The following is a 57,522-nucleotide window of genomic DNA, read 5'->3' as shown; positions in this document are numbered from 1 at the left end:
GCTTATCGTCAAATGAAAACGCCTTTGGGCCGTCAAAAAAAGCCGCAAAGGCAATGCAAAGCGAGCTTTTAAACCTAGCGCGTTATACCGACGCTACGGTTGAAGTGTTAGCGCAAAAAATTGCTGAGCAAGAAGGCGTATCTGCTGAGCAAATCGTAATTACGAATGGATCTTCACCTATTCTTTTTGGCTATGCGGACTGGATCACCAAAAACGGCAATAAGCTGGTAACGTCTATGGCAACCTACGAAGGCGTACCACGGGGCGCTGAGTTTATGGGGGCAGACGTGATCTACGTGCCGTTAGCCAATGATATGACTTTTGACCTAGATGCAATTGAAGCTGCAGTAACCGAAGATACGACTGCTGTGTACGTATGTAATCCAAATAATCCGACAGGGAGCATGGTAGATGCGGCGAAGCTTACCGCTTTTGCAAAACGCGTATCGAAGAAAGCACAGGTTTTCATCGATGAAGCCTACATTGAAATGTCTGATGCTTACCCCGCTAATGTGCAATCGAAGCTAGTAGCTGAGGGGTACAACGTGGTGATTTGCCGCACCTTCTCTAAAATTCACGCCATGGCGGGACAGCGTCTCGGTTACGCCATCATGCCTGCTGAGCAAGCTAAAACAATGGGCGGTATGCTGCGCATGGGTGGTGTGAATTACTTGGCATTAGTAGCGGGTATGGCAAGTATGGATGATCATGAGAACTTAAACACAATGCGCTCACGCATTAAAACTGAGCGTGAAAAGTTAGTAAAAGTAGCTAAAGAGTTAAAGCAGCCGTTTGCGCCAAATCCACAAGGGAATTTTATTTACATGGATACGGGCATGCCGCACGATAAATTTGCAGAAAAGATGAAAGCTCAAGGTATAAAGGTTGTAGGGCGCACGTGGCCTGGGTACGACTCATGGTCACGTATTAGCGTAGGGACACCTGAAGAAACTGACGCGTGCGTTAAAGCATTAAAAGCGGTACTCGCTTAAAAAACAACAATAACACCTAGCGCAGAGAGAAAAGGCTGAACGCAATTTGTGTTCAGCCTTCGTTTTTTGAATCGCTATTTCTCGATAGCAAACGTTAAGCCTGCTTTTTCTTCTAAACGGCGGATAAGCTTGTTACCAAGTGCTGCCGCAGGTGTGAAGAAACCACCAGATAAACTAACGTCTTTGCACAAGCAAAGGGCAGATTCTGAAATCATTTTACTGGTAGAGCCGTAACCTGGATCCTTGTCGCCTTTTACCGATACGGCTAGCATATCACCATTGGTAGCGGTACCCACAAACATGACATCGTAAAAGCCATTTTCGCGCTCTTCTTTGCTCGGGCCTTCACCTGGTTTAGGGCCATCATCACTTGCAAGCGACTTATCTTTGGCAACGTGATTCGCCATGGCTTCACCTTTCTCACCTGGGCCAGTCATCATCATTTCATCATATTGAAAGTTCTTGCCGTAGCTATATCCGCCCAGGTAGTTCGTGCGATGAACGTTTTTAGTATTGATGGCCGCCATAATAAATGGTGCAACCCATGTGCCTAACTGCTCATCGAAGTAAGGTTTATTGCCATCGGGCTGTGGCTGATTTGACGCGCCATCGGTTAATGAGTGCGGGTTAATAAGTGCCGCCATGACAGACTTATCTTTGTGCGCAGCCGCCATGGTCGCTTTTAAACTTGCAGCCGTACCGCCAGAGAACGTGCCCTGCATTTTACGAACGCGACCTTTTACATATTCAATGACATCGCCACTTTGCTTTTTGGCATGTTCTTGAAGGTAGTACACACCAAGGTCAAAAGGCACAGAGTCAAAGCCACACGAGAACACAATGTTTGCGCCGGTTTCTTTAGCTTTCGCTTCGTATTTATTGATCATTTGGTGCATCCAGGCTGGCTCACCGCAAAGATCTGTATAGCCGGTGCCGTTATCGACACATGCAGAAAGTAACTTTTCACCGTAAATTTGATACGGACCAACAGTGGTAAGTACAACGGCTGTGCGCTTCGTCAACGCATTTAGCGCGTCATCATCATCACCATCGGCTACAATGCTAGCAACGCTTTCACTAATGCCTAGCTCCTTTTTTACGCCGTTGAGTTTAGCTTCGTTTCGGCCTGCGACCGCCCACTTAACGTTGTCATCGCTGCCATACTGAGCCTGAAAATATTCAGCTACTAACTTACCCGTAAAACCTGTAGCACCGAAAATAACTACATCAAATTCCCGTTCGTTACTCATTGTTTTGTCCTGTTTTATCTCGTTTCGACACGTGTCATCAATATGCGTTACTCAATATACGCACAAGCACCCATATCTATCATTTTTTTCGGTAATATTTGTCTATTCACGAAATTAAATGGTGAGCATAAAAAAGCGTTAGCTTAATGATTCTACAAACTCAGCTAGCCGTGAAAGCCCTTCCTCCAAGCGTTCAATGCTAGTGGCGAAAGACAGTCTTACGTAATGGTTGGCATTGTGCTCACCAAAATCATTACCCGGCGTAAGCGCTACATGATGTTGCGAAAGTAGGGCATCACAAAATTCAATTGCACTTAGCCCTGTGTGCTTAATGTTGATGTAGGCGTAAAACGCACCGTCAGGCTTTGCATCTAAACCAAGCCCCATATTTTCAAGTGCACTTAAAACAAGGGAAGCACGCTTTTCCAGCGTATGGCGGTTTTGCTCGCATTGCGCTAATGCTTTTGGTGTAAAGCACGCAAGAGCGGCCTTTTGCGATAGGGTAGAGGGGCAAATAAACAAATTCTGCGCGAGTTTTTCAACGATGGGCGTCATCGCTTCAGGTACCACACACCAGCCAAGACGCCAGCCGGTCATGCCAAAATATTTGGAAAAACTGTTTATTACGACCACTGTTTCTTCAAGCTGTGCATTGGCAAGTACGGTTTGAAGTTTGGTATCACTGCCCAAGGTCGATTGGGAAGCGAATGTATCATTACGTACATCAAGATCAGCCGAAAGCGATAGATCCAAGTAAATTTCGTCAACAATTAAAAAGCCACCTTTGGATTTGCAGTACTCGCCAATTTTAGTCAACTCTTCTGCATCTATAACCGTACCAGTAGGATTGGCAGGTGTGGCAATAAGTACACCTTTCGTGTTGTGCTTCCAATTATCTGCAACACTTGCAGCGGTTAGCTGAAAGTTATCCTCACTGCGTGTTGGCACTAGTGTTACCTCTGCGCCAAATGCGTTTAAAAATCGTCGGTTACAGGGGTAAGACGGGTCTCCCAATATCACGTTGTCGCCTGGTTCAACTAAGGCAGCACTTGCTAAAAGTAAAGCGCCAGAAGCCCCAGCGGTCACTACCACTCTAGAAGGGCTTACCGCTACGCCATGTTTAACTTTATAAAAGCGTGCAATGGCTTCACGTAGTTCAGGCATGCCCAGCGCCGAGGTATAGGGAAAATCTGGGGCACTCAAGCTTTCTTTCATTGCCGCGAGTACTGCCGCGGGTGCGCCGAAATCAGGCTCGCCTAAATTAAGTCTTATAACATCTTTACCTTGCTGTTCTAGTGTCGTGGCTTTTTCGCCATAGGCCATAGCAAGAAACGGAGAGATCGCCGTAGCGCGAGAGGCAAACTTCAAAATAAAACCCTTATTAGTAAGTGCCAATTCAAACTGTACCGCAATTAGTGATCACTCTTGGTCATGATTCAAGGGAATTCTTCGAGAAGTACAATTAACTCGCTGACTTACTTCATAGCTAACTATTTAAACGAACAAACTTTTCGGCCAGCTCGTCTAGTGACTCTCTATTGTTCGGGTCGGGCTTAACCACATCGATAGGGCATACCGCTACGCAAGTAGGGGCATCGTAATGCCCCACGCATTCTGTACAGCGTAACGGGTCTATTTCATACACTTTATTACCCATGCTTATAGCGGCATTAGGGCATTCGGGTTCGCACATGTCGCAGTTAATGCAGCTATCAAGAATAAGCAGTGCCATGCATTATGCCTCGCTCGCGTTTTCGGGTGTTACTGCACTAGGAGCTTTTCGAAACGGATTGCGGGTATCAACGCCTTCATCTAAATTTCGCAGCAGTAGGGCAAAGTTTAGAGACACATCGCTGGGTATCGGTATTCTTACTTGGTGTCCTGAACCCTTAGCATCCGTAATAGAATGGTTTCTCTTATCCAGCATCTCATTTAGAGTAAAGGTAATGTTGCCGCTTGGCGTCATCAACTCAAGCGAGTCACCTACACAGAATTTGTTTTTAACGTTTATAATTGCATAGCCAGACTCTTCACAACGATCAATCACTTCACCAACAAATTGCTGTTTATCGCTGACTGAGTGGCCATACTCATAGTTCTGATACGCGTGGTGCGCATGGCGACGCAAGAAACCCTCGGTATAACCTCGATGAGCTAAAGTTTCCAAGCTTCCCATTAATGTACTATCAAAAGGCTTTCCTGCTACCGCGTCGTCAATTGCTTTTCTATAGACTTGAGCGGTTCGGGCACAGTAGTAATGTGATTTAGTGCGGCCTTCTATTTTTAAACTATGCACGCCCATTTGGGTTAACCTGCCAACATGTTGCACGGCACGCAAATCTTTAGAATTCATAATATAGGTGCCATGTTCGTCTTCAAAAGCTGGCATCAGTTCTCCAGGCTTTTCCTTTTCTTCTAACATAAACACTTTGGGGCTTGGCGTGCCTTCACCAAGGGTAGGAATTACCACTTGAGGTGCTGTAACTGCCTTATTAATCTCACTGGTTAGAACGATGTCGCCAGTTTCGTTTTCCTCGCCTGCCTTAACATCGTAAGACCATCGACAAGCATTGGTACAAGTGCCCTGATTCGGATCGCGTTTATTCATATATCCAGACAATAAGCAGCGCCCCGAATACGCCATACAAAGCGCGCCATGCACAAACACTTCCAACTCCATGTCTGGAACATGCTCGCGAATAGTTTCAATTTCTTCCAAAGAGAGCTCTCGGGACAAAATAACGCGCTCTATGCCTTGTTTCTGCCAAAACTTCACCGTGGCGTAGTTCACCGCATTAGCCTGTACACTTAAATGAATAGGCATTTCAGGGAAGGCGTCGCGCACCATCATAATAAGCCCTGGGTCTGACATAATTAACGCATTGGGCTTCATAGCAATTACTGGTGAAATATCTTTAAGGTAGGTATCTAGCTTACTGTTGTGCGGAGCAATGTTGCTTACTACATAGAACTTTTTACCTAAAGCATGTGCTTCTTCTATGCCTATCGCTAAGTTCTCAAGGCTGAATTCGTTGTTTCTTACGCGAAGCGAGTAGCGTGGCTGCCCAGCATAAACAGCATCAGCGCCATAGGCGAAAGCGTAGCGCATGTTGCGTAAGCTACCCGCAGGTGCAAGCAACTCTGGCGCGATTAACGTTTGGTTTGGCAATGTTGAAACTGAGTCTTCACGTAGGTTAGAAGAGCTGCGATTAGGTGATAATTTTGAAGTCATAGATAAAAACCGCTACTAGACGCTTTAAACAAGGCGGCGGATTTTATAAGCCGTAAAATACCTCTACAACTCAAACAAAGCTTGGTGTTGACCAAGATCAAATAATTTGTTGTCGCTCATGTTTTTGAATGTTTAAACGGCAATTGAGCAGGGGCAATGCCAGCTGTTCTCTTCCATATAGTTGCGTTTTTAGTGCATTACCTTCGGTAGGAAAAACCAAGCCTGTTCACAGCTAAATAACATGCAAAAAGAGCGCATATAAACGATGAACTGCCATGGGCAAAAGCCACCACATAGGGTAGGCTAGAAATTCACAATAATAAGGACTAACTGCATGCTGCAATTGAACATTTTTCACAAAGCGGCGCGACATGTAAAAGCATCGGGTAAATCGGCCATTGCGATTACGGTATTATTTGTCGTGTCTACGTCTTCCGCATTGGCTGCGCTGCCAAGCATTGGTGAATTCACCAGCAATATGACCAAAAAAGATGGTTTAATTCCTGTTTACTATGACGATGAAAGTGACAAAGTTTACTTGGCGGTGCCAACAGACCACGCCGAATACCTGTTTCAAAGTAGCTTGCCGTACGGTGTAGGGTCTAACGACATTGGCCTTGATCGCGGCCAGCTAGGCAATACGCGTTTAGTAAGCTTTGAAAAATTTGGAAACAAGGTTTTATTAAAGCAGCACAACACCAAATACCGAGCAGCCCATGGCAGCGACGCTGAGAAACAGAGCATTGATGAAGCCTTTGCTGATTCGGTTATCGCAGGTTTTACGCTGGTAGCCAAAAACGACAGCGCCAGTCTAATAGATTACACACCGTTCTTATTAAGCGATATCCATGGCATTGGCAATCGCTTAGCGGGAACTAACCAAGGCAGTTTTAGCGTAGATAACATGCGAAGCGGCGTGTATTTACCTAAAACCAAAGGCTTTGAAAAAAATACTGAATTAGAGGCTTTAGTCACCTTTGCAGGTAAGAAGCCAGGCGAATACGTGCAGCAAGTTACGCCCGACCCAGAAAGCTTGTCGGTGCACTTGCATCATTCGTTTGTGGCTCTGCCTGACGATAATTACACGCCCAGAGAGTACCACCCGTACTCGGGCTACTGGAAATTCAGTTACTTTGATTATTCAACGCCTATCAGCGAGCCTACTGAACAGCGTTTTATTACCCGCCATCGTTTAAACAAGAAAACCCCGCATGCTGCAATGAGCGAAGCAGTCGAGCCTATTGTGTATTACCTAGATCCTGGTATTCCAGAACCCGTAATGACCGCGCTTAAAGAAGGGGCGAGCTGGTGGAATCAAGCCTATGAAGCCGCAGGCTACAAAGATGCGTTTCAGGTGAAAGTATTGCCCAAAGGTGCCGACCCAATGGACGTGCGCTATAACGTAATCAACTGGGTACATCGCGCAACGCGCGGTTGGTCTTATGGTTCGTCGGTTGTCGACCCGCGCACTGGTGAAATTATCAAAGGTCACGTTACGCTCGGCTCATTGCGTGTAAGACAAGATTATTTAATTGCCCTTGGCCTAACCAGTCCTTTTAAGGACGGCAGCACCGACACCACTGCACAGCAAGAAATGGCTTTAGACCGCATTAGGCAGCTTTCAGCCCACGAAGTAGGGCACACATTGGGTATAGCCCACAACTTTGCGGCAAGTGAAAATAACCGTGCGTCGGTAATGGATTATCCTCACCCCAAAATTAGTATTAAAAACGGCAAAATTAGCTTGGAAGGCGCGTATGATAAAGGCATAGGCGCATGGGATATTCACGCCGTCGCGTATGGCTATCAAGATTTTGCAAGCGACGTAGAGGCAACGGAAGCCTTGGCAAAAATTATCGTAAAAGGCCGTAATGAGGGTTTAAGTTTTAAGTCAGACCCCGATACCCGCAGTAGTCGCCATGCATCGGCAAACGGCCATATGTGGGAAAACGGTAGCAATCCGCTAGATGCTTTCGATGAAATTTCACAAGTACGCGAACTGGCGTTAGCCAATTTAGGTTTAGACACCTTAAGCCCAAATAGCAGTTTATCCTCTCTTGAAAATGCTTTAGTTCCCATATACTTGCTACATCGCTATCAGCTAGAAGCCGTTGCAAAGCAAGTCGGCGGCTTAGTGTATGAATACGAGCGCAAAGGTGACTATACCAAAGCACAGGGCCAGCAGTTTGTAGCACCCGCGGTGCAGCAGCGCGCTATGCAGAAGTTAATTACGGCCACTACCGCTGATTACCTGACGATACCTGAATCGGTACTCGCCCTTATTCCACCGACAGCGTATGGCGACGATATTACTCGCGAGCACTTTAATGGCAAAATGGGGTTAATGTTAGACCCTGTTTCTGCCGCTGCTTCAGCATCTAACTTTGCGTTTGAATTACTATTGCACCCAGAGCGCTTAAACCGCTTAGAGTGGCAAACAAGAAGTACTAATGACAGACGTAAAAAAGTAGGCGTTTCTATGCTGGTGAAGCAAATACTTAACGTTCACTGGTATAAAAATAAGTCACAAAGCCCATTAGCAAAACGCTTACAGTTAGTGGCGTTGAACGCTGTTATGCAGGCGGTTACTAATGAAAAGCTAGCGCCTGAAGTAAGAATGGAGGCCGAACTTGCCCTGCTTGAATTTAGCGAATGGTTAGACGACAAAGCAGACGACAATCAGTATGAAATACTGAAAGAACAGTTCGATACTTATTGGGCTAGTAAGGCATGGCCAAGTACCTTTGAAGTAGAGCCGCTACCGCCAGGTTCGCCGATTTAAGGAAGTTGATAATAAATGTTAGGTACAACGCAATTAGAGCAAAATCATAGCCCGAGTAACCAGCAAGTGCCGCAAAGAACTTTTGCGGCCTTGATCACTCCGTTACTCGCTGTGTTAATTCTAATATTAGTTCCCTTAGTGGAAAGTCTGCATGGTGGTGTGCTGTGGGGCTTAAACTACCATTCCCCCAAGTTTATGTCACAGGTCGGCGACGCGTTAGCCTTAGTTAAGCTTATAGCGCTTTGCGCAGGGGGGTACCTGCTTTTTACGCAGCAAGGTACATTTAGGCATCTTTTTAAAAGTAAATGGATATCTATTGTTTTGAGCAGTGTTTTAGCAATAGTGGCGCTCATTCAGATTGCGATAGGTCTAATAGGTGTACTGATTGATGCAACACTAGGAACTAACCGAGACTACTTTCATAAAGAATTTGCAATAGAAAATAACGCTATTTATGTGTTTACCGCAGATCCAGGTGCCATGGGGACGGCCTACCATTATTTTTATTTAAAATGCCCACTTCCTTTAAACCGTTATGAACTAACATTTATTGAAAAAATAAATTGGGTATGGGAGCTAGAGCTTAAAGCTTCTGATAATGGTTTTGACGTATTTAATCAGCGTGGTGAGTTTAAATATCGCGTTAGTTTGGGTGAAGTAGGGTGTGGTTAGGTACCTTGTAACTCTGCTCTGAGTGAATGAAATCTTGTGTGGTTATCGTTAAGTGATACTATAGTGGTACATTTGAAAGCTGGAACCTGCATCGTGAAAGTAGAATTAGTTACTACATTGAAGAGACAAGCCACAAAAATTTTGCAAGACCTGCACTCTTCAAAAGAGCCTGTTTTGATTACTGAACATGGTCAGCCATCGGCTTACTTAGTTGATGTTGATGATTATGAGATGATGCAAAAGCGCATGTCGATTCTGGAAGGTATTGCAAAAGGTGAGCAGGCAATAAGAAATGATGACGTTTTAACTAACCTGCAGGCCAAAGAGAAAATGGATAAATGGCTGAAATAGTATGGACAGAACCTGCTCTAAATGACTTGGACAGTATTGCTGAATACATAGCGGTATCTAATTTAGTTGCGGCAAAGAAACTGGTTAAAGAAGTCTTCGCCAAAGTAGACATACTTCAGGAATATCCTAAATCAGGAAAGTCAGTCTCTGAATTACCATCTCTAAATTACCGCGAGCTTTATGTGAAGCCCTGTCAAATTTTTTATAAATTTGAGGACAACAAAGCATTTATTCTGCATGTAATGCGGCAAGAACAAGATCTTAGGCGCTTTTTACTAGATTAGCGTTGATTAATCTTAAGTACATTTGGTAAATACAGAAGCTTTTGTTCGTTACTTTCGGCTTTTGACCATTAGCGGACACTCAATCTTGACACCAAGTGATCAAAAACCAATCGAATACGTTGTGGTACTGGACCACGTTGAGGGCGATAAATATATAAATCCCAAGGCACAGGCTCGACCTCTTCTAACACTCTCACAAGTTTCTCTTGGCGTAATAAATCTTGGACCAAAAAGTCAGGAGTTTGAGCAAACCCCAGTCCATTTTGTATAGCCATTAATTCAGCTTCGGCGTCGGCACTTCGAAAACGTGTTATGGATGGCGTCCACTGTCTGTCCATCGAAAAAACCCATGGCCAAAGCTTTCCCGTATTGCGATCTACTAACCCTGTAACCGGCAAGTGGTTTAGATCGTCAGTAGACGCAGGCGTTCCCACTCTATTTATTAACTCAGGCGAAGCCACGACATACATATTAATTTTGGCGAGCTGGCGGGCAATAAATCGACTATCCCTCATGAAGCCGATACGAATCCCAATATCTATTTTTTCGTCAACTACATCCACGCGCTCGTCACTGAGTGTCAGGTCTATATCAAGTTGAGGATGTACTGTTGAGAGTTCCATTAATGCTGGCATTAAGCATTTATGACCAAAACCAACAGGCGCTGCGATACGAACCCGCCCTTGTAATTCATTACCCGAGTTAGGGGCGCTTGTTTGAAACAATTCATCTACAGCGCGCAGGCGTTCTTTTGCTATCAAAGCAAATTTTTCTCCAACTAGGGTCACTTGTATGTGTCGAGTATTTCGATGAAATAAAAGCTCCCCTTTCAATTGCTCTAATTCCTTCACTGCTCGTGTCACTGCCTGAGGAGAAATTCCCAGACGGTTAGCCGCTTCTTTAAAGCTGCTAGACTCAGCAGCAGTACAAAATATCCGGAGCATTTCCAATCTGTTAAGCATCACAGTCACATTCAGGTTTGATATGAATACACTAATATTATTCCAAATTATGGAATTGTGAAATTAAAACTTTTCCATTTATTGGTTTTTGAAAGTAAGGGATAATTTGCATGTTATTTAGACAGAGTCATTCATTCAACTGATTTGAGGATATTAACTATGAGTAGTGTTTTAGCAAACAACATCAGTGGTAAGGTCGTTGTCATCACTGGTGGTAGCAGCGGTTTGGGCGAGACCACGGCAAGACATCTAGCCAGTCTTGGCGCATCTGTTGTTTTAGGTGCCCGACGTATCGAGAAGCTTGAAGCTATTGCTGCTGACATTCGCTCAGCAGGCGGAAAAGTTGCGGTTCAAGCGACAGATGTGACTAGCCAGGAAGAAGTGAAGGCCCTTGTAAACCTTGCACAAGAGCGCTTCGGTAAAGTTGATGTGGTTATCAATAATGCAGGATTAATGGCGATTGCACCGTTAGCTGAGACTCGAGTTGACGAATGGGATCGCATGATTGACATCAACGTTAAAGGTCTGCTGTATGGAGTAGCCGCAGCGCTTCCGATCTTTCAGGCTCAGGGAACAGGCCACTTTATCAATATTTCTTCCGTAGCGGGTATCAAAGTATTCAGTCCCGGCGGCACGGTTTATAGCGGAACCAAATTCGCTGTTCGCGCTATTGCCGAAGGCTTACGCCATGAAGTTGGGGGTAACATTCGTTCAACAATCATTTCACCAGGTGCAGTCGAATCTGAATTAAAACATGGAAGTTCAGATACTCAGGGTGCAGCCTTTGTAAAAGATTTTTATCAGCAAAATGAAATTCCATCTGAATCTGTTGCTCGTGCTATCGCATACGCAATTGAGCAGCCTGCGGATGTGGATATCAACGAGATTGTTCTGCGCCCAACTGTTCAAGAATTTTAATTCGTTTAATAAAAGATCTATTAACCAGCGGGTGATTTAACCACCCGCTGAATATTCAGTATGTGAGGTTATTGATGACAGCGTTAAACAGACAAATGCGTGCTTTGGTATTAGATAGCTATGAAGAAGGTACAGTATTCCGGGATGCCCTGATTAACTTACCCTCTCCATCAGCAGGTCAGGTGCAAGTAAAAATATTTGCAAGTGGAGTCAATCCTATTGATTACAAGATCCGCCAAGGTGTCGCTCCTTATGCCATGCCGGAATTACCCGCAGTACTTGGCACCGATTTAGCTGGAGAAATTGTTGCGATCGGCGACGGCGTCACCGGCTTTGCAGTAGGCGATGCAGTTTATGGTCTGACTGGCGGAGTGCGAGGATTGCAAGGATCATTAGCTGAATATGCCAACGTAGATGCTGAGTTACTTGCTCTCAAACCGAAAAATTTGTCCATGCGTGAAGCTGCGGCTTTACCTCTGGTTGCACTTACCGCTTGGGAAGGTTTGGTTGACAAGGCGAATGTTAAAGCGGGCCAGAAAGTCCTTATCCAAGGTGGAGCTGGCGGAGTTGGGCATTTAGCTGTGCAAATTGCTAAGGCCTTAGGTGCCGACGTTTATGCCACTGCATCGACTGGAAAACAAGAACTGCTCAAGGCGCTTGGTGCCACGCCGATTGATTATCACACTGTAAGCCCTGCCGACTACGTGGACGCATACACCCAAGGCAAAGGGTTCGATATCGTTTACGACACTGTCGGTGGCTCTGTACTCGATGCCTCATTGGGTATCATTGCACATTATGGACATATTTTAAGCTGTGCTGCATTCGGCTCACATAACCTGGCACCGTCGTCATTACGCTCTGCAACATTGTCAGCGATTTTTGTGTTACACCCACAGCTCAGCGGAGAGGGGCGCAAACATCATGGTGACATTCTGCGGCAAATTACGGCGCTTGTTGAAGCTGGACAAATTAAGCCACTACTCGATCCGTTACGCTTTTCCCTAGACACGGCAATGGATGCACATAATGCCGTAGAGTTGGGGTCCATGGGTAAAGTAGTTATTGATGTAATTGCTTAAAAAGTCATTGTTGTAATTACTTAAAAAGTCATTGTTGAGGATGCATATGAGCCCAAGAAAACTAATTCGAACTGTTCGTTTCCATGAATTAGGTGGCCCCGAGGTATTAACTATTGACTCGCTCGCGAGTCCAAGTTTGCAGGCCACTGATGTACGTATTGCGGTCAAGGTTGTTGGGCTCAATCGTGCTGATGCCATGTTTAGGCGAGGCAGCTATATAGAAAAGGCTGACTTCCCTTCGCGAATCGGCTATGAAGCATCCGGGATAGTCATTGAAGTCGGGGAAGAGGTAAATCATTTACGCCTTGGGGACGAGGTTTGTATTGTCCCTCAGATGGGGCTTTCTCAGAACGGCTGCTACGCAGAAGAGATTGTCGTACCAAGTGAATATGTGGCACTCAAACCAGCAGGGCTAACCTTTGCTGAAGGCGCAGCAGCTTGGATGCAGTACCTGACAGCTTATGGCGCTTTGGTCGAAATTGCTAACGTGCAAAAAGGCGATGCAGTACTGATAACCGCCGCATCGAGCAGTGTTGGATTGGCTGCGATTCAAATTGTGAATGCTCTGGGGGGCATCCCTATCGCTACAACTTTAACAGGAGCTAAAAAGGCTGCTGTGCTCAAGGCTGGCGCGGCCCATGTGATTGCAACCCAAGAAGAACCGCTGCTGGATAGTTTGAGAAGTATCTTGGGAGAAAACAATTTAAAAATCGCATTTGATGCTGTCGGTGGGCCGCAGATAGCAGAAATTGCTGAAGCAATGAGCCCTGAAGGAACAATAATAGCACACGGAGCATTAAGTCCCGAAGTCACTCCTTTTCCCTTAAAAATAGCACTTCGTAAAAGTCTGACAGTTAGGGGGTATGTGTTTACTGAAGTTATAAAAGACATCGAGCGTTTTCGCAGAGCAAAGCAATTTATCCACTCGGGTTTATCCGAGGGAACACTCAAGCCTGTCATTGATCGAAGCTTTAAATTTGAAGAGATAGTAGCAGCGCATCACTATCTGGAGTCCAATCAGCAGATTGGTAAAATAGTGGTCGAACTTGATTAACAGTTCGTAGCTTCCGCTAGTCTCTCAACTCAGTCAGTGGCTGATATTGGTTGGGAATTTGCGTGTTCAGTGGCGAGTAGCATGGCGGAATTTATTGGAAGGCTAGATAACCCAAGCAATGAGATTTGGACGATCAAACGGGACGGTAAAATTCTAGCTTCTGTACGAAAGTCAGGGCTCTGAATTGGTGGAAGAGAAACTAGGCTTACAATGGGGTATAGAAGTCTTGGAGCAACGCTTCACCAAGTACCTATAAACGTGAATAAATATTTAAGGAGTCTCAATGACAGCTACAAAAGAAGAAGTTATCGCTTTCATGAATTCGGAGTTTCCACAAAGCAAATGCGTTGTGGAAGCAGTGAGCAACGGTAGAGCGACTGTATCTCATCATGTAGGTCAGGATGAATTACGTCCTGGCGGAACGGTTTCGGGGCCTGTCTTAATGAGTGTGGCTGATGTGGCACTTTATGTGGCGATACTTGGTAAAATTGGCATCGTGCCATTGGCAGTAACAACTAGCCTTAACATCAACTTCTTACGTAAGCCATCGGCAAATGAGCGAATCATTGCGGAATGTTCTCTGATAAAAGTCGGCCGTACTCTCGTGGTTGGGGAGGTTTCTCTGTACTCTGACGGGGTGAGGGATTTGGTAGCACATGCTGTGGGTACATACTCTATACCGCCCTATTAATGCTCGGCTAACAAAAAAAGCCAGCCGACGCATACCGCGCAGCTGCTTTGAGCGATGGGCCGCTTAAGGTACTCTTCTGCCGTTCAATACAATAAATTGAACGGCAGGAAGTAATTCAAAGAATAAACCAGTGACTTGCGTGAGACGTTCCTACGTACCCTAATCAACCATGTTGTAATAAAGTTTTACTCCATCAACTTGCGTACAAAAATCTACAACTCCTTATAATTCGTAAACACTTTGTACAACTGTGTACCACTTAACACCGAAGCCGACGGGAAGTGCAGAATAGGGATCAAATCGCAGGGCGCTTCTAAGGTCCTGCTGCCGCTCTCGGTATCCAGATCGTCAATATTTAAAATTTGCGCCAGTGGTTCGCCTTTTTTCACCGTTTGGCCTGGTTTCGCCATGTACTCCACCATGCCGCCCCAGTTAGTAAACAGGGTTTTATAGTCTTTTAAATACACGCCTAAACGCTTCATTTCTGTCGGTTTAATATCGCACTCGTGCAATACGCCTTTTGCGTTTAGGTAACTAAGAATACTGGTGGCGTCTATATTGCCTTCATTAAAGTCGATAACTTCTTGGCTACCCATTTCAAGGGTAAAGGCTTCAACGTTAAAGCTGATCTCACGCTCTAAATTAGTTTTTATACTTTCTTGCAGTGTCCACCACGGGCAAAATGTTGCTTCGTCTAATGCGCCTGCAAATACATTCGGAATAAAAATACAGTGTGGAATGTTAAATAATTTGGCGCTGTCTTTGGCGTATTCGGGAACATAAACGTGGCGGGTAGATACTGGGCCGTTATGTAGATCTAGTACGAAGTCGGCGTTCACCGCCATTTGCTGTAGCTTTAGATTTAGCTGCTGCGCAAGCCCTAAACCCCAGGGTTCAGCCAACTTGTTGTCGATAGCATTAGACAGGTGTGCACGAAAACGTTGTTTTATGCCTTCAATAGACTCTTCGCGGGTGACGGTTTTGGCGAAATGCTCAACTGCACCTTTGTCAAAGAAATAGCCACGGTTCCAGTTTGTGCCGTTCACAGGGTCGAAACGGCCTAATGTGTATTCACCGGCTTTAATGTTTGTACCAATGGGATTACAGTTGGGCACTAAGATAATCTCGCCGCAAATATCCATGTCTTTTAAGCGCTGAATAAGATGGTAAATAACCACGTTACCTTGTACTTCTGCGCCGTGAATAGAACTTTGAATATACACAGTAGGGCCAGGCCGCGCGCCTTTCATACGATAAATTGGCACGTTCATGTTACGTCCAGACGCGTTTTGCGCCACTACCATGTGTTTTTTCACTACTTGGGTTGTCATTTAAATCAACCTATTTTCTGTCTTGTTCTTTGTTTTAGTCTGTTGTTTTTAATCACGTTTTTAGAATTCATACCGCAAATGCACATAAACTTAGCAAGCACATAGCTCGCAATCCACGCCTTTAGGTAACTTCCAGTTTCGCCACTCGTGTGACGAAGCATCAAACGTCATTAACGTGTTTTTAGGAATGTTATCGAAATCCATTAATACTTGCATAGCTAACATAGCTTGGTAAGTGCCGACAATGTTTACCACAGGAGAGAAAATCCCTGCCTCGATGCAGCTTAAATCGGGCGATTCAAACAAGGTTCGCAGGCACGCATAGCAACGGCTTTTACCCGGTATTGCTACAAAAAGTTGGCCTTCAAAGCGAATGGCTGCGCCTGAAACCAGCGGTGTATTCAGTTTGAAACACAATTCATTGATTACATCTCGCGAGTCGACGTTGTCAGTGCAATCTAATACAACATCAGCACGTTCTATGGCCTGTTTTATTGTTGGCGATAGTGGAGCAGTGCCGGGCGCTGAAAACGGCTTTGCTATTACGGTAATGTCGCAGTCGCTATTTATCGCATTAAGCCGCGATTTAGCCGCTTCCACTTTACTTGTGCCCACGTCTTGTTCGCTAAACAAGGTTTGCCTTGGCAGGTTGGTGGTCTCTACAATGTCATGGTCGATGAGTGTAAGCGAGCCTACGCCGCTGGCACACAGACTAGTTGCGGCCGCGGTACCAAGCCCGCCAATGCCAATGATACAGATATTTGCGTTTAACAACGCTTCCTGACCGTTTAGGTCGACTTTGGGAAGTACAATATGGCGGTTATAGCGCATAGCCTGCTGATTAGTTAGGCTTTTAGACATAGTTTATGCCAACTTAGTTGTTGAATTCATGGCATGCACCCTTATAAAGTGATTACCAATTAGTATTTTGGCTGGTACTTTATCAAAAACCGCCAAAATGTCGCATATCAAATTAGGATTTCATATGTCAGTTGTCAGCCAACCCCTTAATATTGCCGTACTCACTATTTCAGATACGCGCACCCTCGAAAACGACAAGTCGGGAGACTACTTGAAAGAGGCGCTTACCTCGGTTGGCCATAACCTTTATGATCGCGACTTGGTGAAAGACGATATTTATCAGCAGCGCGCCGTGGTGTCGAAGTGGATTGCCGATAAAAACATTCACGCCGTATTAATTACCGGTGGTACAGGTTTCACCCACCGGGACTCAACGCCAGAGGCCATCAGTGTATTGTTCGACAAAGAAGTCGACGGCTTTGGCGAGCTATTTCGCCAAATTAGCTATGAAGAGATTGGTACATCAACCATTCAGTCTCGCGCAGTAGCGGGCTTTGCTAATAATACGGTTATTTTCTGCCTGCCAGGTTCAACAGGCGCGTGTCGTACGGCGTGGGAAAAAATTATTTCTAGCCAGCTTGATGCCGACTTTAGACCGTGTAATTTCGTAAAGCATCTGGTGGAAGCATGAGCACCTTTAGCCATTTAAACGCTGGCGGCGAAGCCAATATGGTCGACGTTAGCGATAAAGACGTTACCAAGCGAGAAGCCACAGCAGAAGGTTTTTTATACGTAAGCGAAGACGTTATTCGCCAAATCTCTGAATCAAAAATTGCAAAAGGTGATGTATTTGCAGTTGCCCGTGTAGCGGGTATTCAAGGGGCAAAACGCTGCGCCGATCTTATTCCTCTTTGTCACCCATTGGCACTGTCAAAGGTGGATATAAACTTCGACATTCAGGCCGACCAAAACCGAATTCAAGCCACCTGCTATTGCAAGCTAAGCGGTAAAACCGGCGTTGAAATGGAAGCGCTCACGGGTGTAAATGTGGCGCTGTTAACCTTGTTTGATATGTGCAAAGCCATCGACCCTGGCATGCATATGGAAGGGGTACGGGTTCTGGAGAAAAAAGGCGGTAAGACAGGCTACTGGCAGTTCGACACCTAGTTTTCACAAAGGCCAGTGAGCTAAAAAATGACGTGCATAAAGCGTACACGTGCTCAAAAAGCAACGCACTTTAGGCTCAACCCATTTCAGAGGCTTGGAAAGATTAATTTGCGCGCATAAAGCGACCTTAACAACGTAGATAACAGGCAAAGCATGCAGGTAACGGTAAAAACATTCGCACAAACCCGAGAGATTACGGGAGAGGACAATATCGCGCTTCATATAAGCGAAAACAGCACTATTGAGACCGTGATATCGCAGCTTAAAACGCGTAGTGACAAGTGGGCATTAGCCCTAGAGGGCAGTGTGCTTACTGCCTGTAATCAAGAGCTTTGCGATCTCCAAACAGTACTTAGCGACGGTGATGAGCTGGCGCTATTTCCACCTGTGACAGGGGGCTAGCTATGTTCGCGCTAGTTCAAGTTGAAGATTTCGATCAAGGAGAGCTTTACGCTAGGCTAAAGCAGTCGGCAGATGAGAAGGCCTGCGGCAACACCGGCGCGATTGTTACTTTTACTGGGCTAGTGCGAGATTTTAATAACGCTGGCGATATAGACGGCATCGAATTAGAGCATTACCCGGGCATGACTGAAAAAGCGTTAATGCTTCTGGTTGAACAAGCGAGCGAACGCTTTTCACTTAACAGTGCTGGCGCACTGCACAGAGTAGGGCGCATACACAACAACGAACAAATTGTATGGGTAGGTGCCGCCGCTCCCCACCGTAAAGCGGCGTTTGACGCTGCCTGCTACTTAATGGACATGCTTAAACAGTCGGTACCGCTTTGGAAAAAAGAATTTAAGGGCGATAAATCTGAATGGGTTGAGGCGAAAGCATCTGACGATAAAGCGGCACTCAAGTGGATGCATAAAAAGTAATGGTTTTTTCTTTGGCAATGCGACTTTCAAGCTTTGTTAACTTGGCCATGCTTATTTTGGTAAGTGCAAGTGTAGCCCTAGGCGTTACAGCTTTTTCAAGTTCTGTGGCACATGCAAGCAGTTTTGAAGCGGCAAATAATAATGTAAATGAAGGGAGCGTTATTAGTGCCGAAAAACAAAACCAGTCAGTAAAATTCAAGCGCGACGAAAAAATTAACGTAGCCGTTGCGGCAAACTTTGCAAAACCGCTAAAGAGTATTGCCGAGCAGTTTACTGAGCTAACCGGCATAGAAGTCGCAGTAACGATATCTTCTAGCGGTACTTTGTATGCGCAAATTCAACATGGTGCTAGCTTCGACGTTTTTCTATCTGCAGATCGCGCTAGGCCGCAAGCGTTGGTTGATAACAACGTAGTTCACCACGGCAATCTGGTGGATTACGCTAAAGGCAAGCTTGCGTTTGTCTATGCTGGCGACTTATCAAGTGAGGCATTCAGTGAAATATCTAGTAAGACATCGAGTGGAAGAAGCTGCGATCAAATCGCGCGTACATCTACGAAAGACACCACTGCACAAATAAACGTTCAGCTTACCGATTGCTTGTCGAAGCAGCTTGTTCAATTAATGGAAAATCCACAAAACAAGGTAGCTATCGCAAATCCTAAACTGGCCCCCTATGGTGATGCTGCGCAACAGACGTTGCAAAACTTATCCTTATGGCAACAGTTTTTACCTCACAGAGTGATGGGTAAAAACGTGCTACAAACCTTGCAGTTTTATACCACCGGCAGCGTGAAAGGGGCGTTCGTTGCGTACTCATTGGCCTTAGATTTGCCCGCAGACTTATCCTCTAATTTGCCTTCTAACTTTAACAGTGTTGTGAATACCAAAAGCGCCGATGCTGTTACGGTTATCGTCCCAGTACCTGAAACCTTGTATCAACCCATCATTCAGTCGTTGGTGGTTAATAGTAAAACGGTAGCTACATTATCTCCGAATCTGTTCGAACCACTTCCAATTAAAAATTCGGCAGCGCCAGTTGATGAGCCTGTTCTCAAAGGCGACAAAGAGACAACCAGAGCGTTTCGTTTGAGTGACGCTAATGGAGTGTCATCACCCAGCCTGTTCGTACAGTATTTAATGTCGCAAGGGGTGCAGCACAGCTTAATTGAATGGGGCTATGAACCTACCATTGCATCAGGCGTCGGTAACTAAGTATGCTCACAGAATTCTTCGGGGCATCGACACTTGAAGCTATATTACTTACCTTAAAGCTGGCCTTTATAACCAGTGGTTTGCTGTTGTTAATCGCATTGCCGCTAGCGTGGTTTTTAGCGAACTGGCAGAGCAAAGCTAAGCCTTTGGTTATGTCGATACTCGCGTTACCTTTGGTGTTACCGCCAACTGTGCTGGGTTTTTATTTGCTTATTGCTTTTTCGCCGCAAAGTGCGTTGGGGCAGGGATGGCAAAGCCTAACCGGGAGCAATTTAGTATTTAGCTTTGAAGGTTTGGTGTTGGGGTCTGTCATCTACTCCCTACCATTTGCTCTGCAGCCTTTGTACAGCGGCTTTTCACAATTGGATAACCGTTATTTAGATGTAGCAAAAACGCTGGGGTTTTCGGCTTTTGAAGCGTTTATAAAAATAGTGCTGCCTTTAAGCAAAGCGCCCATAGTGGTGGCATTAGGCTTAAGCTTTGCACATACCATAGGCGAGTTTGGCGTAGTATTAATGATAGGTGGCAATATTCCTGGAGAAACTCAGGTGCTGTCTATCGCGCTATATGAACAGGTAGAAGCGTTGGAATATAACAGTGCACACAACCTTGCGTTGGCCCTTCTGATTTTTTCATTCGTGATGCTCGCGGCGCTCTATCGTTTTAACGGTGTCGCACGAAGTGATGAGGCGCGTTAACATGCAAATATCTGCGCGACTTTCTAATCGCATTAACGCACAAATCTCATTGCAGCCACAAAGCCGATTCATTGGGGTTACCGGTCCATCAGGTGCGGGAAAAAGCAGCTTGTTTCGCGCCCTAGCTGGCGTAGAAAAAAGCGCAAAAGTGCAAACGCCGTGGACCTCTCAAAAGGTCGGTATCGTTTTTCAGCAGCCCATGCTATTTCCCCATACCGATGTGCGCGGTAATTTAGCTCTAGCGCAGCGTCACGCAAGCCCTAATGCAATGTCTATCGATGCGTGTTTGCGCGGCTGTTATTGCGAACATTTAATTGATAAGCCTATTCAGGCGCTTTCTGGTGGAGAAGCGCAGCGGGTCGCGATTGCGCGTGCGTTGGTCAATGGACCAGATGTGTTATTGCTAGATGAATCGTTAAGCGCAATTGATATCTTCACCCGTCGCAAAATTTACCAGTTTTTGAACAATTTGTGTGTGTCGGGGAAGCTCACATGCCTTGTAATCTCTCACGATTTAGATGACCTTGCCTTGTTCAGCGATGAGTTGGTTTTTATTGACCAAGGCCGCACCGAGCTTTGTGGAAAAACGCGCGATGTTTTGACTCAAGTATTCGAAAAAGAAGGATTTGCGACACCGTCTAGCGTACTTGAGGGATTTAAAGTTACTGCGCAAAGCGACGCACACGACAGCAACCAGTCACAAAACGCCGTTGTCAGCTACAAACACGGTAGCCAAACGCAACAAGATCAAAATGCTCTAACCTTACAAGGCAATGAGCAGTGCCAGTCGGAAAACGGAATTGAGCGCGTTGAGGTAGCGGGGCAAGAGATATTCGTCACTGCAGAATCAGTGTCCTATTTGCCTCAGCAAAGCGGTGAAAAAGTTTCTGTTCGTTTTGCAGTTAAAGCCTATGATGTAAGCATTGATACCAATACTGCTGACTTTGGCAATGCCAGCACAATCAGTATTTTAAATGCGCTGCCATGTGTTATATCTAGCATCGAACCCGTGGTGAATCCACTCAGTCCCCTGAACGAGCCTGAAAATAACGCCGATACAAAACTCGCAGATACAAAGCTAACTTCTAAAAAGCTAGCGACCGTAAACAGCGCGAAAGTGTTGTTAAAACTTGATGTACTAGGCAGTAACCAAACCCTTTATGCCAGCATTAGCTGTATCTCTCTATCGCGTCTTAAGCTTGATGTAGGGATGCAAGTGATTGCGCGGTTTAAATTGCCCTAGGTTTAAATGGCTTTGGAGTAGCTACTGAGTATTTCATTTGCGTTCAAATAAGCGTCGAAACGCGCACAAATAGCCCGAATGTAAATGCGAGCAGACTCTGGCACTCGAATATACCGAGATGTCGTTTCGATAAGCCCGTCTTCTTTAAGTTCTTCAAGGTTGTTTAAGGCTGAAGCAAAGTATTCATCAAAAATGATGTGGTGCTTGCCGGCAATTGCTTGCTTGTCTACCGCTAAATTGCACATTAAGCTAGAAATCACGTCTCTGCGAATAAGGTCGTCGACACTTAATGACAGCCCAACCTTTGCATTGGGCAGGTGGTTGTCTAACCGACTGTAATATTCTTTTAGCTCCTTAGCATTTTGCGCAAAGGCGTTACCTACCGTGCTAATGGCTGATACTCCGAACCCTATAAGGTCGGTGTCTCCACGTAAAGTATAGCCTTGAAAGTTACGGTGAAGCTCGCCTTTATTTTTCGCAATAGCCAGTGAGTCTTTGCTTAAGGCAAAATGATCAAGACCAATCATTTCATAACCTATGTTTGTAAAGCTGTTAACGGCAAGCTTGTAAAGCGCCGCTTTTTCTTCACTACTTGGCAGTGTTTCTTCAGCAAATTTACGCTGCGCTGCGAACCTTTCGGGAAGGTGTGCATAGCTAAAAAGCGAAATACGATCTGGCATCATGGCTTTTGTTGCGGCGATGGTTGATGAAAACGTTTCAATTGACTGATTCGGTAAACCATAAATTAGATCTAAGTTGACTGAGTCGAAACCCAGCGACCGAGCCTCGAATACTAAATCGGCAATGTGAGACGTGCTTTGTACGCGATTTATGGTTTTTTGAACATTGTAATCAGTATCTTGTAAACCAAAGCTAATGCGTGTGTAGCCGAGACGTTTTAAGTTTTGAAGATAGCGTTTATCGATATTTCTGGGATCTAACTCAATTGACAGTTCAGCACCTGCTTCAAAGGTGAAGTGTTTCTTAAGCAGGTACATTAAATAAGTATGCTGAGTCTCGCTCAAAAAACTGGGTGAACCGCCACCCAAGTGCAGAGAAACTGCACGCCTGCCGTCAGTTAAATAACGCTTAGACAGGATTTCTTTTTCTATGTAATCTAAATATTCGTCCGCTTTTTCATTGTGACGCGTCACCATTTTATTACAGCCACAGTAGTAGCACAGCGTTTTGCAAAATGGAATGTGCACGTAGAGACTTACTGCCGGCGCTTTTGACACTGCAAGTGCTTGTGGAAGTATGTCATCTTGTAGCGGTTCAAATTTAAGTGCAGTAGGGTAAGAGGTATAGCGAGGAGCATTCAACGCATATTTGGTAATGATTGATACAGGACGTTGTTGTACGGCAATTATTGTCATATTGGCTCTGCACTTATATGTAGATATCTAGGCGCGAATTCAATTCGATGGTTAAAGCTTAATGGATTGCTTAGGAGGCTGATTTGATCTACTTCAAGGTTTTGGTATTAAACCTGATAATTGTTTTACTTCTTCCAGTCATTTTGCTTCAAGCATTGTGGGTGAGGAAGAAGACCGCTGTACTACCAGAGCCTGACGGCGAGCGGGTATTAACCTCTGCCGATAGTAAATTACTGCTAACTAATAACGTTTTGGTTATAGGCGATTCTGCCGCCGCTGGTGTTGGTGCAACGACGCAAATGGGGGCACTCACAGGTCTGCTGTACTCAAACCTTGTTAAGCATGGGCCAACGCGAGTGACGTTGAATGCTAAAACAGGTTTTAAAAGTGAAGATGTGCTCAATCTTTTACATGAAATGCCTGCCGAGCACTTTTCGTCGGTGCTCGTCTCTATTGGTGTTAACGACGTGACCAAATTTGTACCGTTGAAACGGTGGCGACAAAACATCGATGCTATGAGTACGCTACTGTCAGATAAATTTGGGTGCGAAACAATATTGTTTACTGCGCTACCGCCAATTCATTGCTTTCCTGCGCTTCCGCAACCTTTGCGTGCACTATTAGGTTACCGCGCGTGGCTACTAAACCAAGCTTTGGCTGATAGCGTAACAGACCAGGCTAACGCAGATATATTATATGTTAGTGCACTTAATGTGAGCGGAACTATGACGGATATTCAGCAAAGTGGTTTGATGGCAGAAGATGGCTTTCATCCCTCCACGAAAGGCTATGAAATATGGGCACACTCAGCCCTTGAAAAACTTTCCACGCTTTACAGCACCACAATGGGCACGACAAAAAAAGTCACAGCAGAAACTGATGTAACTGCGACGAAATAATCGCAGTGTGGGGTTGAAGTTTCTTTTTGTAACCTTATCTAAGCCCTTACACATTCTCGAATTCAATAAAGTGAGCCCTTTCATGACAGCAGATTTACAAGGTGCACAAAATGTGCGCAATGGAAAAAGAGTAACGGTAAATATGGTGTCTGATGTGGTGTGCCCTTGGTGTATTGTTGGGTACCAGCGTTTGCAAGAAGCCATCAAAACCCTTGATAACATTGAAGTGGATATTAAGTTTCACCCGTTCGAGTTAAACCCCAATATGCCAGAAGAAGGGCAAAACCTTCGCGAGCACATAATGGAAAAGTACGGCATTAGTGAACAGCAAAGCGCGCAGAACAGAGCGCGGTTAGTAGAAGCGGGCGAGCAATTAGGCTTTTCGTTTAACTTTACTGACGACTCTCGCATGCAGAACACGTTTAAGGCTCACCAACTTATTCACTTTGCTGCAGAAAACGGCCTTGAAGAAGAAATGAAGCTGGCCTTATTTAATGCCTACTTCACAGACGGTAAAAACATTAATGATCTAGGTGTTCTAGTAGCGTTGGCACAAACGGTTGGCCTTGATAAGTCTGAAGCTGAACAAACCCTTAAAAGTGAAAAATTCGCGCAAGCAGTGCGTGAGGAAGAAACTATTTGGATGCAGCGCGGTATCCAAAGTGTACCTACTTTTGTGATCGGTAATCAGGGTGTGGCTGGTGCACAAGAGCCAGCAACATTGGCTGCATTTATTTCCCAAGCGGCATCACAGCAATAAGCAAGTTAAACGGGTTTAGAGGTAGTTATGAGTAATCACGTTAACCATTTGTTGGTCCAGTGGCTTCCACTTAAAAACAAGCATAAGTGGGTGTTAGGTTTTATTTTTAAAACCGAAGGCTCATGCTACCGCAAAGCAGGCGCCATGATGTTGTTTAGTGACGCTGGGCATCAGTTAGGTATATTAAGCGGTGGCTGCTTAGAAAGTGACATCGTTAAAAAAGCCCAGCGAGTAATGACAGACGGGATAAGTCGTACCGCGGTTTACGATGACGAAGATGAAGAAGACATCGCGTTTAAGCTAGGTGTTGGATGCGGCGGTGTGGTGCACTTGGCAATCGTACCAGTTAACGAGAGTAACCAGTATTTATCGTTGGATGTGGTTAGCAAAAGCTTATCAAACGGAAAAGCGTGTGAGTGGCGCTGCGCTGTAGACGGTACTTTGGGTGATTGCACGGAATTGGAAGACCATTCTGCTAAACCTAGAAAAGCTGTGCTAGACACCGTTGATGGCAAGCGCATGTTGTCGGTTTTGATGCTGCCGCCTATCCACCTACTTGTTGTTGGAGGTGGATACGACGCTACCTTTATGACCAAGCTTGCTAGTTTGCAGGGCTATTTAGTAAGTCTTTGGGATCCAAGGCCTGCACAAGCAAGACTTGAACATTTTCCCGAGGTAAATTACTTAATTGAAGACCCGTCTACTGAAGGCTTACATCTTCACATGGGCGAACATAACATTCAAGCGGCGGTGCTTATGTCCCATCATCGAGAAATTGATGCAAAGGCGCTGCAGGTGCTAAGCAAGCAATCGTTAACCTATACGGCAATGCTCGGTCCACTGCACCGTAAGCAGGAAATTATGGATTTAGCCGGGCTTGGCGATACCAACTTTACTCAGTATTTCGCAAGCCCCGCTGGTTTCGACATTGGTGGTGAGCTACCAGAACATATAGCACTGTCTGTTATTGCTCAGTGCCATGCGGTGTTTCATACCAAACCTACGCATTTAAAGCGTTAGAAAGACTTTCTGAAGGTAACGCCAAAGCTTCTCGGCGCGCCTGGGTAGGCCATGATCTTTCCGGTTTGTACGGGTACATCAAAGCCACTTCGTGCAACGTACTCTTCATCGAAAACGTTGCGCGACCACGCAATAATTTCGCTATCCCATTGTGGGATAGTGAAACTTACGCGAACGTTAAATAATGAAAAGTCGTCAGCGTATTTGTACGGGTCGTTCGCATCATCAAGAAATACGTCGCCCGTGTATTGGTAGTCAATACTGGCGGAGGCTGGATAATTCCCAACTTCGAAATAGTGATTCAGCATAAGAGATAGTGAGTTCTGAGGCTCGAAGCCTACGCGGTCTCCGTCTCTTGAACAGAACGGGTCGTTTGGCTCCACACGGCCCGGGTCGTCAATTCCCGTGTGCCACGTGTACGCTACCCAACAGGTACCGCGTTTAAACTCATCAAAATTCGCCAATGTGCGCGACGCAACTGCATGTAATTCGGTGCTTTCTGTCATTAGCCATGTGGCTTCAAGCTCTATGCCTTTTACTATGATATCGCCCGCATTTTGCAGGTTGAACCCCGTTCCGGTAAAGGTCGTCGCCTGAAAGTCGCTAATTTGTGTATAGTGCGCCGCAGCATTTACGCGCACGCCGTATTCTTCAAAATCTTGTTTTATACCTATTTCAGCACTTCGCGATTTTTCAGCATCAAAAAGCGGGCTAAGCGAAGGTAAGATTCTGTCGGTATTTGTACCGCCAGCTTTGTAACCAGTCGCAAAACTGGCGTAGGTTAGCGTGTTGTCATTAGGATGATAAGCCAGTTTTACCGTGCCGGTTAACTGTGAATCATCAAGCTCTTCGTTTAAGTCAGGGCGCGGCATAACCGCTGCAGATCCCAAGAAAAAATATCCCCAGCCCGCTTGTTGAAATGGAGCGATAGCGTTAAGGGACTGTGCTGTAGGAGCTTGTCCCGCCGCTAACGCAGCAGCGATGTTTTGTAACCCAACTATAGCACGACCTGCATCAGGCCATTGCGCTGGGTTTTGACTTAGTCCGTCAATACCAGGCCCTTGCTCATCGTAGGTTCCGACAATCGACTTTTCTTCGCGGGTATAGCGTATGCCCGTTGTTAATGTGAAATCACTGTTTAACAGCCAATCCAGCTGAGAAAATAAAGCAATGCTGTCCTGCTCTTGATTGGCGTTGTGTTCGAAAGCAGTACCGGACGGCGCGGGTGCTGCAGCAGGCGCAATAAAGCCCGATGTAACAGCAGATAGTTCGTTGATGGCGTTAGCCAAAGGCAGCAAATCGGATGCAGCGGCATTAAAGAACGCACTAAAATCATCTTGCGTGGTAGTATCAAATGTTAGATTTAAGTTTTGGCTGTAATAGTAAACACCTATTAACCCACGCACATCTTCACTGGTGTAATGTAATCTAATTTCTTGAGAAAACGATTGCTGCCTGGCGTCGTTAGTGGCAGTAAGAAGGTCCGCATCAGAAAAGTCGGTATCTACCGTATCTAAGCTGTCAAACGCGCGGTACGCACTTATGCTCACAAAATCCCATGCTTTGTTTAAATCCACATCTACTTGAACTGATAGTCCTTTGTCTTTCATTTTTGAAAGGGGAGTTTGCGACAGCGAGGTTCTATAGTCGTAAAAGTTATCGCGCCCATAAATAGTCGCATTGAATGGGGGTTGTAGCAGCAGCGCATCAGTGCCAAATTTACCCGCTATGTCATTAGCCTGAATGTTGTTTTGAAAAGTTAGTGCGCCGCAGCACCGTTCATCTAGCTCGCCGTAATCAGCAATAAGTCGCACGCTAATGTCAGCTGTTGGAGTGTAAAGCAGCTGTGCTTTTATCGCAGAACGGTTACGGTTATTCAGGGTTTGTCCGCTGCGCTCATCGGTAATGAAACCGTCACTGTGAGAACTAAAGCCAGATACTCGCATGGCGAGTACATCGTCGATAAGCGAAAACGACGAGCCAGCGCTTAAACGAACCAAGTTATCATTGCCGATGATGGCTTCGGCAAAGCCGTCGCGCTCGTCGTGTGAAGGTGCGACCGTAGTTAACGTCATTGCGCCAGCGGCGGTATTCTTTCCGAATAGTGTGCCCTGTGGCCCACGCAACACTTCAATAGATTCAATATCGACTAAGTCGTTAATTAACGCGTTTTGTCGTGCACGGTACACACCATCTACGTATAAACCCACCGAAGACTCGAAGCCGAAGTTTTGTGAAGACGTGCCAATGCCGCGTATTGAAAACCCTGAATTTGTTACGCTTTGATTTTGAAACGCGCCAAAAGCAGGTACGTAGTTTTGCAGGTCAAACACATCTCGGCTAACTGTTTCAACTAGGTCTTGACCTGAAAGCGCAGTGACCGCAACGGGCACATCTTGCAAGTTTTGACTGGTCTTTTGCGCCTGTACAACAATGTGTTCCAGCGCCTTTTTGTTATGCGGAGTAGATAGAGCATTCTCATCGGCGTGAGCGTGGGGAGCCAAAGCAAGTGTCGACGAGACAATAGAGGCAATAAACGGCGAACTACACAGGCAACGCGTAATGGCGTTTTGGGGTGTAGATATGCTTGAGCTATTACAAGACAAAGCGTGTGTAAGTGACTTCATTTTGGTTCTTTTTATTTTTCAAAAGCGGTGGGCTTTAAACAAAATTAATCACGACAAGGTCGCGTCCAAATGCGTACAGTCCTTTACATCTTAAATACGCCAACTTCCCTATGACGTCGTGTCGTGCTTTTTCACTATACAATCTAATGAACATATATTGCACGCATTTGAAGCTATCATGTCAAATTTTGTTCGCAACGTGCAAAAAGCGAACAGATGTTTGGCAGTGAATAGTTTCACATGATGCATACTCATTCAAAATATCAATTAAACTTATATCGCTGTTTTCCTTAGTATGTTGGTTGAAAGTTAACATATTAATAACATCAGGCAGCGGTATGACAGACATCTATTTAGTGCGACATGGTCAAGCGTCTTTTGGCAAAGCGAACTATGACAAACTTAGTGAACTGGGTGGGCAACAGGCCATTTGGCTTGGTGACTATTTCAAGCATCGCAATGTTGAATTTGATGCAGTTTTCTCTGGCGACATGGTTAGGCATCACGAAACCAAAGAAGGTATTGCCTCGGGTATTGCTACTGAAGACTATACGCTACCTGAAGTTACAGTGAATAGCGCACTGAATGAATTCAATTTTCAGGCAGTGGCTACCGCCTATTTAACACGCTACCCAGAAGCAAAAGTACCTGAAGGTGCTTCGCCTTCTGAATATTACCGATTGCTAAAAAAAGCAATGCTTGCCTGGTCGCAAGACGAATTGGCGCATGAACTCCTTGATGAAACATGGGGTCAGTTCGAAGACAGAGTTCACAGTATGCTCACGCACCTTCAAAGTATAGATGCGAAGCGTGTTCTCGTTGTGAGTTCTGGCGGTGCAATTGCCATGATGCTCAAACACATTCTTGGCTACGATGCGGCCACCGTTGTGAATATGAATTTGCAGATCCGAAATGCCAGTTTTTCTCAATGCTTTGCCAATGCGCGAGGCGTTCACCTTAATAACTTCAACAGCGTACCTCACCTGGATGTGATTGACAGGTTACACGCCATTACCTACAGCTAAATGGGGCAGTTATGAACTTTGAATATAATGAAAAGACCCAAGCACTTTTAGAAAAACTAAAAGCGTTTATGAAAGAAGAAGTGTATCCAATTGAAAAGGAATACATTCACGCCGTAGAAAATGGCTCTGCCAACAATGGCGAAGGTCGTTGGAAAACGCCTGAAATGATGCATACATTGAAAAAGCGTGCAAAAGAAGCGGGTCTTTGGAATCTATTTTTACCTGAAGAATATAAGCCATATGGCGCGGGCTTGACTAACGCAGAGTATGCACCACTTTGTGAAGAAATGGGCAGAGTTTTGTTTAGCTCTGAAATCTTCAACTGTAGTGCGCCAGATACCGGCAATATGGAAGTGCTGGCGAAATACGGTAACGAGAGTCAGAAAAAGCAGTGGTTAGAGCCTCTCTTAAACGGGGAAATACGCTCAGCCTTTGCTATGACAGAGCCTGCAGTGGCATCAAGTGACGCGACTAACATCGAAACTTCCATTAAGCGCGATGGTGATGAATACGTTATCAACGGCCGTAAGTGGTACACCAGCGGTGCTATGAATGAAAACTGTAAGATTATGGTTGTAATGGGCAAAACTGATTTCGATGCGCCTCGTCACCAGCAGCAGTCTCAAATCTTAGTTCCTATGGACACCAAGGGTGTAACTATTGTTCGCCCAATGGCAGCAATGGGCTATTATGACGAGCCTATTGGTCATGCTGAAGTCTTGTTTGAAAACGTACGTGTACCGGCAGAAAACTTACTGCTTGGTGAAGGGCGTGGTTTTGAAATCGCACAAGGGCGCTTAGGCCCGGGCCGTATTCACCATTGTATGCGCCTTATTGGCTGTGCACAGCGCGCGCTCGATATGGCCTGTGAACGAGTTGAAAGCCGAGTGGCGTTTGGCAAACCGTTGTCAAAACAGCAATCGGTTAGAGAAAGCATTGCGCAGATGCACTGTGATATTGAACAGGCGCGTCTGCTTACGTTGAAAGCGGCTGATAAGATGGATCGCTATGGCAACAAAGTATCGCGCGACCTTATCGCTGCTATCAAGATAGTTGCACCTACTATGGCTTGCAACGTTATCGACCAAGCCATTCAGATGCACGGCGCTGCAGGTACAAGCCAAGATTTCGTATTGTCTGCCATGTACGCTTATGCGCGTACTATCAAGCTGGCAGATGGCCCTGATCAGGTTCACATGATGCAGTTAGGTCGTAATCTTATTGCTGAAAAAGCAGTCGCTGAATAAGTCAGTGTTGTAAATAAACAATACAGAAAATTACGGGTAAGGAGTGAATGTGTCTAAAGACAATGCGAAAGCCCCACATGTCATAGATTTAGCAGTGCTGAATTCGTATTTATCTTCTGCGTGCCCCAGTGTTGGGAAGGTAAAAAGTGCCGAGAAATTTGCAGGTGGGCAATCGAACCCGACGTTTAAGCTTACTACGGATAACGGCGTCTACGTGTTACGCCGTCAACCTCCGGGTAAGTTACTGAAATCGGCCCATGCAGTTGACCGAGAATTTCGCGTTATCAATGCGTTGCAGGGCTCAGAAGTGCCTGTGCCCAAAGCGTACCATTTATGTGAAGATGCCAGCATAATCGGTAGCATGTTTTACATTATGGCCTATGTTGAAGGTGACATTTTTTGGAATAGTGCACTGCCTGAAATAGCGTCTTCTGCTACTCGCGGTGCCATGTATGATGAAATGAACCGGGTGCTTGCAGCGCTTCACAGTGTAGATATTGAAAGCGCAGGCTTACGCGATTATGGAAAGCCTGGCAGCTACTTTGAACGTCAGCTAAGCAGGTGGACAAAGCAGTATAGAGCGTCAGAACTTGAGCATGTTGAAGAAATTGAAAGTCTTATTCAGTATCTTGAGGCCAACCTGCCAAAAGATGATGGTCAAGTCTCGTTGGTCCATGGCGATTTTCGTTTAGACAATATGATGTTTGATATGTCTGACCCTAAAAACCCAAGAGTAGTCGCGGTGCTTGATTGGGAATTATCAACGTTGGGGCATCCGTATGCCGATTTGGCTTACCAATGTATGCAGTTGCGCCTTCCCTCTGACATTGCGCACGCAGCTGGGTTAGGTGGTTTAGACAGAGAGCAGTTAGGCATTCCAAGTGAACAAGAATATATCAATGCGTATTGCGAGCGAAGAGGTATTGATAGCATTAGCAACTGGACGTTTTACCTCGCATTTAGTTTTTTCCGTTTAGCCGCTATTTTACAAGGCGTGGTAAAACGCGCACACGATGGCAATGCGTCAAGCGAGAAGGCTATGCAATTAGGCGCAATGGTGCGACCTCTGGCGCAAATTGCGAACCAAACCATTCACCAAAGCGAATAAACGCCATATAACGTATTTAATGACAGGTCATGCTATCAATAGCGTGCTCGTCGAACAAAGCAACTGGAGACAGTATGAAAGCAATTGTATGCGAATCTTTTGGACCACTTGAAGAACTTCAATTTAAAGACGTTGCAGACCCGCAAGTAAAAAAAGGGCATGTAGTCGTAAATGTTGAAGCCGCAGGGGTGAACTTTCCAGACGGACTATTGGTGCAAGGTCTGTATCAAATGCAGCCAGACTTCCCGTTTATTCCTGGCAATGAAGTGGCAGGCACCATATCTGAAGTAGGTGAGGGCGTAAGCCATTTAAAAGAAGGGCAACGAGTTATTGCGTTGTCTAACTTAGGTGGTTACGCAGAAAAAGCGCTGATCCCTGCCACTCATGTTATGCCGTTACCTGATCCCATCCATGTTAATGAGGGGGCTGCTCTTGTAACTGCGCATGCGACAGCACATCACGCGTTAAAGCAGCGCGCAAAACTGCAGCCAGGCGAAACACTGGTTGTAACCGGCGCAGCGGGTGGTACTGGCTTAGCAGCAGTGCAAATAGGCAAGATTATGGGCGCTAAAGTTATTGCAGTTTGCTCAACAGAAGAAAAGCTGGCGCTTGCTAAAGAGTATGGCGCAGACGTTTTAATTAACTACAAAGAAAAAGATCTCAAAGAAACGCTGAAAGAAGTCACAGGCGGCAAAGGTGTCGATGTAGTTTATGAATGCGTTGGCGGTGACACATTCCACGCTTGCAGCCGCAGTATGGCATGGGAAGGTCGTTTACTTGTGGTTGGCTTTGCAGGCGGTGAGATCCCGAAATTCCCGGTTAATTTAGCGCTGGTAAAAGGCTATTCGGTTATGGGCGTATTTTGGGGCTCGTTTACTCAGCACGATCCAAAAGGCTTTGCGGAAAATATGCAAGAGCTTTTAACTTGGTATGTGCAAGGTAAGGTGAAGGTGGTCGTAGATGAAGCATTACCCTTAGAACAAGCAACGAAAGCCATGGCCAAGGTAATGAACCGGGAAGTGAAAGGTAAGATGGTGCTTGTGCCCTGATCCTACAAGCCTGACACGTGGGTAACTTAACAATAAAGCCTGAACAATCGATGTTCAGGCTTTTCTTGTTAACAGTGGGTTATTCCATAAGCCACATTCGGGCGCTTCTTCCTGGTACATAGAACTTGTGCCACTGAGTTGTAATATATTGCACATCATTACTTAACGTATCGCGGTAATTTCTATACCACCACAAATTGTCCGTAGATGTATCTACCCATATATCTTGGCCGTCTGCGCATTTATTAATACCCACAACGCCTTGATGGTCACGCTTGAAGAAAATAACGCAGTCATTATGACTTACCACTTGCATGCCACTGCCCTGAACTCCGTTATGGAATTTAACCATACCCTTGATGTCATCACGCTTGTACAAATCTACCCAACGATTATCACCACTTTCATTGTTATCTGAGTACAGTAATGGAACACCACCGTCACGGCCTAGTACATAGGCATTTGCCAAATGTTCGTCGGTAGGGTCAAGTAACTGGTAGCGGAAGCCGTCGTTTAGCGGGATGTCGTGGGTAATACTAAATGTGATGGCCTTGTCGCCTGATAAAGCCTGACCGTACGCACCTGGGTCAACTAAGGCATTCATCGAACCACCGAAGCTAAATGCACTACGTATTTGCGCGAAAAGCGGGAAGTCGTAGGCCGAGTGACCTGTTGCTGATAAATAAGGTGCAAGGAAGTTATCATACTCACAAGAGCCTGCACCGCCCGTGGTAATTATTTCTCCGAAAACATGCACGCCGTTTTTTATATTGCTGTCGAACACCGCGTTGATATGATAGTTGGTCATGTGCTTTGCAGCATCAACGCGGAACCCGGTTACACCCATGTCTTTTAACGCCTGAAGATACGCTTTTTGCTGGGCTACTACCCAATTATTGGGGTCTAGGTCGGGCAAGCCAGGATCTGGCGCGGCGCCGCATAATCTATTGTACTGAACATCGCCCACGTCGCTGTAGTTACTAATGCACTTAGGACCACCTTGATCATACGTACCGTGGAAGTCACCACCGCCAAAAAGGCCGCTACTTACATCACCAAATAATGTGATGCCATTGTAGTATCCCTGATTTGATGAGTATTGCTGTAGTACTTCACTTCCGGGGTAGTTTAAGTCTGAACGTTTCCATGCTTCGTTCGCCATATGATTAAAGACAATATCCGCATAGGTCTCTACACCTTTGGCATTTAATGCATTAACCATCGCTTGAAAGTCAGCAGTGTCACCAAGTGGGTTATCAATAACTCGATAGTCCTGTGGTTGATATCGCGCCCACCACTGGTCACCTGTCGATTTATAAGCAGGTGAAACAAGTACTTTGGTGTAACCAAGATCCGCAATTTCCTAGGCTTTTGCGGCTACGTCGTCGTAGGTCCAGTTAAATGCGTGTAGTATAACGTCGGCATAGCTTTGATAACTTAATGTACTCAGTGCTGCGCCTATTAGAACGCCTGCCGCATGTTTCTTCATCTTCATAGTGTGTCCTATTTTATGTGGGAGCGAGATAAAAGATGAAAGTAATGCTTACATTTTGTTTACAAATAATAAGCATTATGCATACGTATTCAATTCACCTTTAATTTTAAATTAAAGGAAAGGTGAACAATCAAGATGCGCAGGGAAGAGAGTACAGTTAGTTATTGCAATTGGGTTAGCGGCTCCTAGTTGCGCAGCACTGTTTGAATTTTTTGTTGCTACCGCAAACACAAGGTAGGTTTCTCCCGTATTTAATTTTGCCGCAGTCGTCGTGTAATACGCCGTCGTGATAACGCCACTTACCGTCTTCAACACTAAAATTCGACGTTTCGTGAAGCTGATACATACTTTTATTTTCAAAATAGTAAGCAGTGAATTCAACAATGGCATTATTGGGTTTGGTGATGGGTTTGGAGATGGACTTTAAACTAGGCTTAGAGATTGGCTCGGCGTTGGTTACTGCTTCGACTTTAGCGTCGGCATGTACAGTACTGTCTATCGAACTATCTTCAGTACTACTGACCAAGTTACCTACCAAGCTATCTACGGAGCTAGCCGCTAGAGTGGGGTGTACTTTAAGTGCGAACCATGTCGCACCTTGTGCGCTTTGCGCCAAATCCTCTACAGAGAGACCCTGCTGCTTTTCTTTGGTGTAGGTTTCAAGAATATATTGATAATGCGCTGTGGCGTAGGCTGAAAACCGGGAGCGCATAAGTTGCTCTGCAGAACTAGGGTGTTTATCACCCTTAATAAAAGGCTCGCAGCATTCGTCGAAGGATTTTGATGAGCAACAGTAACAGCGCATAAGACAACTCGCAGTTTAAGAGTAAAACAAAGCGCTACAGTATAAGTATAAGTTGCGTGAGACCCAACTTTTTTAAACGTAAATGTTGCCGATATTCAAAGATTCCTTGGCGGTCCATGCCAAAGGGTACATGTCAGAGATTCCACGCCAAAGAGCTGTATGAAAATAAATATTTAGGTTTTGTTTACGCATCGATACTTAGGCAAACGTAAAATGGGGCAAACGCAAGATGTAAGCATGACAGGCTTTGTATTACCAAGGGCCTAAAGCTACGTTTTGTTCGTCATTAATGCTGTTAACACTTACATTCACCAGGCTGACAGAGTAAAGCTCACACAGCTTTCTGATCATTTCACTGTCTGTTGGTTGAAGGTCTAAATCAATGTTTTCCACATACAGTGTTTTACACTGGCCACCTGTAATCAGCTTACTGATCCATTCAGGCATTTTTTCTTTTTCAGGTTTTTGAATACGAATAGCGTGATCTACAGATTTAGAAAACGACACCGTATTTGAAAGCAGATAATTCCAACCTTTGTCGTTACTTCCTTTTCCATTACCTTGTTTTTCGCCTGGAAACCCTTCTATCGGCAAAGGTAGTTGAACAACATTTGAAACCGAAGCGCGCAAAGCATTAAATCGTGAAACTGAAGATGTGTTCATAGTAAAACCCTTTATGCATTTGCCCTGAAGTTCATAGTTTGAACTTCGGGAATATTGTTATTAATTGATACTGGTTACTTATACAGTGTGTATGTGTATACAGTATTATCAAAGGAGGGCTTTGGCAAGTATTTAGTTGTACTTTTTTCACACAAATTGGTGTTTTCTAAGTAACTACATAAAAGATAATGGTTTTTTTGTGCTATCGAATTCTGAAGGAAGTATTCATACTCCGATTAAGGTAAGATCCGCGCGAATTTTACATAGAAAACTACTGTATATAGATGGAGGAGCGTTGAGCGCATTAATACATTTAGGCTATTTGGGGATGTTCTTATCGGCATTTTTGGCTGCCACTATATTGCCTTTTAGTTCTGAAATTGTACTTAGTGCTTTATACAGTAGTGGCTTGAACTGGGTGTTGTTGCTTGTTGTTGCTTCGTTAGGAAATGTACTCGGCTCGGTGGTTAATTATGCATTGGGCTTCAAGTTCGGAAAAGAAATTGCGACCGATAAGTTAAAAGTGAGCGAAGCGGCGTTTAACCGTGCAAGTTACACCTTTACAAAGTGGGGGAAGTGGAGCTTGTTTTTATGCTGGGTACCTATTATTGGCGACCCTATTACTTTAGTAGCAGGTGTACTTAGAAGCCCGTTTTGGTTTTTTATTCTCGCGGTAACGCTTAGCAAAACAGCGCGTTATGCTGCGTTGCTGTACGTGCTTGTTTAAAAGGTTTTCGACTCTAGTTTTCTCACACCACTGCGTTTTTGTCTCTCGACTTCTTTTGACTTTTCTTCTGATACCTCACATACCACTGCTTCATTCTTGGGCTCATTAATATCAGTCCAATCATCCAATACCAAACGGGCTCTTGCCAAAACGTCTTCTGCGACCAGCTGAAATGAAGTAGTGCAAGGGGCAGGATCAGGTAAATGCTGTTGTGAAGCTTCTGCCACTTTTTTCCCATGTTGCGCTGGATACGCTTGAACGACGTAGCGGTGAGAGCAAAAAGAAGAAGTAACGCTGCCAGGCCAACAATGATGTATGGCCTGCTTACTATCTCGCTAGCCACTAGTGCCATATCAAGCTGGATTTCAAACACAATGTATGTGAGCAGGTGTGCAAAGGCGTACACAAAGGTGTATACGCCAATCATACGTCTGAATTGCATCGGTTCTGGGCTTGGTAGCCATTTAGCAAGTGGGCTAAGAGTAAGCGTTAGTAAAAGAAAGTGAATTGCCCAGGTTCCAGTCTCATTGATGAGCGTGTTTACAGGGTCTGGACCAAGCTGATCGGTTACCCCTGCAAAAAACAACCAGGCGATATAGCCCAATGCGAAAAGGTGAATAAGACCTTTTAGGCTGCGGCGTTGCCAAACAGAGAGTCGAAATGGTTTTTTTCTTAACGGCATTAAATGAACAACTTAATAATAGTGTTTAATAGCTTCGGTCATGAGATATTGGTTAGAAGGGCTAGCTATTTGCTCGTAGCCCTATAAAACGTACCAGCTAGTAATAACGGGATAAGTCCATATCTTTGTATAGCGGCGCGACTTCGCTGTAACCGTTGAACATTTGGGTGTCGATGCGATTTCTGGCGAGTAGCCCACCTGTGGTTATTCTACGCTCGCTGGCCTGGCTCCACCTTGGGTGCGACACGTTTGGATTCACGTTGGCGTAAAAGCCATACTCGTTGGCGGCCAGTCGATTCCATGTGGTAGGAGGCTTCTTGTCGGTCAGGTGAATTCTCACAATAGACTTAATGCTTTTAAAACCATACTTCCACGGTACAACAAGCCTGATAGGCGCGCCGTTTTGAGGTGGCAAGGTCTTCCCGTAAAGACCAACCGACATGAGCGTTAACGGGTGCATAGCTTCATCAAGACGCAAACCCTCTACGTAAGGGTAATCAATACCACCACCGGTAAAGCGGCTTCGTTGACCGGGCATTTGCTCAGGGTCGTATAGGGTTTCAAATGCCACATATTTGGCTGACATTAATGGATCGGCTTGTTTTAACAACGCCCCCAACTCAAACCCAATCCAAGGCACCACCATCGACCATGCTTCCACACAGCGCAAGCGGTAAATGCGTTCTTCAAGGGGAAAACGCTTTGTCAAGGCATCGTGATCAAGCTCAATGGGGTTTTTAACCATCCCGTCAACTTTTAACGTCCATGGATTAGTTTGAAATTCAGTCGCATTTTTGGCTGGTGCATCTTTAGATGTGCCAAACTCATAGAAGTTGTTGTAGCTGGTCACTTTATCTTCAGGCGTTCGGGTTTCCGTTATTTGAAACTTAGGGGGCTGACTAAACTCCAGCGCCTTTCCCTTAAACGCTGCCTTCTCTTCTTCATCTTCCCAAAACCAACCGGCAGCGCCTGCCGACTTCGCCAACAGCGTAGACGCTCCCACAAAGCCCATAGATTTGAGCAATGAACGGCGACTCTTGTAAACGTCTTCATTAGTTACGTCGTTATCAGTCAATTTTACTGAGGGTTTAAATGGTTTTGGCATTACGTCACCTAAATTATGATAAGACTATGAGAAATGGTCGTCACTTCGCCCAATACATTTAGCTACGTTAATGTAACGAGTAAGTTCAACATAATAAAAAAGACCGAGAGTACGGTCTTTTCATTTCAATTAATTTGGAAAAACAAAACAATCTACATATGCAGACTATCTTGAATACCGCCTTGTTTAGGTGAAAAGATATTACTGTATAGGCGAGATGCGAATTCATCCGTCATACCCGATATATAGTCGGCGAGAACGCGCATACCATTGCCGCTCTCACAGGCCTTACGCCAGCGAACTTGAGTGTTTTCGGGAAGTAAGCGGTCGGGATCTGATGCAAAGGCTTCAAAAAGCTCCATAACCACCAGCTGTCCTTTGTATTCAAGAAGCTGCACATCGGGGCGGCGTATTACTTTGTTAAACACAAAGCGTTTGAAAAGCTCCAAGGCTTGTGCAAAATGTTCAGGCATTACGGCGTTGAACGCCAGTAACGGGTGAGCGAAACCCTCAACGCCTTTTATTTCAATAGCTGTAATAAAGCTATTTACCAGCGCGCCTATGGCATTTTTTCTTTCGTGATGTGCAGCGCTAAATAGCTTATTGGTTAGCACTTCTATATTGTCTGACAGCCACGGTACATCTAGCGCTTTTAGCGGCGTGGTTACATCCTCGACAAAGTGATGCTTGTCGACCATATCCATTACAATGGCATCTTCTAAGTCGTGAATGCCATAGGCGATATCGTCAGACAGTTCCATAATTGAGCAGTCGAACGATTTAAATTGCGTTTTACTGTGTGCATTCAGTTTTGCAGTAAACTGCATAAACGCATCTTTATCTTCATTGCTAAATGGCGCAAGTAGCCAGTCGAACAGGGGCTCATCGCAGCGAAACAGACCTTTTGGCGGATGCCAGTCGTGGGCTTTAACCTGACGAAGTGAAGCAGGGCGCTCGGGCGTAGGTCCTTTACTATGAAGGGCATCGATAAAATTCGGATATTTAACCAAGCCTAACACGCTTCTTCTGCATAAATTCATGCCGTGATCGGCGGTATAAGGCTCTAGCTGAGTGATGATCCTAAAAGTTTGTCCGTTTCCTTCAAACCCGCCGTGTTGGTGCATCATGTAATTAAGGGCAATTTCACCACCATGGCCGAATGGGGGATGACCAATATCGTGAGCCAAGCAGAGGGTTTCGATTAACGTAGGATCAAGCGCTAACGTCGTGGCAATATCTGGAAATTTCACCCAAAGTTGGGCAGTAATACCGGTGCCAACTTGGGCGGCTTCTAGAGAGTGGGTTAGTCGAGTGCGATAGAAGTCGCTCAGCCCCACACCGAGCACTTGGGTTTTTGCCTGCAATCTGCGAAAGGCAGCGCTGTGAAGAACGCGCGCTTTATCACGTTGATACGGATTGCGATGATCGCCGTCTCTTGTTTCGCTACGGGGTAAACGACGCTCGTGTAATGCTAATTCCCAATCGCTTGTTGCCAAAAAAACCTCGCTGCCTTGCTGTGTATGCTACTTCTATTCGTCAGTATAGTGATTTATGGGCTGTTAGCCGCCTCGCTCACATATCGTCTTGCGTAATTTCATCAAGACTTAAAGAAAAGCTTGGTACGTAACGCGTTAAGAAGTAGTCCACCTCTTCAGAATGATATTCTTTAAGGGTTTTATCTAATCTTTTCTTAGCCAGCTTAAACTCTTGGTTACCAGCAGCTAATTCTTCAAGCGTTTTTAGGTAAGCGCAAAGTACGTCTGCTGCTTTCACAATAAAAGCTTCTTCTTCACTATGGTAGTGATGATCAATAAGCGCAGCGTAGTCTTCTCGAAATGCTTCTGGTGCCATTTCAATTAGCTTGTTCTCTGCAATTTTTTCGATCTTTTTATATTCTTCTTTAATCGCAGGGTTAAAGTATTTCACTGGGGTAGGGAGGTCTCCGGTGAGTACCTCCGACACGTCGTGAAATATTGCCATGGTAGCAATACGATCAGGGTTTAGTGTGCCGCCAAAAAACTTATTTTTTATTAAAGCAAGTGCGTGGGCAACCATGGCCACCTGCAAACTGTGCTCCTGCACATTTTCTGTGCGCACGTTATGCATAAGCGGCCAGCGATTGATAAGCTTTAAGCGCGCCAGATGCGCGAAAAAGTGACTTTTATCAGACACATTACGCCCCTTGCTTATACGTTCTAAAGAAGTTGCCAATACGATGCAGAGCAGGCACCAATACATCGCTGTGCGGTAAAAATACTAATCGGAAATACGTGCCTTCAGTAAGGTTAAACGCGCGACCATGTACCAGCAGAATTTTTTCAGAGCTTAATAAGTCCAGCACCATTTGTTCGTCGTTTTGAATGTTGAATTTCTTCTCATCCACTTTAGCGAAACAATACATGGCACCTTTAGGTTTAACGCACGAAATACCGTCAATGCCGTTTAGCATATCTGTAGTCACGTCGCGCTGAATGCGAAGACGCCCGTTTTCTTTCACCAAGTCGTCAATGCTTTGATAGCCGCCTAACGCAGTTTGAATAGCACTTTGACACGGTACGTTAGCGCACATTCGCATGGAAGACAGAATATTAAGCCCTTCAATATAGTCCGACGCCAGGCGCTTATTGCCGCTGACTACAAGCCAACCTGATCGAAAGCCCGCCACGCGGTAGTTTTTGCTTAAACCGCCAAAGGTAACAAAAAACACATCGTCAGCCAGTGAAGCAATACTAGTGTGTTTTGCTTCATCGTAAAGAATTTTGTCGTAAATCTCGTCGCTAAATACAACAAGTCCGTGTTCGCGGGCGACTTCAACCACATCTTGCAACAGGGCTTTGTCGTAAACTGCACCAGTAGGGTTGTTAGGGTTGATCAGTACAATCGCGCGAGTTTTACTGGTGATTTTACTTTTTATGTCGTCAATGTCTGGGAACCAGCCTGCTTGCTCGTCGCAGCGATAATGAACGGGTGAACCTGACGAGAGGCTAACTGCTGCTGTCCAAAGCGGGTAGTCAGGGCTTGGAATAAGCACTTCATCGCCATGATTAAGCAACGCCTGCATTGCCATCATAATTAACTCAGATACGCCGTTACCAATATAAACGTCGTCTACACGGATGTCTTTAATGTTGCGCTGCTGGTAGTACTGCATCACGGCCACACGGGCAGCATAAATTCCTGTCGAGTCTGAATATCCTTGAGACGTAGGCAGGTTATGAATAACGTCTTTTACGATATCGTCAGGGGCTTCAAATCCAAATGGGGCGGGGTTACCGATATTCAGCTTTAATATGCGGTGTCCTTCGTCTTCCATTTTACGTGCTTGCGCAGCGATTGGGCCTCTAATGTCGTAACAAACGTTATCTAATTTATGTGAGCGAGATACAGTTTTCATGGTCTATCTGGTTGATTTACATACCCTGAGATTATCGCAATCCAAAGCCATATGCGATGGCCTTTTTGCAGTATTTCTGCTTTAAGCATTACTTTTCTCACCAAGTGGCTATTTATTGACCGCATAATGAGATGAATGATCCTCTTGTCACTTAAGTATAAAATTTATGTTAATAACTTGTGAACTTTTCATTCAGCGCCTATCGTAGTAGTAAGGCGTGTATAAAAAACGCGTTAGTAACAAACAGGCTAACAAGCAGAGGTGATAAGAATATGTCGCACCATTTCAAAGAAACACCAGAGAATGCAATCACGCAAAGTGGTATAGCACGCGTTATTCCCTGTAAAGAATTAGACGTTGGCGATCCAGTAAAGTGGTTGTCATTGGCATTACGAGACGCTATGCGGGCACCAGGTCTCACATTGTTTTATGGCATTCTTTTCGCGGTTATTCCGTGGTTCATTATGTACTTGGTTGAAATGACAGGTTGGCACTTAGTTATTTTACCCGCCATTGTTTGCTTTATGTTGGTAGGTCCATTTCTGGCTGCTGGTCTTTATGATGTGAGCTGGGAAATGGAGAAAGGCCATAAGCCCACATTACGCCATTCTTTGCGTGCAATGCGCAGAAATGCGTTTAATGAGTGGGGCTTTGCCATTTTGCTTATAGTGATGATGATATTCTGGTTGCGTGTTTCATCGCTAATCCATGCACTTTATCCGCCTTATATCGAAAACGATTTAGAAAACTTGTTACCATTTTTAGCGTTGGGCACACTCGTTGGTGCGGGTTTTACATTGGCAATGCTTTTCATTACGGCGTTCACCCAGCCTATTTTGATGGAACGCAAAGTAGATCTTGCTACAGCAGTATTAACCAGCGTGAACGCTGTTTGGTTAAACAAAGTCCCTATGCTTATTTGGGGGGCTATCATCTTCACCACTGTTGCGATTGGCTTTGTTACCGGCTTTGTCGGATTTATTGTATTGATGCCCATTGTCGGTTACGCGTCATGGCATGCTTATATTGATGCCATAGAAACTAAGCGCGAACGCAAATATGAGTAATTGCGTACGCTTTCTGTAATTTAATTACGGGAATGGTGAGGTGTTCTGTACATAAGATGCGCTTTATCATTATATATTTTGTTAAAATTACAGTTTTAAGGCCCCGAAAGGGGCCTTTTTATACTTAAGTCTTATATTTCTTTCTTCCTACACGTTCCATCGCTAGATACATTAGTAATATATAATCTAAATTAATTTTGATAAAACAATGATTTAGCTTAGTAACAACGGTATAACAAACTGATTTACCGCACATTTACCCCCGTTACACAATCATTCAACAGAAAAGTTTTAATTCTTGATGCATAAATAAAGGGCGTTGAGCGAATTGTTGATTGTTCAGCTTTGTTCAACCAAAACCTAAGAGTTTGCCACAAACTTGATTAAAGCCTTTATCTACACAATGAGGAATTAAACATGAAACCAATTAAATCGAAACTAGCCAACGCGGTAAAAGTTCTAGCTGTATCTGCAACCGTAGCATTTAGCGTTAACGCAACTGCCGCAGCACCGCAAAAAGACATACGCTTTGTAGGCGAAACCCAATTTGCAGGGTTTTGTAAAGCGATTATCAACGATGACGTAAGAGTACTTCGCTCTAGTCTTTCACGTAACGTAGGTCGCATTGGTGCTAGTCAGCGTGAAGTGTTGCGTATGGTAACGTCTGAAGAAGGGTTGACGTGCAATGGCAGTAGCCTAATTGAGTTTTCAGTTGAGCGTCACGCTGATGCCGTACATGAATACTTAACGTCGCGTAGCTAATACCAGTCCGCATAGCTCATTACCCACTCAGCGAGAGTTAAAATGTTCGTAGTCGCGGCGTGTTACCGCAGGTATAGTGGTTCTACATCAAGGTGACACAACAAAGAGTACGGACATTTTAAACTCGCCCTTCGGGAAGGTCTGGCAAGCTTCCTAGCTTCATTCTGGGAATTTGAAAGGGAACAGCCATTCCTGCATTCCCACGCTTCGCTAGGAAACTTGCCAGCGCCTTCTGAGTGGGCAATGAGCTATGCGGATTGGTATAATTGATTGCGGTAACGATAAATCCAGAAAAAGTGGGCTAGCTTGCACTCATCGTCAATCACGTTGACGTGAATGGTGAAAACTAGACCCGCTTTTTGTCTTACTTTTTTTAGAGTATGCGCCTTAATTAGCGATTTTAATATACGTGGCTACACGCGCTTTACTGGTTTTAAACAAACGTTGCGTTTTAAACCTAAGCTTTAGTAGCAACACGTAAGCAAGTGGTACTAAGAACAAGCTGGTTAGCGTTGAGAATACTAGCCCACCAATGATTGCAATGGCCATTGGTGAGTAGGGAGGACCGTCGCCACCAATTCGAGTACTCCCCATCGCAAGTGGAATAAGCCCTAGAACTGTAGTGGCTACTGTCATCAGAATAGGCCTGATACGTGTCATACATCCTTCAATCACTGCGTCATACAGCGACAAGCCTTCATTAATTAGCTGATTAATTCTGTCTACCAATACGATGCCATTGTTAACCACAATACCCATCAGAATCAGCATGCCAATCATCCCCATGATAGACATAGATGTGCCTGTAACCATGAATGCCCAAAAAACACCTGTGAAGGAAAACAGTAGTGACGTAATTACAGATGTTGGAAGAATTAGCGATTCAAACAGCGCGGCCATAACAACGTATATCATGCAAAGCGCTAATAGCATATTCATTTGCATTACGGCATTGGCTTCATCCTGGCGAGAGAAGCTGCCGTCTAGCGTCCACTTATAGCCTGTCGGCAATTCGATATTAGCTAATGCTTTTTCTATGCGTTCACGAGCTTGTTCGGTGGTGGTTTCACCCTCTAGATTTGCACCAATAGCTAGCGCTGTTTGACGATAGTTGCGGTTAATTTGCGAAAGCTGTGGCACCACAGTGAAATCTGCAATCATGTTCAGCGTTACCGATTGACCCTGCGTAAACCCAATATTGATGTTCTTAAGTTCGCTTAGCGAGGCTTGAATATCGCTGCCAAACTTAAGCTGCACCGCCACTTCTCCGGCGTCACCATAGCGGAATGTACGTAAATTACTGCCGCGTAGTGCCGTAGAGATAAGTTTAGCCACATCGTTTACTTGTATGCCAAAGCGGTTTGCTTTCTCTCTGTCTATGCGTATTTGAACCTCATCACGGGTAGATCCCGTGTCGGCTTTTACATCTTCCAGCCCTTCTATAGTGGAAAGAATAGGGATGATCTGCTCTGAAATATTTAGCAAGGTTTCTGAAGACTCGCCCAACAGCGTTACTCTCACGCCACCACCGTTGCCACTATCCCACTGGAAAGAGGGGCGAGCACGCACAAATGAAGGCATGTTTTCACGAATATCCTCCTTAATTTTACCCACACTTACGGGCAATTCATCATTAAGCGTGATACCACTTACCGCATGGCCAGCAGTAAAATAGGTATATACCTGTTTAATGTGAAAGCGTTCTTGGTTTTCATAAAGATAAGCTTCCATTTTATTTACGGTTTTTTCCACTTCATCCAAGGTGAAGTTTTGCGTCACATGGTAATTAAGCCAAATGCGCTCTTGATTGTCGTTACCCTCATCGTCAGACGTAACCACCTGCATAGGTACAAAGGTCGATGCCAGGATAAATAACGCGATAACGCAGGTTACGCCCTGGTGTTTCAACATCCAGTTAAGCGCACGACCATAGCCTTTTATGTAGGATGGTGTTTTAGGCGTTTTTACAACAGGGATCTTTACCTTAGTTGTCAGTAAGGGAATAAGTGTTTTAGCAATGAAAAGCGACGCGAACAGAGATATACAGATAGCCACAGCAACGTGCTCTAGGAAAATAGTCACGTCTATTTTTACCCCAATAATATTAGGTAAAAACACTATTGCCGTGGTTGCAGTTCCGGCAATGACTGCAAGACTGACTTTGTTTATACCAATCTGGGTGGCTCGCTTAATGTCTCCCTCTTGTTGGCGTTCTTGAAATACGCTTTCAGTGATCACAACGGCGTTGTCTACCAGCATACCTACCGCTAGCATGAGGCCCATTAACGATAAGATGTTGAGTGTATAACCTAATAGATACATCACACCTAAGGTAATACAAATTGAGAATGGTACAGAAAGCACCACGATTAAGGTGGTGGTAAGCTGGCGCAAGAATAAGTACAGCACAATAACTGAAAGTAACGCACCTAAAAGGCCAGCGTTTAGCAAATCGCTCAGCGACGAAGTTACGCTTTTCGCGGTGTCGTCCATTACAAATAAACTAATGCCTGTAAACTCAGGGTCTTCCTTGGCTTTTTCGATAACCTTCATTACCGCGTCGGAAACTTCTACAAGATTGCTGCCCGATTCGCGAAATACGTTAAAGCCTACCGCAAAGGTGCGATCTAAATGACGTCCTTCATTGCGTTGAGGAAGCTCGTAAGTCACGCTGGCAATATCAGACAAGCGAACGCTGCGGGTAACCCACATATTTTTAAAGTCGTTTACATCGGTAAATTCGCCAGTTGGGTTAACCAGAATTTTTTCACCGTTATTGTACATGTAGCCCGCGGTTAGCGAGAAGTTGGCGTTTTGAAGCTGCTGCTCTAAGCGTGTACCGTCTATTTGGTAGGCCGCCATTTTCTTAGGATCTAAGCGAATAGTAATTTGACGCTTCATGGTGCCGTATAGCTCGACTTTCGATACACCCGGAACACGCTCTAGCGGTCGCTTAAGGTTACGCTCAAGCAAGTCGTAAGCATTCGATAAGTCGCGGTCGCTCGATACACGCAGCTGGAATATAGGCATATCGTTGGTGTTAAACTTGTACACCATGATCCGCTCTATATCGTCAGGGAGTTCATGGCGAATAGTGTCAATCTTTTCCCGCGCTTCAATACTTTTGGCTTTAAGGTTTTCATCCCAGTCGAACTCTACAATGACCTCAGCCATATTGTCGTACGACCGCGCCCTTAAGCGCTTTATCCCCGACATGGTAGCAACAGCTTCTTCAACCGGACGGGTTATCATCGTCTCAATTTCAACTGGAGTCGCATCAGGGTAGGGGATCTGCACTACCATTTCTGGAATATCAATCCCAGGGAATTTTTCAAGGGGTAATAAGCGGCCAGATACAATGCCGAACAGCAACATAGACAAAAACAGCATTCCGATGGTAACGGGCTTATTTAACGCAAAGCGTGCAAGCGAGGCGCCTATACCTGCAATTTTTGAAAGGTGCGGCTGTGAAGCTATGTCTGTCTCGCGTTGATTCGGGTCACGTGTTTGGCGCTTGTCAGTGTGGGTTTCAGAACTGTTATTAGCGTTGTGAGAAGGTGTACTCATAGTACACCTCCTTTCGACATTGCTCCTTCGTCACCAAAGCCCGCATTAGTATTAACAGACGTTTTCTGCGCAACGTTTTTCTTAACGTCGAACAGGCTGTAAAGCACTGGCAGTAATATGAGGGTGAGCAAGCTTGCAAACAGAAGGCCGTATATAACGGTGATGGCCATTGGCGTGCGAATTTCAGCACCTTCACCAAAACCAAACGCCATAGGCAATAGACCCAACACCGTAGTAAGTGTAGTCATCACAATGGGGCGCAGGCGGGTCTTTGCAGCATCTAGAATAGCGGTGTCTTTATCTACTCCTTGACGGCGTAATTGATTTATACGGTCAACTAATACAATAGCGTTGTTCACTACAATACCGCACAGCATAATCAAACCTATAAATACCACCACGTTTAGCGGCGTATTGGTAAGCCACAATCCATACACAGAACCTGCGCCGGCTAGCGGCACTGCGACCAAAATAAGCAGAGGGTGCAGCAGCGACTCAAACTGTGACGCCATAACCAAATACACCATGAACACCGCAAGTGCTAGGGCAAACTGTAGCGAACGGAAGCTGCTTTGCATGTCTTCACTTTGTCCAGTTACTGTTGCACTTAAAGATAGAGGAAGTTGGGTTTCATCAATGACTTTATTAGCAACGGCAACCGCTTCATCAAGCTTACCCTTGGCTAAATTTGCAGATACCAGCGCTACACGCTGCTGTCCAACGCGGGTGATTTCGCTAGGACCTACACTCATGTACACGTCTGCAACGGCACTTAATGGAATAGGTTGCGCAGAGCCTGGATTAACAACAATGGCGCGCACGCTGGCGATGTCATCTCGCTGGTTTTCTTGGGTTCTTACTAGCACATCTACCTTTCTGTCTTCAACACTATACTGTGTAGCGACACGGCCACCTACTTTGGCCGCAATAAGCTGAGAAACGGTTGATGCATCAAGCTCAAGGCGAGCAAGTTTGGCGTGATGGAAGGCTATTTTAAGCTCTGGGTTTCCGTCACGAATGCTGGTCGTTACGTCTGCAAAATTACTGTAACTGGCTAGCTTGGTCGCAATGGCGTCGCCATACTGCTGTAATTGATTGAGGTCGTAACCCGCAATTTCAATTTGAATAGGCGAGGCAAAGCTAAATAGCTCTGGCTCTGAAAACGTTGCCTGAACCTGAGGTTTGAAGGCTAGGTACTCACGAAGGGCACGCTTTACCGCGTCCATATCGGCAGCTGTCGCCGAAGGCTGCATGACAATGTTTAAGCGGCCCCAATGATCGCCACCCTGATTAGGCGCAGCGCTTATAAGGCTTCCCGTACCAGACATGGCATAGGTGCGAAGCACCTTGGTTTCGCCGCCATCATTGTTATTTACTGCAACCGCAGCAAGCTCGCTGATAATAGCGTCGGTTCGCGCTAGTGGCGAGCCCGCAGGAAGGGTCACTTCTACCGAAAATTCTCCTTGTGACAGGGTAGGAATAAGTTCCATACCTAGTCTTGGTACAAGCATTATCGCGCCAGCAGCAAGAATAAAGGCAGTAGCTAACACCAGCGCTTTGGCTTTAAGACTTACGCGCAGCAGTTTTTCATAAGCAGAAGCGAGAAGGTCAAACCCTTTGTTAAATACCCAGATAAGTGGTTTAAAGGCAACGCTTAATAACTTGCTGACGATATGCCATGCACCTATCACCAAGGTGACCAAGGCTGCAGGTAAAAAAACAAAGATAAGTCTGAATACCCAACGAATTGGCAGGGTAACGTAATACATAACTTTGCCAAACGTCGACGTAGGAGGGGTAGGCGCTGGTGTAGTAAACACATCTTCGTGGTCTAGCTGTTGCTTTTTCTTCTTATGTGCCATCGCAGGGATAAGTGTGAGCGCAACAACAAGCGATGCTGCCAAAGCGAACGACACGGTTAACGCTTGATCTTTAAACAGCTGACCTGCAATACCTTCTACAAATATTAGCGGCACAAACACGGCCATAGTGGTCAGTGTCGAAGCCACAATTGCGCCAGAGACTTCTTTTGTGCCTTCACTGGCGGCAGATGCCTCAGTGTCTGTGGCTTCTGCCGTCGTTTTTTCATTAGCTGTAGCGTTATCACTTCCAGCCATTTTTAATTTTTTATGGCGATCGATATTTTCAAGCACAACAATGCTGTTATCTACTAATAATCCAACAGCCAGCGCGATACCACCTAAGCTCATCATGTTTAAGCTTATGTCGTTGGCATACATTAGATTAAAGGTGGCAATTACTGATACCGGAATAGAAACCGAGATAATAACGGTAGCCCAGAAGTCTTTAAGAAAAAGGTACAGCACCAACATGGCTAAAATACCGCCCATCACTGCCGCTGATTTTACGTTATCTATAGCTTGCTTAATGAACACGCTTTGGTCATAAATTTCGCTAAGCGTGTAGTTAGAAGGCAAGTTGTTGTTGACCTCATTTAACCGGCTAGCCACTTTTTGTGCAACGTTAACCGCATTAGCATCGCCTTCTTTATAAATGGCAATTTCAATGCCTTCATTGCCGTTAAAGCGCGTTACCACATCACGATCTTTATAAGCACTCTCAACCGTTGCCACGTCTTTAAGTTGAATGTTTCTGCCTTCAAAACGCCCAATGAAAAGGTTTTCGATATCGCTAAGTGTTTCAAACTGATTCAGGGTTCTGACCAAAAACGCTTGGGCTGCGTTATCAATTCGACCGCCGGCCGCGTTAATGTTTTCGGCACTGACCCGGTCAATAATTCGGGTAATGGGAATAGACAGCTGACTGGCTTTCTGCTGGTCGATAAGGATGTGTATCTCGTTTTCTAAACCACCGCCAACGCGCACGGCTGCCACACCTTCTACCGACTCTAAAGCTCGTTTTACTTGCTGTTCGGCATATAAACGTAATCGCTTCATTTGCGCTACGCTTAAACTTGACGTATCGCTTTGTGCCGTCAGCCCCAGTTTAATTACTGGGTCTAAACTTGGGTTAAAACGAAGGAGCCTTGGCTTTTCTATATCAAGGGGAAGTTGTAATACATCAAGTTTCTCGCGCACTTCTAAGCTCGCGAAATCCATGTCAGTACCCCATGCAAATGAAAGCACTACGTCAGACTGGCCTGCACGCGATGTGGACGTGACTTTACGTACGCCTTTTACTACGCCGATGGCTTCTTCAATGGGCTTTGAAACCAGTTGTTCGACTTCGCCTGGCGCTGCACCGTCGTAGTCAGTACGAATGGTGAGAGTAGGGTAAGATAAGTCAGGCAGTAGGTTAACCGACAGTCTGCCTAACGACACCATACCAAATAGCAATACCGCAAAAGTGAACATACTAACGGCAACAGGGCGCTTTACAGCAATATCTACAATACGCATTGTGTGAGTTCCTTGTTAGGCCGAATTAGCTGTTAACTACTTCAACAGGGGCGCTGTCTTTCAAGTTTTGGTGGCCTGCGGTAACCACTTCTTCATTACCGTTTAAACCATTAATAACTTCAACGACTTCGTTGTTTTCAAAGCCTGTAGAAATATCAACTTTTTTAACTTTGCCGTTGTCGACAACGAATACACTATGATTATTATCGATGGTAACTAGCGCTCTACGAGGCAACAACGTGGCGTTAGCATGTGTTGCGTACTCAAGTGACACATCGGTAAACATGCCGGCTTTAAGTTTGTTATCTTCGTTAGGTACTTTTAACGTTACTTTGAACGTGCCGGTGGTCGCATCGATGACCGGGCTTATACGTTCAACACTAGCGGTGATACTCCTGTCGCCTAAAGCCGCCACGGTAAGCATTGCACCTTGTCCAATCACTACGTTAGGTAGCTCATTTTCAGGCAGATACACAATGCCTTGAAGATTACGTTGCTGAACGATATGGAACATTCTCTCCCGTTGGAACGATTCAGTCAGGTTGCCTACTTTGGCATTCCTTTCTGCAATGTATCCATCAATTGGGGCTGTGATAGTGGCTTCTTTCAAATCAAGTTCAGCCAAGCGTACAGATGCTTTTGCTGATTCAAATTGCGAAGTGAGCTTGTCGTAAGTGTCATCGCTGATAAGCTTTTTGGAATAGACTTTGTTGACCTTTTCTAGTTCGCTTTCAATGCCAGCTAAATCAGCCAAAGCTTTTGATAAGTTCAGCTCGTAGCGGCGTTTATCAAGCTGTGCCAGTACCTGGCCTTTTTCAACATAATCACCTTCTTCTACGAAGATTTCTTCAATAATTCCAGACGCTCGCGCAACCACAAATGCTTCTTCACGGGCCTCTAAAATAGCGGTTGTATCGTAAGTGGACGTAATGTCGCCAGTAACAATGGTTTGGGTTTCAACGGGAATAGCAAAAACGGTTTCTTCAACTTCGGTGGCGTTGGCTTGGTCGTTAATGGCATCAGCATCAGAACATGCTGTCATCGAGAGAGAGAGGGCAACAATACCGCTTCCAACAAGTAATTTGAGTGATGTTGGCGAAAACGGTAATAAAGAACGTATTGGTGAAAAAGAGGTGTTGCTGTGCGTTGTAGTTTCCATGGTCAATAACCCTAACGTAATTGTCGTTATATAATAATGACCATATACAGCAGCTAATATGCCAAAGATGTTAACTAATGTTAATTGTTAATAATTTCAATTACTTACGGGTGTGACAAACAGTTTCAACGAAAAAGCCAACCCAAGTGGTTGGCCTTTTCTACTAAGGCTTAGCGATAATTGCTAATAAGAGGTTTATTCCACTATAGTTGATTAAACCAAAGTATAGCTTGTGGTAATGTCAACGTTACCCGTTAGCATAAGCATGACCGAACAATATTTTTCGGCAGAAAGCTGCACAGCGCGAGCAAGGGCCTTTTCACTAATGCCTTCACCTGACACCGTGTAATGCGCGTGAATTTTAGTAAATACACGAGGCGGCTCTTCAGCGCGCTCAGCTTCTAATTCACAGTTACAGGCTTCAATGCTAAAGCGCCCTTTTTTAAGAATATCTACAACGTCAATACTTGAACATGCACCAACTGCCAACAGCACTGACTCCATCGGAGATACGGCCTTACCGCTGCCGTCCATCACCGTTTTGTAACCGCTGTCTGTAGTTCCTGTAAAAGTTAAATCTTGATCCCAAGAAACACGTGCTTTCATTGTTTGTCCTAATGTCATAAAAATAAAAAGGAAGCTGCAAGACAGGCCAGTTTAGCGCTTCAATACAGCTGTGACATGTGCGTTTATTTGTTAAGGCGAACTGCATCTGGGCTAAGCGTGATTTTCTTTTGCTTATATAACGCCCCTAACGCTTTTTTATACGCGGCTTTACTCACGTTAAAATGAGAGTAAATGGCTTCTGGCGCACTCTTATCTGTTAGCGTAGAAATCCCACCGTGGGCTTCTAAGTCATCCAAAATGGCTTGTTGAAGTGCATCACGGCCACCTTTGTCTACGCGCTGAAGGGCTACATCCACTTTGCCGTCGTCACGAATTGTTTTAATTACCCCTTCAGTAGCTTGCCCGACTTTAAGTGGCTTAAAGGCATCGCTATGGAAAATAAGACCTAAGCTTTTTTCATTGATTACGACCTTAAAACCTAAATCAGTTTTGGCATAAACCAAGCATTGCACTGTGTCGCCCTCGTTGAGATAGGCACTACTTTCCTTTAGAAAATAGTGAAGCTTGGTAGCACCTAAAATACGCTGGGTTTTATCATCAAAAAAGGTGTGAACAACATAGTACATACCTGGATTAACAGGTTGGGCTTGGTAGTCGTTGGGCATTAAAAGGTCGTTGTCTAAACCCCAGTCGAAAAATGCACCAAAGTTAGTGGCAGACAACGCTTTAAGTACCTTAGTTTCACCAACTTGAATCAAAGGTTTCTTCATGGTGGCATAGAGATCGCCGCGCTGATCTGTGGCTACAAATACGTCTATCTGTTGTCCTTCTGCGAGGGAAGTTTCTACTTCGTCAATCGCAAGGGTCACAGTTTGCAGCTCTTCAGCATCATCTATTTCTATTACGCAGTCGTTTTCGTCGTTGTTTACGACAAGTGGCGCTAAAGCGTAGCCAAAAGGGTATTGGGCTACCACGCGTAATGTATTAATTTTTCCAATATTTATCATCAGCACTGACTTTTTAAAAAGAACAGGTAACATGATACTGGAATGAACGTAAGAGCTAAACCATTATGAAGTTAAATTGCGATTTAGGTGAGAGTTTTGGCGCGTGGTCAATGCCGGTGGAATCGGCCATTATGGCAGAAATTGATCAGGCCAACATTGCGTGTGGTTTTCATGCGGGTGATCCGTTAGTCATGAAGCAGGCTATTCTGTCAGCTAAACAACATGACGTGGTCATAGGTGCCCATCCAGCCTATCCAGACTTACAGGGATTTGGTCGCAGAAGTATGGCGATTGCTGCTGATGAACTCAGCGCTATGATCCAATATCAAGTGAGTGCATTGAGTGGAATGGCAAAGGCTTGCGGGGCCAACGTTAGCTATGTGAAACCTCATGGTGCGCTTTACAATGACATGATGAAAGATACAGCTGTCATGCGCACAGTAATGCAAAGCATAGCTGAAATAAATATGCAGTCGTTAGATTCGCCCCTTGCGCTAATGGTACAGGCTACGTCGCAAAATACAGCGCTTAAAGAAGCTGCGCAAGAGTGGGGGCTGCCGTTGTATTTTGAAGCGTTTTCAGACAGGCGTTATACCGATGAAGGTTTACTGCAATCTCGCTTGATCGAAGGTGCCGTGTTAAGCGAGAGCGACGCATTGCTTCAAGCTAAACAACTTATATCATCGGGAACAGTAACGACAGCTTCGGGAGCAACACTTGCAATAGAAGCGGATTCTCTGTGTGTACATGGTGATACTAAAGGGGCGGTGAATATTGCAAAGAAAATCAGAACATTTCTATAAACCTGCCTCATAAAAAACACATTTTACAAGAACAATACAAGAGGCTGTTACCCATTGTTGTGCTGAGAGTGGTATATCTAAAACTAAGTACTCAGAACCAAGCACTGACAGCCGTTTAAATAACAAGGACAGTAGATGCAAGCTTTCGGTCGCATTAAGCGAATAGTTACAGCAAGTGCAGACGCCATTATTTTGTACTTTGATGGCGCAAACCTGGACGACGCGAATAATGCCTGTCATCACATGCTGGCAGCGATAGATAGCAAAAAGGGAAGCGATTCGTGGGCTTGGCTGCGTGAATGTGTGCCTTCCTATGACAGCCTGTTGATTATTTTTGATATGGCATTAATTGATAGCCACGGTGTATACCGTGCCATAAGTAATCTAAGCGCTGAAGACATGAGCCTGCAATCATTCTCTTTGCAAGCAAAAGAGAATGAAAGTAGCGCCGTGATTGAAATTCCTGTTTGGTACGGTGCGCCTAATGCAAGTGATTTAAGTGTAGTGAGTAAGAAAACGTCACTGTCTATTGAAGAGATTATCGAATTGCACACTAGCACGACTTATAAAGTATACGCAGTGGGTTTTTCTCCGGGCTTTGCCTATATGGGTGATATTCCAGAAGCGCTTAAATGTGCGCGACTAGGCACACCGCGCAAACGCGTACCTAAAGGTGCGGTTGCAATCGCTGACAGGCAAACTGCTGTTTACCCCAGTGAATCACCTGGAGGATGGAATTTATTGGGGCTTACGGCATTCGACATGCTCATTCATAAAAATGAGCAAAGTGAAGCGCGGTTAAAAGCAGGTGATGTGGTTAGGTTTGTTTCAGTTACTGAACAGGAATATAGAGCAGGATTGCAGGTTGAGCGATGAGAATTGAAGTACTCAGTAAAGGATTGTTTAGCCTTATCATAGATAACGGACGGGTAGGGCGACAACGGGATGGATTTTGTGAATCAGGCCCTATGGATAGTAACGCCTATGATTGGGCCAATTTTCTAGCCTTCAATTTAGACGGTACGCCATGCTTCGAAGCGATTGGTGAAATGCGATTACGGGTTGATGAAGATTGTATTATTGCTGTGACTGGCAGGGAACCGTCACTCGACGTAGATGGTAACGTTAAAGCAACATACCAGAGCCAACATGTACCGGCAGGCGCAACTATTACGTTTGGCAGCGCTCTACTTGGTAGCAAAGCCTATTTGGCAATAGGTGGAAATTGGCATGTGCCAAAAGCGGTAGGGAGTGCATGTACGGTAGTACGCGAACAACTTGGTGGGTTGGATGGTAAGGGATGCGCGTTAAAAGATGGCGATTGCATCGACATTTCAGCTAACAGCAGAATTAAAAGCACCGCTAGAATGCGCACTCTCTCGCGGCAGCACATAGACAACTATGGTTTTTTAGAGTCTATTCGGGTTATTCCCGGGTATCAGTTTTCGAGTTTTAGCGCTGTTGCTTTACGCACGTTTGAAACAAGCAGCTATACGGTTTCATCGGCTATCGATCGCATGGGCTTTAGGTTGACCGGTGAATTAGTTACAGCCGATATAGAAAACATGCGCTCAGAGGCAATTCATTTAGGTGCAATTCAAGTTCCCGGCGACGGGCAGCCTATTGTAATGATGCGCGACAGACAAACATTAGGGGGTTATCCAAAACTTGGCTGTGTAAGCCCCTGTGATATAAGTCGCTTGGCCCAAGCCGTGCCAGGCGAAAAAGTGAATTTTGTTTTTCAACATGAAGAAGAAGCAAGGGCAGACTGGCTACTGATGACAAGTAGGCGTCGCCGACTACAAGGAGAAATATTGTGACGATTGCGTTTTTAAACGGTGAGTATATGCCTCTTTCTGAGGCTAAAATTTCTCCGATGGACAGAGGCTTCCTTTTTGGTGATGGTATTTATGAAGTCATTCCAACGTATTCTGGTAGCGCAGTAGGCTTCAAGGGGCACACTTCGCGTATGGCGCAAGGCCTTAAAGCTATTGAAATCGCTAACCCTTATTCAGCAGAAGAATGGCAAGACATTTTGACCAGCTTGGTCGAAAAAAACAAAGCATTTATAGAAAGCGGAAACATTGGTGTTTATTTCCACGTAAGCCGTGGCACCGATACAAAACGTTTTCATGCATACCCTAAGAATATAGCACCTACGGTATTCGGGTTTGCTTTTGAAATAGCGCCACCACAGCCCACAGCAAAATCTGAAGCAAGGCCTTTCAAAGTTGCGCTTCAACAGGATAAAAGGTGGCAACGCTGCCATATCAAATCCACATCCTTGTTAGGCAATGTAATGCACTATCAAGCAGGTGTTGACGCAGGCGTTAACGAAACTATTTTGTACAACAGCGAAGGTATGATAACCGAGGCAAGTTCATGCAACGTGTTTATGGTGAAAGACGGATGTATATCTACGCCCCCCTTAAACCATGAACTTCTTCCCGGTATTACTCGCGCCATTGCAATTGAAGCATTTAAACAGGCAGGCCTGGTTGTTACTGAAACTTGGTTTAGCAAAGATGAGTTGCTGGAGGCAGATGAAGTATGGTTAACCTCTTCAAGCAAAGAAGTTGCCCCGGTAGTTGAAGTAGACGGAAAACCTATTGGCACAGGGGAAGTGGGTGACGTGTGGGAGAAAGCAATTAAGGCTTACCACGCATATAAGTTTAAAGCGTAACGAAAAAAGGCCCGCTTAAAGCGGGCCTTTTGCTAGAATAAAACTGCTACTTATTCAGGTAAGTTGTCGCAGTTACCGTCTGTACACTCACCATATAAGTAAAGGCTGTGATGCGTTAGCTTCATCTTGTGTTGCTTTGCAATCATCTCTTGGCGTTCTTCGATAATGTCATCTTCAAACTCAATGACCTTGCCACACTTCAAACACACAAGGTGGTCGTGGTGATCTTTGTGACTGATTTCAAATACAGATTTTCCACCTTCGAAATGGTGGCGATTGAGAATGCCTGCATCATCAAATTGGTTTAACACGCGGTACACGGTAGCAAGACCAATTTCTTCACCCTGTTCGATAAGGATTTTGTAAACGTCTTCAGCGCTGATGTGTTGGTTTTCTGGCTCTTGCAGAATTTGTAAAATTTTAAGGCGAGGCAGAGTGACTTTTAGCCCTGCTTTTTTCAATTCTTTATTTTGATCCATTACAACCTACTAAGAACGAGTGAATAAGTATTTGGTGGTTATTATAGGTAAGTTGAAACAATTTAAAAGCAAAACCGTGGAAACTTTGTTTTCTCGCTGAAAATTTATCCATTGCACTGGTGCGATAAAAATTGTTACTTCGATACAGCCCGCATGGTGTCTGGCCTGACCAGATTGTAAGTGCAAGATTTATCTAACAAATGTGCAAAATAAATAAAACTTTTGATGCATTGAATTAACATCCTGTTAAACTAAACTTAAAAAGGCGATACAACCCTTTTTATTTTTTGGCATGTTTTTTTGGTGGAAGTGCCCATGCAGTTAACAATTATAAATAAAATCACGTTAGGCTTTGGCTTATTCGGCTGCTTATTATTACTTACCAGTATTCTTTCCTATTTTGGTCTTAGCGGAATAAAAGATTCTGCACAAGACGTTGTAGAGCAAAAGATGCCAGTTCAGAC

The 57,522-nt window shown here is 45.0% G+C and carries 55 protein-coding genes (2 of these 55 running past the window's edge); 31 read left to right on the top strand and 24 right to left on the bottom strand.

Annotation, left to right across the window (positions count from 1 at the left end; all coding sequences use genetic code 11):
* Positions 1–992: the 3' portion of a pyridoxal phosphate-dependent aminotransferase gene (locus ACFI6J_RS07180; RefSeq protein ID WP_061486020.1), read on the top strand. The gene continues 190 nt to the left of window position 1, outside the view; the window shows 992 of its 1,182 coding nt (coding positions 191–1,182); its start codon lies beyond the left edge, outside the window; its stop codon occupies positions 990–992.
* Positions 993–1,066: 74 nt separating this feature from the next.
* Here the strand turns inward: ACFI6J_RS07180 and ACFI6J_RS07175 are convergent, their stop codons facing one another.
* From ACFI6J_RS07175 to trhP, 4 genes are all read right to left on the bottom strand, one after another.
* Positions 1,067–2,242, bottom strand: coding sequence for a saccharopine dehydrogenase family protein (locus tag ACFI6J_RS07175; RefSeq protein WP_239246501.1), 1,176 nt, complete (start codon positions 2,240–2,242; stop codon positions 1,067–1,069).
* 138 nt (positions 2,243–2,380) lie between these two features.
* Positions 2,381–3,610 carry an aminotransferase class I/II-fold pyridoxal phosphate-dependent enzyme gene (locus tag ACFI6J_RS07170; RefSeq protein ID WP_239246499.1) on the bottom strand — a complete coding sequence of 410 codons (1,230 nt, stop codon included), beginning with the start codon at positions 3,608–3,610 and terminating at the stop codon, positions 2,381–2,383.
* Between the two features lie 118 nt (positions 3,611–3,728).
* Positions 3,729–3,974, bottom strand: coding sequence for a YfhL family 4Fe-4S dicluster ferredoxin (locus tag ACFI6J_RS07165; protein WP_014976780.1), 246 nt, complete (start codon positions 3,972–3,974; stop codon positions 3,729–3,731).
* Positions 3,975–3,977: 3 nt separating this feature from the next.
* Positions 3,978–5,351, bottom strand: a complete 1,374-nt coding sequence (gene trhP / locus ACFI6J_RS07160) for a prephenate-dependent tRNA uridine(34) hydroxylase TrhP (protein ID WP_239246507.1) — start codon at positions 5,349–5,351, stop codon at positions 3,978–3,980.
* Positions 5,352–5,808: 457 nt separating this feature from the next.
* On the opposite strand from trhP, the gene ACFI6J_RS07155 reads away from it, so the two are divergent.
* From ACFI6J_RS07155 to ACFI6J_RS07140, 4 genes are all read left to right on the top strand, one after another.
* Entirely contained in the window at positions 5,809–8,256 is a 2,448-nt protein-coding gene (locus tag ACFI6J_RS07155) for a zinc-dependent metalloprotease (protein WP_338851550.1), read from the top strand.
* Between the two features lie 15 nt (positions 8,257–8,271).
* On the top strand, positions 8,272–8,928 hold the full coding sequence (locus tag ACFI6J_RS07150) for a hypothetical protein (RefSeq protein WP_338851549.1): 657 nt from the start codon (positions 8,272–8,274) through the stop codon (positions 8,926–8,928).
* A 93-nt stretch (positions 8,929–9,021) separates the two neighbouring features.
* Positions 9,022–9,279 (top strand): type II toxin-antitoxin system Phd/YefM family antitoxin, encoded by a 258-nt coding sequence (locus tag ACFI6J_RS07145; RefSeq protein WP_214994063.1) that lies wholly within the window; start codon positions 9,022–9,024, stop codon positions 9,277–9,279.
* A complete protein-coding gene (locus ACFI6J_RS07140; RefSeq protein WP_338851547.1) occupies positions 9,267–9,563 on the top strand; it encodes a type II toxin-antitoxin system RelE/ParE family toxin in 297 nt (98 codons plus the stop codon). Before ACFI6J_RS07145 ends, ACFI6J_RS07140 begins: the two co-directional genes overlap by 13 nt.
* Positions 9,564–9,631: 68 nt before the next feature.
* On the opposite strand, the gene ACFI6J_RS07135 is transcribed toward ACFI6J_RS07140, so the two are convergent.
* Positions 9,632–10,525, bottom strand: a complete 894-nt coding sequence (locus ACFI6J_RS07135) for a LysR family transcriptional regulator (protein WP_338851546.1) — start codon at positions 10,523–10,525, stop codon at positions 9,632–9,634.
* A gap of 159 nt (positions 10,526–10,684) precedes the next feature.
* On the opposite strand from ACFI6J_RS07135, the gene ACFI6J_RS07130 reads away from it, so the two are divergent.
* The 4 genes from ACFI6J_RS07130 (at position 10,685) to ACFI6J_RS07115 (ending at position 14,270) form a co-directional block, all read left to right on the top strand.
* Complete coding sequence (locus ACFI6J_RS07130) at positions 10,685–11,443, top strand: SDR family oxidoreductase (RefSeq protein ID WP_338851544.1); 759 nt, start codon at positions 10,685–10,687, stop codon at positions 11,441–11,443.
* A gap of 74 nt (positions 11,444–11,517) precedes the next feature.
* Positions 11,518–12,525 carry a zinc-dependent alcohol dehydrogenase family protein gene (locus ACFI6J_RS07125; RefSeq protein ID WP_338851543.1) on the top strand — a complete coding sequence of 336 codons (1,008 nt, stop codon included), beginning with the start codon at positions 11,518–11,520 and terminating at the stop codon, positions 12,523–12,525.
* Positions 12,526–12,571: 46 nt separating this feature from the next.
* Complete coding sequence (locus ACFI6J_RS07120; RefSeq protein ID WP_281715688.1) at positions 12,572–13,579, top strand: zinc-dependent alcohol dehydrogenase family protein; 1,008 nt, start codon at positions 12,572–12,574, stop codon at positions 13,577–13,579.
* 283 nt (positions 13,580–13,862) lie between these two features.
* Positions 13,863–14,270, top strand: coding sequence for a PaaI family thioesterase (locus ACFI6J_RS07115; RefSeq protein WP_338851541.1), 408 nt, complete (start codon positions 13,863–13,865; stop codon positions 14,268–14,270).
* A gap of 212 nt (positions 14,271–14,482) precedes the next feature.
* On the opposite strand, the gene ACFI6J_RS07110 is transcribed toward ACFI6J_RS07115, so the two are convergent.
* A complete protein-coding gene (locus ACFI6J_RS07110) occupies positions 14,483–15,601 on the bottom strand; it encodes a M14 family metallopeptidase (protein WP_462585940.1) in 1,119 nt (372 codons plus the stop codon).
* 90 nt (positions 15,602–15,691) lie between these two features.
* The gene (locus ACFI6J_RS07105; protein ID WP_462585938.1) at positions 15,692–16,462 is read right to left on the bottom strand and encodes a HesA/MoeB/ThiF family protein; all 771 of its coding nucleotides are present in this window, start codon (positions 16,460–16,462) and stop codon (positions 15,692–15,694) included.
* A gap of 124 nt (positions 16,463–16,586) precedes the next feature.
* On the opposite strand from ACFI6J_RS07105, the gene moaB reads away from it, so the two are divergent.
* The 7 genes from moaB (at position 16,587) to ACFI6J_RS07070 (ending at position 21,602) form a co-directional block, all read left to right on the top strand.
* A complete protein-coding gene (gene moaB / locus ACFI6J_RS07100; protein ID WP_014949775.1) occupies positions 16,587–17,093 on the top strand; it encodes a molybdenum cofactor biosynthesis protein B in 507 nt (168 codons plus the stop codon).
* Entirely contained in the window at positions 17,090–17,569 is a 480-nt protein-coding gene (gene moaC / locus ACFI6J_RS07095; RefSeq protein ID WP_269351392.1) for a cyclic pyranopterin monophosphate synthase MoaC, read from the top strand. The genes moaB and moaC overlap by 4 nt, the downstream gene beginning before the upstream one ends.
* Before the next feature lie 153 nt (positions 17,570–17,722).
* On the top strand, positions 17,723–17,971 hold the full coding sequence (locus ACFI6J_RS07090) for a MoaD/ThiS family protein (RefSeq protein ID WP_014949773.1): 249 nt from the start codon (positions 17,723–17,725) through the stop codon (positions 17,969–17,971).
* 2 nt (positions 17,972–17,973) lie between these two features.
* The gene (locus tag ACFI6J_RS07085) at positions 17,974–18,447 is read left to right on the top strand and encodes a molybdenum cofactor biosynthesis protein MoaE (RefSeq protein WP_269351391.1); all 474 of its coding nucleotides are present in this window, start codon (positions 17,974–17,976) and stop codon (positions 18,445–18,447) included.
* A 17-nt stretch (positions 18,448–18,464) separates the two neighbouring features.
* Positions 18,465–19,661 carry a molybdate ABC transporter substrate-binding protein gene (gene modA / locus ACFI6J_RS07080; protein ID WP_462585947.1) on the top strand — a complete coding sequence of 399 codons (1,197 nt, stop codon included), beginning with the start codon at positions 18,465–18,467 and terminating at the stop codon, positions 19,659–19,661.
* Between the two features lie 2 nt (positions 19,662–19,663).
* Positions 19,664–20,359, top strand: a complete 696-nt coding sequence (gene modB, locus ACFI6J_RS07075) for a molybdate ABC transporter permease subunit (protein ID WP_039225451.1) — start codon at positions 19,664–19,666, stop codon at positions 20,357–20,359.
* Position 20,360: 1 nt separating this feature from the next.
* The gene (locus tag ACFI6J_RS07070) at positions 20,361–21,602 is read left to right on the top strand and encodes an ATP-binding cassette domain-containing protein (RefSeq protein ID WP_252118572.1); all 1,242 of its coding nucleotides are present in this window, start codon (positions 20,361–20,363) and stop codon (positions 21,600–21,602) included.
* Between the two features lie 2 nt (positions 21,603–21,604).
* Here ACFI6J_RS07070 and hemN read toward each other — a convergent pair whose 3' ends face one another.
* Positions 21,605–22,978 carry an oxygen-independent coproporphyrinogen III oxidase gene (hemN, locus tag ACFI6J_RS07065; RefSeq protein WP_462585934.1) on the bottom strand — a complete coding sequence of 458 codons (1,374 nt, stop codon included), beginning with the start codon at positions 22,976–22,978 and terminating at the stop codon, positions 21,605–21,607.
* 83 nt (positions 22,979–23,061) lie between these two features.
* On the opposite strand from hemN, the gene ACFI6J_RS07060 reads away from it, so the two are divergent.
* The 3 genes from ACFI6J_RS07060 (at position 23,062) to ACFI6J_RS07050 (ending at position 25,657) form a co-directional block, all read left to right on the top strand.
* Positions 23,062–23,877: an SGNH/GDSL hydrolase family protein gene (locus ACFI6J_RS07060; RefSeq protein ID WP_462585933.1), complete on the top strand. Its 816-nt coding sequence runs from the start codon at positions 23,062–23,064 to the stop codon at positions 23,875–23,877.
* An 82-nt stretch (positions 23,878–23,959) separates the two neighbouring features.
* Positions 23,960–24,637, top strand: coding sequence for a DsbA family oxidoreductase (locus ACFI6J_RS07055; RefSeq protein ID WP_462585931.1), 678 nt, complete (start codon positions 23,960–23,962; stop codon positions 24,635–24,637).
* 27 nt (positions 24,638–24,664) lie between these two features.
* Positions 24,665–25,657, top strand: coding sequence for an XdhC family protein (locus ACFI6J_RS07050; RefSeq protein ID WP_462585929.1), 993 nt, complete (start codon positions 24,665–24,667; stop codon positions 25,655–25,657).
* Here ACFI6J_RS07050 and ACFI6J_RS07045 read toward each other — a convergent pair.
* Positions 25,654–28,284, bottom strand: a complete 2,631-nt coding sequence (locus ACFI6J_RS07045; protein WP_462585927.1) for a TonB-dependent receptor — start codon at positions 28,282–28,284, stop codon at positions 25,654–25,656. The two genes, ACFI6J_RS07050 and ACFI6J_RS07045, sit on opposite strands and share 4 nt — an antisense overlap.
* A gap of 338 nt (positions 28,285–28,622) precedes the next feature.
* On the opposite strand from ACFI6J_RS07045, the gene ACFI6J_RS07040 reads away from it, so the two are divergent.
* From ACFI6J_RS07040 to ACFI6J_RS07025, 4 genes are all read left to right on the top strand, one after another.
* On the top strand, positions 28,623–29,309 hold the full coding sequence (locus tag ACFI6J_RS07040) for a histidine phosphatase family protein (RefSeq protein ID WP_039216471.1): 687 nt from the start codon (positions 28,623–28,625) through the stop codon (positions 29,307–29,309).
* Between the two features lie 11 nt (positions 29,310–29,320).
* Positions 29,321–30,556 carry an acyl-CoA dehydrogenase family protein gene (locus ACFI6J_RS07035; RefSeq protein ID WP_014976758.1) on the top strand — a complete coding sequence of 412 codons (1,236 nt, stop codon included), beginning with the start codon at positions 29,321–29,323 and terminating at the stop codon, positions 30,554–30,556.
* Positions 30,557–30,605: 49 nt separating this feature from the next.
* Positions 30,606–31,664 (top strand): phosphotransferase family protein, encoded by a 1,059-nt coding sequence (locus tag ACFI6J_RS07030; RefSeq protein WP_342341361.1) that lies wholly within the window; start codon positions 30,606–30,608, stop codon positions 31,662–31,664.
* 74 nt (positions 31,665–31,738) lie between these two features.
* Entirely contained in the window at positions 31,739–32,713 is a 975-nt protein-coding gene (locus tag ACFI6J_RS07025) for an NADPH:quinone oxidoreductase family protein (protein ID WP_061486004.1), read from the top strand.
* 79 nt (positions 32,714–32,792) lie between these two features.
* Here ACFI6J_RS07025 and ACFI6J_RS07020 read toward each other — a convergent pair whose 3' ends face one another.
* From ACFI6J_RS07020 to ACFI6J_RS07005, 4 genes are all read right to left on the bottom strand, one after another.
* Positions 32,793–34,073, bottom strand: coding sequence for an alpha-amylase family protein (locus ACFI6J_RS07020; protein WP_462585945.1), 1,281 nt, complete (start codon positions 34,071–34,073; stop codon positions 32,793–32,795).
* A gap of 3 nt (positions 34,074–34,076) precedes the next feature.
* A complete protein-coding gene (locus ACFI6J_RS07015) occupies positions 34,077–34,208 on the bottom strand; it encodes a hypothetical protein (protein ID WP_462585924.1) in 132 nt (43 codons plus the stop codon).
* 175 nt (positions 34,209–34,383) lie between these two features.
* Entirely contained in the window at positions 34,384–35,013 is a 630-nt protein-coding gene (locus ACFI6J_RS07010; protein WP_462585922.1) for a YchJ family protein, read from the bottom strand.
* A 252-nt stretch (positions 35,014–35,265) separates the two neighbouring features.
* The gene (locus ACFI6J_RS07005) at positions 35,266–35,676 is read right to left on the bottom strand and encodes a deoxyguanosinetriphosphate triphosphohydrolase (protein ID WP_171338290.1); all 411 of its coding nucleotides are present in this window, start codon (positions 35,674–35,676) and stop codon (positions 35,266–35,268) included.
* Positions 35,677–36,004: 328 nt separating this feature from the next.
* Here ACFI6J_RS07005 and ACFI6J_RS07000 point away from each other — a divergent pair, with 328 nt between their 5' ends.
* Entirely contained in the window at positions 36,005–36,403 is a 399-nt protein-coding gene (locus ACFI6J_RS07000; protein ID WP_039225474.1) for a YqaA family protein, read from the top strand.
* A 22-nt stretch (positions 36,404–36,425) separates the two neighbouring features.
* On the opposite strand, the gene ACFI6J_RS06995 is transcribed toward ACFI6J_RS07000, so the two are convergent.
* The 5 genes from ACFI6J_RS06995 to ACFI6J_RS06975 form a co-directional block, all read right to left on the bottom strand.
* Entirely contained in the window at positions 36,426–37,085 is a 660-nt protein-coding gene (locus ACFI6J_RS06995; protein WP_049587266.1) for a protein-methionine-sulfoxide reductase heme-binding subunit MsrQ, read from the bottom strand.
* A 97-nt stretch (positions 37,086–37,182) separates the two neighbouring features.
* Positions 37,183–38,190, bottom strand: a complete 1,008-nt coding sequence (msrP, locus tag ACFI6J_RS06990; RefSeq protein ID WP_049587267.1) for a protein-methionine-sulfoxide reductase catalytic subunit MsrP — start codon at positions 38,188–38,190, stop codon at positions 37,183–37,185.
* 152 nt (positions 38,191–38,342) lie between these two features.
* Positions 38,343–39,686, bottom strand: coding sequence for an anti-phage deoxyguanosine triphosphatase (locus ACFI6J_RS06985; protein WP_462585920.1), 1,344 nt, complete (start codon positions 39,684–39,686; stop codon positions 38,343–38,345).
* Positions 39,687–39,762: 76 nt separating this feature from the next.
* Positions 39,763–40,362 (bottom strand): 5'-deoxynucleotidase, encoded by a 600-nt coding sequence (gene yfbR, locus ACFI6J_RS06980; protein WP_012519109.1) that lies wholly within the window; start codon positions 40,360–40,362, stop codon positions 39,763–39,765.
* Between the two features lies 1 nt (position 40,363).
* On the bottom strand, positions 40,364–41,584 hold the full coding sequence (locus tag ACFI6J_RS06975) for a pyridoxal phosphate-dependent aminotransferase (RefSeq protein WP_014976750.1): 1,221 nt from the start codon (positions 41,582–41,584) through the stop codon (positions 40,364–40,366).
* A 272-nt stretch (positions 41,585–41,856) separates the two neighbouring features.
* Between ACFI6J_RS06975 and ACFI6J_RS06970 the strand changes: the two genes are divergently transcribed.
* Together ACFI6J_RS06970 and ACFI6J_RS06965 are read left to right on the top strand one after the other, a co-directional pair.
* Complete coding sequence (locus ACFI6J_RS06970) at positions 41,857–42,651, top strand: DUF2189 domain-containing protein (RefSeq protein WP_462585919.1); 795 nt, start codon at positions 41,857–41,859, stop codon at positions 42,649–42,651.
* A 417-nt stretch (positions 42,652–43,068) separates the two neighbouring features.
* Positions 43,069–43,413, top strand: a complete 345-nt coding sequence (locus tag ACFI6J_RS06965) for a DUF3718 domain-containing protein (protein ID WP_462585917.1) — start codon at positions 43,069–43,071, stop codon at positions 43,411–43,413.
* Positions 43,414–43,800: 387 nt separating this feature from the next.
* Here ACFI6J_RS06965 and ACFI6J_RS06960 read toward each other — a convergent pair whose 3' ends face one another.
* The 5 genes from ACFI6J_RS06960 to ACFI6J_RS06940 form a co-directional block, all read right to left on the bottom strand.
* On the bottom strand, positions 43,801–46,980 hold the full coding sequence (locus tag ACFI6J_RS06960) for an efflux RND transporter permease subunit (RefSeq protein WP_462585915.1): 3,180 nt from the start codon (positions 46,978–46,980) through the stop codon (positions 43,801–43,803).
* The gene (locus tag ACFI6J_RS06955; protein WP_462585914.1) at positions 46,977–50,360 is read right to left on the bottom strand and encodes an efflux RND transporter permease subunit; all 3,384 of its coding nucleotides are present in this window, start codon (positions 50,358–50,360) and stop codon (positions 46,977–46,979) included. Before ACFI6J_RS06955 ends, ACFI6J_RS06960 begins: the two co-directional genes overlap by 4 nt.
* Positions 50,361–50,385: 25 nt before the next feature.
* A complete protein-coding gene (locus tag ACFI6J_RS06950) occupies positions 50,386–51,519 on the bottom strand; it encodes an efflux RND transporter periplasmic adaptor subunit (protein WP_283617247.1) in 1,134 nt (377 codons plus the stop codon).
* Positions 51,520–51,732: 213 nt separating this feature from the next.
* Positions 51,733–52,125, bottom strand: a complete 393-nt coding sequence (locus ACFI6J_RS06945) for an OsmC family protein (RefSeq protein WP_342287921.1) — start codon at positions 52,123–52,125, stop codon at positions 51,733–51,735.
* 83 nt (positions 52,126–52,208) lie between these two features.
* On the bottom strand, positions 52,209–53,093 hold the full coding sequence (locus ACFI6J_RS06940) for a CvfB family protein (RefSeq protein WP_462585912.1): 885 nt from the start codon (positions 53,091–53,093) through the stop codon (positions 52,209–52,211).
* A gap of 65 nt (positions 53,094–53,158) precedes the next feature.
* On the opposite strand from ACFI6J_RS06940, the gene ACFI6J_RS06935 reads away from it, so the two are divergent.
* The 4 genes from ACFI6J_RS06935 to ACFI6J_RS06920 all read left to right on the top strand — a co-directional run bounded on the left by ACFI6J_RS06935 (position 53,159) and on the right by ACFI6J_RS06920 (position 56,579).
* Positions 53,159–53,896 (top strand): 5-oxoprolinase subunit PxpA, encoded by a 738-nt coding sequence (locus tag ACFI6J_RS06935; protein ID WP_462585911.1) that lies wholly within the window; start codon positions 53,159–53,161, stop codon positions 53,894–53,896.
* Between the two features lie 135 nt (positions 53,897–54,031).
* Positions 54,032–54,772, top strand: coding sequence for a 5-oxoprolinase subunit PxpB (pxpB, locus tag ACFI6J_RS06930; RefSeq protein WP_014949744.1), 741 nt, complete (start codon positions 54,032–54,034; stop codon positions 54,770–54,772).
* Positions 54,769–55,716 (top strand): 5-oxoprolinase subunit C family protein, encoded by a 948-nt coding sequence (locus ACFI6J_RS06925; protein WP_462585909.1) that lies wholly within the window; start codon positions 54,769–54,771, stop codon positions 55,714–55,716. Before pxpB ends, ACFI6J_RS06925 begins: the two co-directional genes overlap by 4 nt.
* Complete coding sequence (locus tag ACFI6J_RS06920) at positions 55,713–56,579, top strand: D-amino acid aminotransferase (RefSeq protein WP_014949742.1); 867 nt, start codon at positions 55,713–55,715, stop codon at positions 56,577–56,579. The genes ACFI6J_RS06925 and ACFI6J_RS06920 overlap by 4 nt, the downstream gene beginning before the upstream one ends.
* Positions 56,580–56,629: 50 nt before the next feature.
* Here the strand turns inward: ACFI6J_RS06920 and fur are convergent, their stop codons facing one another.
* Positions 56,630–57,058 (bottom strand): ferric iron uptake transcriptional regulator, encoded by a 429-nt coding sequence (fur, locus tag ACFI6J_RS06915; RefSeq protein WP_014949741.1) that lies wholly within the window; start codon positions 57,056–57,058, stop codon positions 56,630–56,632.
* 315 nt (positions 57,059–57,373) lie between these two features.
* On the opposite strand from fur, the gene ACFI6J_RS06910 reads away from it, so the two are divergent.
* Positions 57,374–57,522: the start of a methyl-accepting chemotaxis protein gene (locus tag ACFI6J_RS06910; RefSeq protein ID WP_462585907.1), read on the top strand. 1,858 nt of this gene lie beyond the right edge of the window; only the first 149 of its 2,007 coding nucleotides appear in the window; it begins with the start codon at positions 57,374–57,376; its stop codon lies beyond the right edge, outside the window.

The organism is Alteromonas sp. G4i13 (genome assembly GCF_054960505.1).
The sequence above is the reverse complement of the archived record's forward strand: the minus strand, read 5'-3'. Positions and strand labels throughout refer to the sequence as shown.

What these genes read in the sequence shown, in the direction of transcription:
- ACFI6J_RS07175 (WP_239246501.1), bottom strand. Translation starts at nt 2,242, where the DNA reads ATGAGTAACGAACGGGAATTTGATGTAGTTATTTTCGGTGCTACAGGT.
- ACFI6J_RS07165 (WP_014976780.1), bottom strand. Translation starts at nt 3,974, where the DNA reads ATGGCACTGCTTATTCTTGATAGCTGCATTAACTGCGACATGTGCGAA.
- trhP (WP_239246507.1), bottom strand. Translation starts at nt 5,351, where the DNA reads ATGCGCTACGCTTTCGCCTATGGCGCTGATGCTGTTTATGCTGGGCAG.
- ACFI6J_RS07155 (WP_338851550.1), top strand. Translation starts at nt 5,809, where the DNA reads ATGCTGCAATTGAACATTTTTCACAAAGCGGCGCGACATGTAAAAGCA.
- ACFI6J_RS07150 (WP_338851549.1), top strand. Translation starts at nt 8,272, where the DNA reads ATGTTAGGTACAACGCAATTAGAGCAAAATCATAGCCCGAGTAACCAG.
- ACFI6J_RS07140 (WP_338851547.1), top strand. Translation starts at nt 9,267, where the DNA reads ATGGCTGAAATAGTATGGACAGAACCTGCTCTAAATGACTTGGACAGT.
- ACFI6J_RS07135 (WP_338851546.1), bottom strand. Translation starts at nt 10,525, where the DNA reads ATGCTTAACAGATTGGAAATGCTCCGGATATTTTGTACTGCTGCTGAG.
- ACFI6J_RS07130 (WP_338851544.1), top strand. Translation starts at nt 10,685, where the DNA reads ATGAGTAGTGTTTTAGCAAACAACATCAGTGGTAAGGTCGTTGTCATC.
- ACFI6J_RS07125 (WP_338851543.1), top strand. Translation starts at nt 11,518, where the DNA reads ATGACAGCGTTAAACAGACAAATGCGTGCTTTGGTATTAGATAGCTAT.
- ACFI6J_RS07120 (WP_281715688.1), top strand. Translation starts at nt 12,572, where the DNA reads ATGAGCCCAAGAAAACTAATTCGAACTGTTCGTTTCCATGAATTAGGT.
- ACFI6J_RS07115 (WP_338851541.1), top strand. Translation starts at nt 13,863, where the DNA reads ATGACAGCTACAAAAGAAGAAGTTATCGCTTTCATGAATTCGGAGTTT.
- ACFI6J_RS07110 (WP_462585940.1), bottom strand. Translation starts at nt 15,601, where the DNA reads ATGACAACCCAAGTAGTGAAAAAACACATGGTAGTGGCGCAAAACGCG.
- ACFI6J_RS07105 (WP_462585938.1), bottom strand. Translation starts at nt 16,462, where the DNA reads ATGTCTAAAAGCCTAACTAATCAGCAGGCTATGCGCTATAACCGCCAT.
- moaB (WP_014949775.1), top strand. Translation starts at nt 16,587, where the DNA reads ATGTCAGTTGTCAGCCAACCCCTTAATATTGCCGTACTCACTATTTCA.
- moaC (WP_269351392.1), top strand. Translation starts at nt 17,090, where the DNA reads ATGAGCACCTTTAGCCATTTAAACGCTGGCGGCGAAGCCAATATGGTC.
- ACFI6J_RS07090 (WP_014949773.1), top strand. Translation starts at nt 17,723, where the DNA reads ATGCAGGTAACGGTAAAAACATTCGCACAAACCCGAGAGATTACGGGA.
- ACFI6J_RS07085 (WP_269351391.1), top strand. Translation starts at nt 17,974, where the DNA reads ATGTTCGCGCTAGTTCAAGTTGAAGATTTCGATCAAGGAGAGCTTTAC.
- modA (WP_462585947.1), top strand. Translation starts at nt 18,465, where the DNA reads ATGCGACTTTCAAGCTTTGTTAACTTGGCCATGCTTATTTTGGTAAGT.
- modB (WP_039225451.1), top strand. Translation starts at nt 19,664, where the DNA reads ATGCTCACAGAATTCTTCGGGGCATCGACACTTGAAGCTATATTACTT.
- ACFI6J_RS07070 (WP_252118572.1), top strand. Translation starts at nt 20,361, where the DNA reads ATGCAAATATCTGCGCGACTTTCTAATCGCATTAACGCACAAATCTCA.
- hemN (WP_462585934.1), bottom strand. Translation starts at nt 22,978, where the DNA reads ATGACAATAATTGCCGTACAACAACGTCCTGTATCAATCATTACCAAA.
- ACFI6J_RS07055 (WP_462585931.1), top strand. Translation starts at nt 23,960, where the DNA reads ATGACAGCAGATTTACAAGGTGCACAAAATGTGCGCAATGGAAAAAGA.
- ACFI6J_RS07050 (WP_462585929.1), top strand. Translation starts at nt 24,665, where the DNA reads ATGAGTAATCACGTTAACCATTTGTTGGTCCAGTGGCTTCCACTTAAA.
- ACFI6J_RS07045 (WP_462585927.1), bottom strand. Translation starts at nt 28,284, where the DNA reads ATGAAGTCACTTACACACGCTTTGTCTTGTAATAGCTCAAGCATATCT.
- ACFI6J_RS07040 (WP_039216471.1), top strand. Translation starts at nt 28,623, where the DNA reads ATGACAGACATCTATTTAGTGCGACATGGTCAAGCGTCTTTTGGCAAA.
- ACFI6J_RS07035 (WP_014976758.1), top strand. Translation starts at nt 29,321, where the DNA reads ATGAACTTTGAATATAATGAAAAGACCCAAGCACTTTTAGAAAAACTA.
- ACFI6J_RS07025 (WP_061486004.1), top strand. Translation starts at nt 31,739, where the DNA reads ATGAAAGCAATTGTATGCGAATCTTTTGGACCACTTGAAGAACTTCAA.
- ACFI6J_RS07015 (WP_462585924.1), bottom strand. Translation starts at nt 34,208, where the DNA reads ATGAAGATGAAGAAACATGCGGCAGGCGTTCTAATAGGCGCAGCACTG.
- ACFI6J_RS07010 (WP_462585922.1), bottom strand. Translation starts at nt 35,013, where the DNA reads ATGCGCTGTTACTGTTGCTCATCAAAATCCTTCGACGAATGCTGCGAG.
- ACFI6J_RS07005 (WP_171338290.1), bottom strand. Translation starts at nt 35,676, where the DNA reads ATGAACACATCTTCAGTTTCACGATTTAATGCTTTGCGCGCTTCGGTT.
- ACFI6J_RS07000 (WP_039225474.1), top strand. Translation starts at nt 36,005, where the DNA reads ATGTTCTTATCGGCATTTTTGGCTGCCACTATATTGCCTTTTAGTTCT.
- ACFI6J_RS06995 (WP_049587266.1), bottom strand. Translation starts at nt 37,085, where the DNA reads ATGCCGTTAAGAAAAAAACCATTTCGACTCTCTGTTTGGCAACGCCGC.
- msrP (WP_049587267.1), bottom strand. Translation starts at nt 38,190, where the DNA reads ATGCCAAAACCATTTAAACCCTCAGTAAAATTGACTGATAACGACGTA.
- ACFI6J_RS06975 (WP_014976750.1), bottom strand. Translation starts at nt 41,584, where the DNA reads ATGAAAACTGTATCTCGCTCACATAAATTAGATAACGTTTGTTACGAC.
- ACFI6J_RS06970 (WP_462585919.1), top strand. Translation starts at nt 41,857, where the DNA reads ATGTCGCACCATTTCAAAGAAACACCAGAGAATGCAATCACGCAAAGT.
- ACFI6J_RS06965 (WP_462585917.1), top strand. Translation starts at nt 43,069, where the DNA reads ATGAAACCAATTAAATCGAAACTAGCCAACGCGGTAAAAGTTCTAGCT.
- ACFI6J_RS06960 (WP_462585915.1), bottom strand. Translation starts at nt 46,980, where the DNA reads ATGAGTACACCTTCTCACAACGCTAATAACAGTTCTGAAACCCACACT.
- ACFI6J_RS06955 (WP_462585914.1), bottom strand. Translation starts at nt 50,360, where the DNA reads ATGCGTATTGTAGATATTGCTGTAAAGCGCCCTGTTGCCGTTAGTATG.
- ACFI6J_RS06950 (WP_283617247.1), bottom strand. Translation starts at nt 51,519, where the DNA reads ATGGAAACTACAACGCACAGCAACACCTCTTTTTCACCAATACGTTCT.
- ACFI6J_RS06945 (WP_342287921.1), bottom strand. Translation starts at nt 52,125, where the DNA reads ATGAAAGCACGTGTTTCTTGGGATCAAGATTTAACTTTTACAGGAACT.
- ACFI6J_RS06940 (WP_462585912.1), bottom strand. Translation starts at nt 53,093, where the DNA reads ATGATAAATATTGGAAAAATTAATACATTACGCGTGGTAGCCCAATAC.
- ACFI6J_RS06935 (WP_462585911.1), top strand. Translation starts at nt 53,159, where the DNA reads ATGAAGTTAAATTGCGATTTAGGTGAGAGTTTTGGCGCGTGGTCAATG.
- pxpB (WP_014949744.1), top strand. Translation starts at nt 54,032, where the DNA reads ATGCAAGCTTTCGGTCGCATTAAGCGAATAGTTACAGCAAGTGCAGAC.
- ACFI6J_RS06925 (WP_462585909.1), top strand. Translation starts at nt 54,769, where the DNA reads ATGAGAATTGAAGTACTCAGTAAAGGATTGTTTAGCCTTATCATAGAT.
- fur (WP_014949741.1), bottom strand. Translation starts at nt 57,058, where the DNA reads ATGGATCAAAATAAAGAATTGAAAAAAGCAGGGCTAAAAGTCACTCTG.